The organism is Staphylococcus shinii (assembly GCF_017583065.1).
Taxonomy (GTDB): Bacteria; Bacillota; Bacilli; order Staphylococcales; family Staphylococcaceae; genus Staphylococcus; species Staphylococcus shinii.
The window spans coordinates 634,387-692,057 of the sequence record NZ_JAGEVL010000001.1; the positions used below are offsets into that span (position 1 = coordinate 634,387).

The window sequence follows — 57,671 nt, forward strand, 5'->3', positions numbered from 1 at the left end:
AGTTTTACGATTTTTTGTGCACCTTCAGCCATTGTAGCTGCTGGTTCAATTGCTAATCCAGATTCTTTAAGGATTTCTTTACCTCTTTCAACGTTTGTACCTTCTAAGCGTACAACAAGTGGTAACGTAAGTTCTACTTCTTTAACTGCGGCAACTATACCTTCTGCAATGATGTCACACTTCATAATACCGCCAAAGATATTTACAAAGATACCTTTAACATGTTCATCACCTAAAATGATTTTAAATGCTTCAGTAACTTTTTCTTTAGTTGCGCCGCCCCCTACGTCAAGGAAGTTAGCCGGATTTCCACCGAAGTGATTAATTGTATCCATAGTAGCCATCGCTAAACCAGCACCATTTACCATACAACCGATATCACCATCTAATGCAATATATGATAAATCATATTTAGATGCTTCGATTTCTTTTGGATCTTCTTCTTCTAAATCACGTAATTCTTGAATATCTTTATGTTTAAATAATGCATTATCATCAAAGTTAACTTTTGCATCTAAAGCTAAGACTTCACCTTCGCCTGTAGTTACAAGTGGGTTGATTTCAACGATAGAACAATCTTTTTCAATGAATACATTATATAATGATACTAAAAATTTAGCCGCTTTATTAATTGACTCTTTTGGAATATTAATGTTGAATGCGATTCTTCTCGCTTGATATGGCGCTAACCCGACAACAGGATCAATTGTTTCTTTGAATATTTTTTCAGGTGTTTCAGCAGCTACTTCTTCAATTTCTGTACCGCCTTCTTCTGAAGCCATTAAAGTAACTCTATCTGTTGCACGATCAATTACAAAACCAACATAATATTCTTTTTGAATATCGCAGCCTTCTTCTATGTAAAGGCGTTTAACTTCTTTACCTTCAGGCCCAGTTTGATGCGTGACAAGCGTCTTACCTAACAATTCATTTGCATAAGTTTCCACTTCGGATAGTGATTTTGCAATTTTCACACCGCCAGCTTTACCTCTACCCCCTGCATGAATCTGTGCTTTTACCACATAAACTTTGGAATCTAATTCTTTTGCCTTTTCAACCGCTTCTTCAGCAGTATACGCTACGCGTCCTTCTGGGACAGCAACGCCCATAGAACGAAATATTGCTTTACCTTGATACTCGTGGATATTCATTCTCCATCCTCCTGTTTCTTAGGTTAAGTTCATAATCAATTATAAGAAATGAAAGCGCTATTGTAAACTCATTTATTCTACTTATTTCAATTATTTCATTTTAACTATTAATTTGTGAGCGATTTAATTGGTTCAAATGTTTTCCTGTGTTCAGGTATGATACCAAATTGTTTAATACCATCTAAATGTTGCTGAGTGCCATAACCAGCGTTTTTTTCGAAACCGTATCCAGGATATTTCTCGGCTAATTCACGCATATATTTATCTCTATGTTCCTTCGCTAACACGCTTGCTGCAGCAATTGATACACTTCTGGCATCTCCTTTAATTAACGATGTTTGTGGGATATCTGTGTCTAGAGTCATCGCATCCACAAGTAAGTGTGTTGGGCGTATTGATAAAGCTTCAATCGCTCTTAACATTGCTATTTTTGTAGCCTCATAAATATTAAAACGATCTATCTCTTCCACTGTTGCATAACCATATGCGTATGCAAGGACATCGTTTAATAGTTGTTCCTCAATACCTTGTCTTTGCTTTGCAGACAATTTCTTTGAGTCATTTAAACCTGTAAAATGGTGATTTTCATTTAAAATCACTGCACAGGTTACAACTGGTCCAGCCAACGGGCCACGCCCAACTTCATCGATACCGCAAATAAGCGCATTGTTATTTTGTGCTAACAATGCGGCTTCAAACTCTGACATTTCCTCATAATTTTTTAGTAATAACTGCTCTTTTTTTAATTGCTTACGCCTTTGCGTAATAGCGTTTTGCACGCCTTTACGTTCATCCCCCATAAACATGTGTGCATTAAGCTCGTCTAAAGATTGTATTGTTTGTAACGTTTTTTTTACTTCTTCAATCGTTTGTTTCATATATGTCTACACGTCCATTTCATTGATGATATCAAACGTGTACGTACCAACTTTGGCATTTCTAACTTCATGAATAATCAGATCGATTACCGCTTCATAATCTATTTCATTACCTCGACGCAACAAACCACGTCTACGTCCAATAGCATCAAACCATTCTATATTCTCTGCATCTATAGAGACATCAATTTTATAGTGTTGTTTTAATCCTTCATAATCATGTGCTTTCATGAAATCTAAAGCGTAAATAGCTACTTCATCTAAATGAACGATGCTATCTTTTATTGCTCCAGTAACACTTAGTTTCTTTCCAACAAGTTGATCTTCGAATTTGGGCCATAAAATTCCTGGAGTATCTAACAATTGTAATGAATTCCCTACCTTTATCCATTGTTGTTGTTTAGTTACACCCGGCGTATTACCTGTTTTGGCAATAGATTTATTAGCTAATTTATTGATTAACGTTGATTTCCCTACATTAGGTATGCCGACAATCATAGCTCTAATCGCTCTAGGCTTTAACCCTTTTTGTTTTTCTTTTTCAAATTTTTCTTTGGTAGCTTTAATAGCAGTTTGTTCTACTTGTTTTAATCCTTTACCATGTTTCGCGTCAATTGCCACAGGGTAATAACCTTTATCTTTAAAAAATGATTCCCACTTTTCTAATTCTTTTAAGTTTGCCATATCTTTCTTATTTAAAATAACTACACGTGGTTTTTGTTGTATCACTTCGTCAATCATCGGGTTTCTAGAACTATACGGAATTCTGGCGTCTACTAATTCAAATACGACATCGACTTTTTTTAATTGTTCTGATACTTCTCTTTTTGCTTTAGCCATGTGGCCTGGATACCATTGTATTACCATATCAATATCACCTTTCTATTATTACTAATTTCAAATTTTTATTAAATTAAATATATAATCATACTTGCACGTTGCTTTGACTTTAAAATCATAACACGCTATATAGTGCTTGATAAACAAAATAATGGCAAGGCTTATTTAACACCTTCAATTTTACACCATTATTTAATATATAAACACTGATGTTTCGTAATTGGCCTTTAGATATATGTTAATTAGTTAATGTTTTATTTATATCTTATTTTTTGAGAAAATTAAGATATATATCCTAAAAAGATTAATTTCACATAATATATAGTCTTTTTAAACTAAATTTGCAAAAAATCGTTACAATAGAATTATATTGAATACATATATAGGAGATTACCTATGAAACGTAAATTATTGTACCTCTGTTTATTTATTATATTGGCAATTATTGGTCATAGTTATGTTATTTATAGATACATTTATGATGGTGTGTTGTTTACTGGTCCTAATGATGGGATTGAACAGATGATCCCAATTCAAATGTACTTGTTTGATAATTGGAGTAAGGGGAATTGGTTTTACGCATCTGATTTTGGTTTAGGTGGAGATTTTTTCACTGATTTAAGCTACTATTTTTCCACTAACATTATTTTTATTTTCAATGTAGTGGTCATTGTACTACTTAAAACCTTTATTCCTTTGACCACCTCAGATGTGATGTTTTGGACGACGAATGCCTTGATTATATCAATCATTAAATCAGCTATTGCCATGCTAGGAACATTTATATTTGTGCGTTATATTTCATTTAATCGCAATATTGCTATACTTGCCGCCTTTATTTTTGTTGTATCCCCGCTTTACTTTAGATTCACAGTCTACTGGTCATTTTTTAGCGACATATTTATATGGTTACCGTTATTGTTATGGTCTATAGAACGTTTTCTCAAAAGCGGAAAAATAGGTTGGTTTATCCTAATTGTGGCTATTTCACTTATTAATAATTTTTATTTTGCATATTATCAATTATTAACCGGTATTTTATATTTATCAGTTAGGGTCTTATTCCGACACAAAAATGATTTAGTTCCTAGATTCAAAGCGTTTTGGTCATTAGCTTTAACATCTTTTGTTGCATTAGGCTGTAGTTTGTTTGTTTTTTTCCATGCTGTACAAGGTTTCATTAACAATAGACGTACACCTTTTGATAGTAAAGTAGATTTATTTGAACATTTCAACCAAAATACTAATATTTTTTATGATAACTATTTAATTGTTTTATCTTTTATTACTTTACAAGCGTTATTATCGTTCAAATTATATAAACACTACTATTTTAAATTATTTGCCTTATTAACCTTTATTTCTATTGTTGCAAGTTTCATTCCATTTATTGATCAAATATTTAATGGATTTTCGGCGCCTCAAAAAAGATGGCATTATCTTATTTCATTAAACGCTGCTGTTTTAATTAGTTTCTATATCAAATATTTCCGAACACTATCACTAAAAAATTATGTCTTTTCTTCTATTGTTGCATTAAGTTATCTATTTATCAGTGCATGGTACTATAGTGACTTTGTATCTTGGTTATGGTTTACACCTATTGTAAGTACGATTGGTTTCCTTATACTTTTAGTCAATCATGCCAAATCACGCGTTAAGCTAACATATTTATTCATTATTTCTATTATGATTCTCAATTTACTAATTTCATTTGTCTTTATCCGTAATCAAATTTACTTCGAAGATCATGTTGAGCGTGCTAATAAAGATTATATTAATGCTAGTCTATTTAATACTCCGCTCCAACGACAATTAGTGTCACAAATGACGCATCATAAATCCGAGGATGAACGTATTGATTGGCGTGTTAATGAACAAGATAATACACCTATGTATCAGCATTTCAAAGGTATAAGTATCTATTCAAGCATTTTTGACCATAATATTTTAGATTACTACTATGATGCGCTAAAAATTAATATGCAAGAAGAATCAGTCAGTAGATATCAATCCACAAATGCGCGTCAAAATATTAACAGCTTATTTTCAGTCCAATTTTTAATGCTTAAAGATTACCAAAATAACGTACCTGCTTTTTTCAAAAAAGTAAAAACAGAAGGACAATATCAAATTTATGAAAATACATTGAACCTTCCATCTGTACGTGTAACAAATCGGGTTTATGATTCAAACGCTATTAATACACCTATTGATAGAGAACACGCCATGATTGATGGCGTAGTAGTCAATGGTAAAGGACAAAAATATACCGATACTGCCCAAAATTTATTAAATCAGACTCAAATATCTTATAAAAATATTAAACAGATGAACGGACAACATATACATCTTAATAACGATAACAGTCGAATCCAATTACACATCCCAGAACATCTAAGAGAACGTTTTAGTGATTTTTATTTAACTTTAAAAGTAAAACGCGGTTATCCGGACAGTAATTTTACTGTGAATATAAATGACTATGCAAATCATCGTTTATTTAATAATTCTACATATCGAACAGGCGTAGATACACAACTTTACAAAACACAACCAGATGCACAAGGCAATATAAATATCAACCTTAGTCCATCTGGAAATTATCAATTAGACATTAAAAGTTTACATGGTGAAAATTATCAAAAATTACAAGGGGCCCATGGCTCAAAAACTAATATAGGTCATTATCGCAATATTAAAAACGGTGTTAAAGTCAACTTATCTTCACATCAAAATGGAATCGCTTCTATTAATATTCCGTATCGTGATGGCATGACTGCCTATATTGATGGTAAAAAGGTAAAACCATTTAAAGTGAATTATATGATGACTGGTGTTTCTGTAAACAAAGACACACGTCAAATAATGATTAAATATCGTCCTAAATATTGGTATACCATGATAATTATTTCCTCCATATTTATATTATCTACAATTACATGGTTAATTCGTAAAAAAATAAAAAATAAATAAATCATTATATAAAAGGAGTTTGTTAGAGATGAGGTATAACCATGTTTCGTAAGATTTGGTCCAATAAAACAACAAGATTGCTTTGTATCATTACTATGGGTGTTTTTGTCGCTCTTCTTACATTCGCCCCATATATTTATCGCTACTTAATCCATGGGGTTGTTTTTAGCGGATCGGGTGATGGTTACAGGCAAATGATGCCTTTTCAAATGTACTTATATGAACATTTTAGTCAATTTAAAAGTACATATGACCACTCATTTGGGCTTGGAGGAGATTTTGTAAAAGATTTATCTTATTACTATTCAACTTCACCATTTACATATATTAATTTTATATTTGTGTGGGTATCGGAAACGATATTTAATAGTAATCCTAGTCAAATTACATTTTGGGCCAGCAACCAGTTAATCGTTGCCGTTATTAAAGGTGTAGCAACTTTTGTTATAACTTTTTATTTCTTTAAATATTTAAATTTTAAAAGTTATACAATATTTTTGGCTGCATTACTCTACGGTGCATCTACAACAGTTATATACTTTAATTTTACGTGGTCATACTACGGGGATTTACTTATTTTTCTCCCCTTGTCACTGTTAGGTATTGAACGTTTTTATAGAGAGAAAAAATTAGGCCTATTTATTTTTGCAATTGCATTAACCCTTTTCTCAAATTTTTACTTTAGTTACTATGAAGCGATTGCGATATTAGCTTATGTAATTTATCGTTTTATATTTCCACATCCAAGAGATATCGTTTCACGTAAGCAGCAGTTATGGATAATACCTGTTTCAGTCATATTAAGCACGTTAATTGGTGTTTGGGGATTTTATACTGGTGTATCTTCATTTCTCAATAATGATAGAGTAAGCAATCCGCATTTTAGTATAAACATCCTTACAGACTTTGCTCGCCAAAAAAACTTTTTTAGCAACGGCTTTTACATTACCGTATCAATGATTGCCATCATCGCTTTATTATCTTTTAAACTTTACAAGCACTATTACTATAGATTTTTTGCAATTGCAACATGGATTATGTTAATAGGTTCATTAACGCCTTATTTCGATAGTATGTTTAATGGATTTTCTACACCAGAGCGCAGATGGGTTTATATTTTTGCATTAACAACGTCAGGGCTGATTGCATTATTTATTCAGCATCTTGCAGAGTTAAGTTTAAAATCTTATGTCATTTCTTGTGTACCTGTTTTAGTAATTATGGGGATTATGGCACTTATTGTGACTGACCAAAAAATATCATGGATGCTTATATGCTTAATACTTATGCTTTTTATAGCATTCATATTATTTAAGAAAGATTTATTGCAACAACGCTGGGTCATATTTGTCATCTTATGCTTGTTTATTGTGCAGCAAGCATTTATATTATCTAACAATCACTTTAATAATGTTAAAAACTATGAATCTACTGTTTCAGCTATGCATGAGGCTGACTACAAAAGTCCTGCATTAGCTAAAAAAATAGATACAATCAATCAACAACATGATGACGACCCTTTAAATAGAATTGATTACATGTCACAATACGGTTTGAATTCACCGATGCTCTATCATTTTGATGGCACTGCCTTATATTCAAGCATATTTGATGGTGACATTTTAAAATATTATGATAAAACATTACAAATTAATATGCATACTGATAAAAATAGCACTTATCGTTTATTATCTAATCGCGCTAATTTAATGGCTTTATGGAATATACAAGATCGCATACGGCGTCCAAATGATTTAAATATTCCCTATGGATTTAAACACAAAAGCACTGTTGACCATTCTAAAGAAGAATCATTTTTACATTCTACAAATCAAATAGCTTACCCAAGTGCACATATCACGGATAAAGTTTTTGATTCCAAAGACCTTAAATCGCCATTAGATAGAGAACAAGCCATGTTACAAGGTGTTGTATTGAATGATAGTAGCACTTCATCCAATCAAACATTCAAAGCCAATAAAAATTTATTAACAGAAGCGACGTCAACATTAACCGACGCTCACAGAAATGAAGGCAACCATTTAATTGTTTCTAAAGACAACGGCGGCATAAGTTATCATTTACCTAAATCTATTGCTGATAAGTATGAAGATATGTATATTGAGATGGATGTAGAGTTACTCTCACCTGATAAAGCTCATGAAGTTCGTGTTAACGAGTACAGCCAACAACGCAATGAATTGACTTACAAGTATAGACGGTTTGTTACACCAGTAACCATGCGTGTTAAAGCAAATAAAGATTTAAATATCCAATTATCTAAAGGAAATTATCGATTTAATATCAAAGGTATTTATGGAGAAGATTATCAAACTTTACGTAACGCAACAAAATCTTTAAATCCAGTAAAAGTATCTCAAGAACGTACAGGCTATACAGTAACTAAAAGTAAAGAAGATAAAGGGTACATTGTGCTCCCTATGGCTTATCGTAATGGCATGAAAGCTTATTCGGGCAAACAAGAATTACCTGTCAAACAGGGTAACGGTATTATGACAGTAATTTCTACTGAAAAAGGTCAAGAAAAGATTACTTTAAAATATAAACCACCACACGCCCTACCCTTAATAACGTTATCTGTTTTCGGTGTAATTTTTAGTATTATCTTTTTATGGTGGTTAAGAAATAAGTCCAAAGATAACATAAGTAAATAGAAAATATCATTAAAATGTGTCAATATACTTAAGAAGAAATTCACCTTGGTATACCTATATTCAAATAACGCTCATTTACCTCGCTATACTAGACACAGCTTTAATGTGTATTATGGGCTATTTGGAGCTATTTGGAGCTATTTAGAGGTTTCAGGGCATAAGACATTTAGTAGTTTGATTTGAGCTTTGTATGCTCTTTGTATGTTGTGCTATGTATTCATTAAGCACAATCAAAATCATTAGGTACTTATACTTATCCTTAATTCTCAAAACGTTAACTATCCCTCTTTAAACAAACGAATTTCATCTACAATATCTAGCCATACCTTTTTATTATATTAGTAAACAAAAAAGCGATCCTCATAAAGAGGACCGCTTTTTTATGCTTATTATGCTGATTAACGAATTTCTTTAATTCTAGCAGCTTTACCACGTAATTCACGTAGGTAATATAATTTAGCACGACGAACTTTACCACGACGTGAAACTTCAATTTTTTCGATTTTTGGTGTGTGTAATGGGAATGTACGTTCCACACCTACACCAGAAGAAATCTTACGTACAGTGAAAGTTTCTGAAATACCTCCACCACGGCGTTTGATTACTACACCTTCGAATACTTGGATACGTTCACGTGTACCTTCAATAATACGTACGTGCACTTTTAAAGTGTCACCTGGACGGAATGAAGGTAAGTCTGTGCGTAATTGCGATTGAGTTACTGCTTCGATTAATTTGTGATTACTCATTATTTTTCTCTCCTTCAACCTATGTTCTTGCCTCGACAAAATATAGCAGCGGATCATAGTGATTTTCGTGTGTCGCACACTTAAAATATGTTAGCACATAGTTAGTCTTTTTTCAATTGCTTTTTATATCTTTCTATAATCTCTTTGTCTTCTTGTGACATAGTGACGTTATTTAAAAGATCTGGTCGCTTCGTCCAAGTTCTGATAATTTTCTGTTCATGACGCCACTTTTCTATATTTGCATGATTACCTGACAACAATACATCTGGCACGCCCATCCCTTTATATTCACGAGGTCTTGTATATTGAGGGAATTCTAGCAAACCATCTTGAAATGAATCATCTTCATGTGATTGTTGGTTACCTAATACACCAGGTAGTAACCTAACAATTGCATCCGTCATTACCATTGCTGGTAGTTCTCCACCAGTCAATACATAATCTCCCATGGAAATCTCATCGGTCACTAAGTTTTCGCGAATTCTTTCATCATAACCTTCATAATGACCACAAATAAAAACGATATGTTCTGCTTGGCTAAGTTCATTAGCAATTGCTTGATTAAATGGACGTCCCTGAGGACACATTAATATTACCCTTGTATCAGCTGTCTTATCGATACTATCCATTGCATTAAATATAGGCTCTGGCTTTAATACCATCCCTTGCCCACCACCAAAAGGATAATCATCTACTTGGTTATGTTTATTTTCTGCAAAATGCCTAAAATCTACTGTATTGACTTCTAACATATCTTTTTCTTGAGCACGTTTCAAAATAGAATGATTTAACACGCCATTAAACATATCTGGAAATAAAGTTAAATAATCAATCTTCATTAATCTAGCAATCCTTCCATTGGGGAGATTTTAATAAGTCTACCTTCGACATCAATCTCTTTAACAACATCTGCAATATAAGGTATTAAATATTCTTTATCTCCTTTAACCACCCAAACATCATTGGCACCTGTTTCAAAAATTTCTATCACGCGACCAATTGGAGTATCTTCTTCATCAAAGACCGTACAACCAATAATGTCTGAATAATAAAATTCATGTTCTCCTAATTCTATTTCTTCATGATCACGTTCTTGAACTAACGTTTCTCCTTTTAAATGTTCAATATCATTAATGTTATTGATTCCTTCAAATGTTAACATATGAAGTCCTTTATGCATTCTATAAGACGAAATCGTAAATGTTATTGATTCTTTATCTTTACGTTCTATCTCAACGATTTCACCCGGTTGAAAACGTATATCAGTAAAATCTGAATTAGATTTCACCTTCACTTCACCTTTTATTCCATGTGTATTTACAATCTTGCCTACTTCAACTTTCATATATGTTCCTCCATAATAATTTGGCTATTTCATTTAATTTTGATTATGTATATGCGTTATTTTATTAGCTTATTATAACATGTAACCTCGATTTCTGTGTTTCATTACATTTAAAAAATGAAGGTTCCATGACATGTGCTATTTTTATATTTCCTTAACTATATTTAATATTTCTCAATAAAAAAAGAGTACCTATTAAGGTACTCTTACAAATATACAGAGTGTATATTAGGTTAAAAATTATTTTTGATCATCAAATTTTTTCAAGATACCTTCTCTTGATAAAATGTTGTGAACTGTATCAGTTGGTTTCGCACCATCTTTTAACCATTTAAGTGCTAATTCTTCGTCAATTTTAACTTCTGGTGCATTTACATTGTTAGGGTTGTAAGTACCGATTTGTTCGATATTACGACCGTCACGTGGTGCACGAGCATCAGCTGCTACGATACGATAGAATGGATTTCTTTTTGAACCTAAACGTGTTAAACGTAATTTAACTGCCATTTATATTCGCTCCTTTAATTTTCATAGTTTTTATTTTCTACAAGAAATAATAATAACAGTAATAATCAACTTTGTAAAGAGTTTCTTCTTTACCAATTTCAATATTACGCAAATTTCGTTTCTTAGCTTAAATTATGGTCATTTAAGAATATTAAATCAACCTAAACTTGACATTATTCACTAAAAAATATACATTGAAATTAAATTAAATAATAAATGCACTAGGGGTGTTTCTAACTGAGATGAGTCTAACTCAAACCCTTTGAACCTGATCTAGTTTAAACTAGCGGAGGAAAGTGTGAAGTTTAGCATATTTCAAAAGTTTTTTGAAACAATTTCATACATATGTTGATATTTCTAATACACAACTTTCTTTCAGAAGGGTTGTGTATTTTTTTATTGAAAAATTAAGGAGTGTGTATAATGAACAAAACCGTAATAGTAACTGGAAGCAGCCGTGGATTAGGTGCAACTATCGTAAAAACGTTAGCTCAAAAAGGACATAACGTTGTCATAAACTATCATAATAGTGAAGATGCTGCACAAAGGCTTGTTGATGAGATTGGAACTCGACAAGCAATCGCTATACAAGCAGATGTGACAAAACGAAATGAAATTGACAGCTTAGTTAATGAAGCTACACAATATTTTGGCCAAGTTGATGTTGTAATTAATAATGCACTAGTTGGGTTTAAATTTGATCCTGTTCAACAAAAAGCATTTGCAGATCTTTCGTGGGATGATTACCAGCAACAAATTGACGGTACATTAAAAGCTGCTTTCAACGTGTGTCAAAGTGTTATACCTCAATTCATTCAAAGACAAAAAGGTAATATTATCTCAATTGGCACGAATTTATTCCAAAACCCAGTCGTCCCTTATCATGAATATACAACCGCTAAAGCTGGATTAATTGGCTTTTCACGTAATTTAGCTGCTGAATTAGGACAATATGGTATCACATCAAATGTAGTATCAGGTGGTTTGTTAAAAACTACCGATGCAAGCGCAACTACAACAACTGAAGTCTTTGATTTAATTGCTCAAACAACACCTATTAAAAAGGTCACTGCACCACAAGATGTTGCTAATATGGTTGCATATCTCGTGTCAGACCAATCAAACGGCATTACAGGTCAGAATTTCACAGTCGATGGTGGCTTAACAATGAATTAATAAGGAGGATTAAATTATTTTATGACACAAACACAACATCTAAACATCGGCGTACTCATCTATGGATGCGGCCATCACCAAGCCGCGTGGCGTATGCCCGATTCAAGCGTTGAACGTATTGGTGATATTACATATTATCAATCATTAGCAAAAATCGCAGAACAAGGCTTGTTTGATGCTATATTTTTTGCTGACAATCAATCGTTTCCAGCTAATTCTAAAAGTGATATGCCTGCATTTTGGTTTGATCCTTTAGTGAATTTAGCTGCGATATCACAAGTTACTGAACATGTCGGTCTAGTAGCTACTATATCTAGTACATTTGCCAACCCTTTTACAGCTGCTAGACAATTACTGAGTATTGACCATATTAGTCAAGGTCGTGCTGGTTGGAACTTAGTAACGTCAATGACAGATTTGGAAGCTGCAAACCATAGTATGGATCATTTACCTGAACACGAAGAACGCTATAAAAAAGCAGATGAATTCGCTCAAGTGATGAATCGATTACTTGAATCTTGGAGTGTCGATAACTTTCTGCATAATAAAGAAGATAATAGTTTAATTAACGAATCTGCAATCAGCCCTATCAATCATCAAGGAGCGTATTTTAACGTTCAAGGACCTTTAACAACACCAAGCAGCCCTCAAGGAAAACCGATTGCTATGCAAGCCGGTGCTTCAAATCCTGGTATTGCACTAGCAACTAAATACGCAGATGCAGTATATGCTGTAGCTTGGAATTTTAATCAAGCTTATGCTTTTAAAAAGAAATTAAATCAAAAATTAAAACAACAAGAAAAGTCTGAAAATAGTTTGAAAGTATTCCCTGGATTAGTAACGTATGTTGGACAATCGTATGAAGAAGCTTACGCAAAAAAGCAACAACTCGATGAATCTTTAGAAGTTGATACAGCTTTAAATCAATTAGAGTTTTTTATCCAACAAGATTGCCATAATTGGGAATTGGATGAACTTGTACCACCTTTACCACCCGTCGAATCTTTTAACGGACCTAAAGGGCGCTATCAAACTGTGTTAGAAATTATTAAAGATAAAAATCCAACATTGCGAGAATTATTAGGTTATTTAAGTGCAGGTGGTGGGCATTTAACACTTATTGGGACGCCAAAAGATATTGTGGATGAAATGGAACATTGGTTTAATGAAGGTGTTGCAGATGGTTTTAACTTAATGCCTCCAGTATTTCCAGATAGTTTACAAGATTTCGTCGATGATATTGTACCTGAATTACAAAAGCGTGGTTTATACCGAACTGAATATGAAGGTAAAACATTTAGGGAAAATATCGGTATTCATTAATAATTATTTATCGGTGTCTTATCCTCAAAAAACGTTTTTATAAGCAAAATCGCCGTAATCACAGGAGTTCCATACCATCGACAAAGCCTCAGACTTTATTGGCAATTTTTGTACACGCTTTCCGCGGGCGTTGCCTTATCCTGTAGCTTCGGCTATTAATATTCCCACAGGACTCGGACCAAATCACTGCCAATATTATACTAAAAAGATTATAATATATAAATTAAACAGTGTTGATATTTATTATGTTGAATAAATCAATTGATAAAAGAGCCAACTTTGGTCTGTAAGATTCCTGCTATTTTAAAAATAACTATACAAATATAAATAAACAAAGCATAAGTGACAATTCACCTATGCTTTGTCTACGTTCTAAAACCAGTAAAAAAGTAGTAATCCACGCTTTCGATGTGGATTACTACTTTTTAAACTATTGTTAGATTAATCTTTTTAAGAAGCCTATTTTAAAATGGTAAGTTCATACCATTCATCATATTTTCCATTTGCTTACGTTTACCTTTTTTACCTTTTCCGCCACCGGAAAATTGTTTCATCATTTTCTTCATATCATTAAATTGTTTCATTAACCTATTTATTTCTTGAACTGAACGTCCAGAACCTTTAGCGATACGTTTTTTACGAGAAACATTTAATGTCTCAGGTTCATTACGTTCACTCGGTGTCATAGACTGAATAATTGCCTTAATATGATCGATTTGTTTTTCGTCCATATTCAATTTATCCATGCCTTTCATCTTGTTCATGCCTGGTATCATTTTCATAATATCATCAAGCGGTCCTAGATTTTTAACTTGATCTAATTGTTCTAAGAAGTCTTCTAATGTGAAAGATGAAGTACGCATTTTTTTCTCTAAATCTTTCGCTTTATCTTCATCAACATCTTGTTGTGCTTTTTCAATTAAACTTAAGACATCGCCCATTCCAAGGATACGAGAAGCCATACGTTCAGGGTGAAATGGCTCTAGACCATCGAGTTTTTCACTCATACCTACAAATTTAATTGGTTTTTGAGTAACAGATCTAATGGATAATGCAGCACCACCACGAGTATCTCCATCTAGTTTTGTCAATGTGACGCCTGAAACGTCAAGCTGGTCATCGAATGATTGTGCTACATTGACAGCATCTTGACCCGTCATTGCATCAACAACAAGCATAATTTCATTTGGTTTTGTAATTTCTTTGACGTCTGTCAATTCTTCCATTAAGGCTTCATCGACATGTAAACGGCCTGCAGTATCAATAATTACAAAATCTAAATGTTCTTCTTTAGCATGATTAATAGCATTCTCAACTATTTGTTGTGGTTTTACTTGATCGCCTTCACTGTATACAGGTATATCAATTTGTTTACCTACAGTTTGTAATTGATCAATTGCAGCTGGACGGTATATATCTGCTGCAACAAGCATTGGTTTTTTATTATATTTTTTACGCATTAGTAGTGCTAATTTACCAGCAGTTGTTGTTTTACCTGCACCTTGTAAACCAACCATCATTACTACTGTTGGTGGCTTATTAGCCATTGTAATGGTTGCATTTTCCCCGCCCATTAATTGAGTCAGTTCTTCTTGCACTATTTTAATTACTTGTTGCCCAGGTGTTAATGATTTCATTACATCTGAACCTAGTGCTCTATCTGATACAGTTTTGATAAAATCCTTAACGACTTTAAAGTTAACGTCTGCTTCTAATAATGCTAATCTAACTTCACGCATCATTAATTTAATATCAGCTTCAGTGACTTTACCTTTACCACGGATTTTTTGCATCGTTCCTTGCAAACGATCGGACAATCCTTCAAATGCCATATCAAATACCTCCTTTATGTTCTCTAATCTAAATCTTCTAGTGCTTGAATATATTGTTGTATTTTTTCTGGATCATTAACATGCTGTTTAATTTGTTCATATAATTTTTGTCTTTGTTCAAAATTACGGTATAAACCTAATTTCGTTTCATAATCTTCTACTAAATCGCCAGTTCTTCTTATGTTATCATACACTGCTTGTCGACTCACATCAAATGTATCAGCTATCTCACTCAAAGAATAGTCCTGCAAATAGAATAATTCTAGATAATTCCTTTGCTTCTGAGTGAGTAACGCTTGATAAAAGTCAAACAAATAATTCATACGAATCGTTTTAATTAAATCATTTTGAGTCATCTGACTGACCTTCAGTTTCTTCTATGTTTTCATTTGGTGCTTCATTTTCATCTACATTTTGTTCAATCATATCAGCAAATAATCCATAAACATAACTTTCCGGATTGAATGGTTGTAAATCATCTAATTTTTCACCTAAACCTACATATTTCACTGGTATGTGTAATTCATTACGTATCGCTAACACAATACCACCTTTAGCAGTACCATCTAGTTTCGTAAGTACAATACCCGTCACATTAGTAACTTCTTTAAATGATTTCGCTTGTGATAACGCGTTTTGACCTGTAGTTGCATCTAAGCACAGTAATACTTCATGAGGCGCTTCGGGAACAGCGCGGCCTATAACACGTTTGACTTTTTCTAATTCGTTCATTAAATTAGATTTGTTTTGTAAACGTCCTGCAGTATCACAAATAAGAATGTCTACATCCTTACTTTTCGCAGCATTAATTGCATCATACATTACTGCAGCTGGGTCTGAGCCTTCACTTTGACTCATTACTTCAACTCCGACGCGTTCTCCCCAAACTTTAAGTTGTTGAATCGCCCCTGCTCTAAATGTATCTCCTGCGGCTAACATTACTTTCTTACCTTCTGCTTGGTAACGGTGGGCTAATTTACCAATTGTTGTTGTTTTACCAACACCATTAACACCTACCATTAATATGACATTAAGACCTTCATTTTCTATATTCATCACTTCTGAATTATCATCATTTTGGTGATAAATTTCTACTATTTTTTCTACAATAACTTCACGCAAATCTTCTGTTTCTGAAATATTACGACGTTGCGCTTCTTCACGCAATTCTTCAACTAATTGCATTACCGTGTTAAATCCAACGTCAGCTGTAATAAGCATTTCTTCTAGAGCTTCGAAAAATTCTTCATCCACTTTACGATAACGCGCAATTAAATTGTTAAGTTGGGCTTGGAAGTTTTCACGAGATTTTTCTAATCCTGCTCTGAATTTCGCACCTAATTGCTGTGCTTCGATTTCTTCAAAGTCTTCTATAGATATTAGGCCATCATCATCAAAATCTGCTTCTTTTAATTTTTTTGGCTTTTTAGCTGGTTGTTCATCTTGAGGCTCATCTATTTCCTTTTGAGAGTCCTCAGATAATTGTTCTAAATCTTCTTGTTGCTTTGGTTCTTCTGAGGTACTGGAAAATTTATCCTTTAATCGTTTGAAAAAGCTCATGCTTGTTCCTCCTTAATAACTTCATCAATCGTATTTAAATTAACACTCACTAATTTGGATACACCAGATTCTTGCATTGTTACACCATATAATCGGTCTGAAAATTCCATCGTCCCTTTACGGTGAGTAATCACAATAAATTGTGTTTGGTCTGATAAAGCTTTAAGATATTGTGCATATCTAATAACATTTGCTTCGTCCAATGCAGCTTCTACTTCATCTAATATAACAAATGGTGCTGACCTTACTTTTAATATTGCAAATAATAGAGCAATTGCACTTAGTGCACGTTCTCCACCACTTAATAAAGATAAGTGTTGCAGTTTTTTGCCTGGAGGTTGAACAATAATATCTACCCCTGCAGATAGGTAATCATCATCTGTTAAACGTAGTTCTGCTTGCCCACCACCAAAAAGTGATTTAAACACTTCAGCAAAATGACCTTGAACAGCATGGAAAGTTTCTTTAAAGCGATCTTTTACTTCTTGATCCATTTCTTCTATAAGTTGTTCTAATGTTGCTTTAGCTGCCCTTAAATCAGCACGCTGCTCATCTAAAAATGTATAACGTGTGTTGACTTCCTCAAATTGTTCAATCGCATTTAAATTAACATGTCCTAATTCTTCAATAGACATTTTTGTTAACTTAACTTTTTTACGTAACGCTTCAATGTCATCATTTAATTCATATAACTCGCTAGCACGTTCATACGTCATATGATAAGTATCATTTAAGTGGTTAATTGCATAATTAATTAGTACATCTAAACGTGATTGCTCCGCTTTAATATCTTGGTAGCGATTTTCGATAGATAAAATGTCTTGATTTGCTTCTTGTAACATTTGATCTGTTTCTTCAATTTTATCATTTAATTCTAGTCTACGCGATTTCACTTCTTCAATTTCTTGTGCTAATTGGGCTTTAGCTTCTTTACTTTGCTCAATATTACTTTGAATTGTCTCAAAAGCTTTTTCACCAGTCATTTCATCTGAGTTAAATAACTTAATTTGGTCATCTAATTTTTCTTGTTGACTGACAACCGTCGAGAGTTGTTTAGTAATTCTTGTGAAGGTTTGCTTTTGTGCACTCAGTCTTTCTTTCACTACTGCTAAATCTGACTGCTTTTGGTGTAATTGTTGCTGGATTTGAGTGGTACTTTCTTTACCTTCTTTAGATAATTTTGTATAAAGATCAATATCTTCTTCTAATTTTTGTAATTGCGCTTTAATCTCAGCCAATTTTTGCTTTTTATCATTTAAGGTTTGTTTACTCGTTTCACTTTGATACCCGTCATTTTTTTCGAATTCAAATTCTTCATGTTCATCTTTTAGGTGTGCTTCATTTTTACGTAGTCTATCCAACTCTAATTCATAATCGTGCACTTTTTGTTTCGCAGAATTATAAATTTGACTTGTTTCGAAATAGCTCTCGCTAATACGGTCCGTATTTTCTTTAATTTCTTGGAATTGTTTCTCAAATTGAACTGTTTGCTTTTGATAATCTGCTAATTGTGCGCGCATTCTAGCAAGTTCATCTTTTTGTGCTAAAATACTTTTCGATTTACGATCACCGCCACCGGTCATAGAGCCCCCAGGGTTAACTATATCACCATCTAACGTAACAATACGTGTGCGGTATTTTATTTTTCGAGCAAGTTCATTAGCATTTTTTAATTCATCGACAATAATTGTATTACCTAATAAATTTTGTACTACGTTTTGATAATCCGCTTCAACTTGAATTGCTCGTGATGCGATATTAACAAAACCTTCCGTATCTTGGGCTATTGCCAATATATCATTAGCAATTTGACGTGGTTGAATAACATTTAACGGTAAGAATGTTGCTCTACCTAAACCGTGTTGTTTAAGGTATTGGATCGCTTGTCGTCCTTCTTTTTCAGATTCAACAATAACGTGTTGTAAAGAAGCACCTAACGCCGTTTCAATGGCTTTAGTTAAATCTGAAGGTACTTGGATAACTTCTGCTACCGCGCCACGAATTCCTGTTAACTGATTATGTTGTGCTTTCAATATATGTTTAACTCCGTTAAAGAAATAACTATATTCTTCTTGTTGTGTCGCAGCACTATCTATACGAGATTTAAGCTTTTCATTAAAACGATAAGCCTGATGTAGTTTCTCTTCATATTCACTACGTTGTTGTTTGAGTTCTGTTAATTTGCGTTCATATTCATTAAGCTGTTGCTCTGCTTTTTTTAATTCTTTCCGTGCCTTTGTACTATTTTTTTCAGCTTCGTTGATGTCGTGTTGGATTTGTTTCAATTGTTCAAAAGCTTCTACTAATCTTGAATCTAAGCGTGATTGTTTAGATTCGTTTTCTTGTATTGTGTGCTCTAAAAAGCGTATATCATTATTTACATCTGATTGTTCAGACATCAATTGATAATATTCGTCTTTAATTGCCTCTAACTTTTCATCATGTTGATCATCTGATACATAAAGTTGAGATTCAAAATATTGTATTTTTTCGTTTAATTCTTTTTGTTGTGATTTAAGCCGATCTATCTCTGTTTGTGCTGCAGATTTTTCTTGTTTTAATGTAGCAGTTTGATTCACAAGGCTCTCTTGTTCTTCTTCAAACCGTGCGTTTGTTTTAGATTGATTCTTTTTACGTTCTTCTAACACGTTTAATTGACCCGTGTATTTTTCAACTTCTTCTGTAGCTTTTACGAGTTGGTAATTTAAAGCTTCGATACGCTCATCCAACTGTTGTCTTTCAGCTTTAAACCTATTTAGTGATTGTGTATGTTGTACTTTTTCACCATCTTTTGTTGATTGCTGACTTTTTAAATAATTTAACTTTTCGTCAAGTTCATGAATATTATTATTATACTGTTCAATATCATGGACTGTTACTAGTACATCGCTTTTTTCCATTTCCTTTGAAAGGTGCTTATACTCTTTGGCAATTGCTGCCTCTTCTCTTAACGGTTCAACACGACCTTCTAAGTCATATAAGATGTCTTCTACTCGTGAAAGATTATCTTCAGTTTGATCTAATTTTTGTACTGAAGTCGCTTTCCTCTTTTTATATTTCAACACGCCCGCAGACTCTTCTAAAATTTGTCTTCTATCGATAGGTTTAGCATTTAATATTTCATCTACACGGCCTTGTGAAATGATACTAAACGCTTCTTTACCTAAACCTGAATCTAAAAATAAGTCCAGAATATCTTTTAATCTTGCCTTATCATTGTTTAGGTAATATTCACTTTCGCCATTTCTATATAAACGACGAGTCACTGTTAACTCAGAAGCTTCTACTTGTAATTTACCTGCACTATTATCTAGCTTTAATTTTACTTCTGCATAATTCTGAGCTTTACGATGTTCTGCACCTGAAAAAATGATATCTTCCATTTTTGCCCCACGTAAAGATTTAGCTGACTGCTCACCTAATACCCATTTTATTGCGTCAGTGATATTACTTTTTCCACTACCGTTTGGTCCAACTATCGCTGTTACGCCTTCATCAAACTGAACGTTTGTATGCTCGGCAAAAGATTTAAAACCAAAGGCATCTATAGATTTTAAATAAACCATGCTATTCTCCTTCAAGATGCTTCCTGTCTTGTAACATTACAGAAACACTTTTACATTAACCTTTAAATTAATACTTTTCTTAATAAATACCATTACTTGGATTTAATTCTATCAATGTGCTACTTATAGTAAAACGCATTTATTACGTTTGATTATTTTTTAATTTTTTGTATGCTAGTTCAGCAGCTTTTTGCTCTGATTCTTTTTTAGTTTTTCCTTTTCCTTCTGCTACAGCTTTATCTTCTAAAATAACTTCTGAAGTAAACAATCGATGGTGTGCTGGTCCTTCTTCATTGATGAGTCGGTAAGTTACATCACCTTGGTTCTGTCTGTGTACAAACTCTTGAAATTGTGTTTTAAAGTCTACGACGCCATCTAATTCATCATCTTCCACATAAGGGAATATAATCTTTTCAGAGAATTTCCAAACTGACTCTAGACCTTGATCTAAATATAGTGCACCTACAAACGCTTCAAAGGCGTCGGAAACTAGTGAGGGACGCGTTCTGCCCCCTGTTTTTTCTTCGCCTTTTCCTAATAAAATTAATTCATTCAATTGAATTTTTTTCGCAAATATTACAAGTGATGGCTCACATACAATTGTTGCACGCATTTTTGTTAAATTACCTTCAGGCAATTCTGGATATTTATCAAATAAATAGCGTGAAACCGTCAATTCTAATACCGCATCTCCTAAAAATTCTAATCTTTCGTTATGATCTAAGCGATCCATATTAAAATCATTTATAAAACTAGAATGCGAAAATGCCTGTTGATATAAATCAACTTGATTAAAATTCAAATCTAATTCCTGCATTTTTTGGGCAAACTTTTTTTGGAATGCTTTAACCATTTCTTTCTTTTTATGATTGGTCAATCTCTTTCCTCCTCAGATAAAAACAGCTATGTGCTAAAAATACTGTACACGCTTTTATTCTACGTGAAAGTTCAATAAAACTAAAGAAAAAACTATTTGTCATATACAAGTTTATTAGGCTTTACAACTAGCATGTAACCAATTCATGTTAATATTTGTTAAAACAATCTATGCTTTAATTATAGATGTTTTTCAAACAAAAAAATCTGAGCCGTGTTTACTACGACTCAGATATTTGCTTATTATTTTTGAATACTATTGATAAAGTTAACCGCGTCACCAACTGTGTTGATTTTTTCAGCTTCTTCATCTGGAATTTCAGTACCAAATTCGTCTTCTAATTCCATTACTAATTCAGCGATATCTAGTGAGTCAGCGCCTAAATCATCTTTAAAAGATGCATCTTTAGTAACTTTTTCAGCGTCAACACCTAAACGGTCAACAATGATATCTTTTACTTTGTCGAAGTTTTCCACGTCGATTCACCTCCTTTTAAAAGTCTACTTATAGACTTTTATATTTTCCCATTTTATCAATTGAAATACAAGTAGTAATTCATAGTATTACTCTAGAAATACTAACGACATGTTTAAATGTACAATAGCTTGCAAACAATTGAATTGTCCATTTGTTACATATACATGCCACCATTGACATGAATTGTTTGTCCTGTAATATATTTAGCTTTTTCAGAAGCTAAAAATGCTACAGTATGAGCAATATCCGAATCTTCACCAAATTCAGCTAATGGGATTTGTTCTAACATTTGTGCTTTAAGTTCGTCACTTAAAGCATCTGTCATATCAGAAACGATAAATCCAGGTGCAACAGCGTTAACAGTAATGTGTCTAGATGCTAATTCTTTTGCAGCTGACTTAGTTAATCCAATAACACCTGCTTTTGTGGCAACATAGTTTGCTTGTCCCGGGTTTCCAACCGCGCCAACAACACTTGATAAATTGATGATAGAGCCGCCTTTTTGTCTTAACATTTGCGGTGTTACTTTCTGAATACAATTAAAGACACCTTTTAAGTTGGTATCAATTACGTCATCCCATTCTTGCTCTTTCATTCTCATTAATAAATTATCGCGTGTAATACCTGCGTTATTAACAAGTACATCTACTGAGCCAAATTGACTGACAACTTCTTTGATCATCGCTTTGACTTCATCACCATTTGCTACATTCGCTTGAATAGCAAAACTTTCTACACCTTTAGCCTTGATTTCTTCTACAACGGCATCGGCCTTTTCTTTATTACCAGCATAATTTACCACAACATTATAACCTTCTTCGGCTAATTGGATAGCAATACTACGCCCAATACCTCTTGAAGCTCCTGTTACTAACGCACTTTTAGTCATTTTCATTCCAACCTTTCACATCTTCTAGTGTTTGAATTGAAGTTACTTTTACATTTCTATTAATTTTCTTAATTAAACCTGATAGTACTTTGCCAGGACCTATTTCAATAAAGTGATCTACACCTTGATCAATTAACCACTGTGTTGAATCTATAAATTGAACAGGTGAATATAATTGTTCTATCATATTTGCTTTAATTATTTTTGCATCTGTTTCACCTTTGGCATGTACATTTTGTACCACAGGATACTGAGCATCTTGCCACTCGAACTGATCAATAAATGATGCAAAATCATCTTTGATTACTTGCATCATAGATGAATGGAATGGTCCCGATACTGCCAACGGTAACACACGCTTAGCACCTAACGATTTACCTTCAGCCACTAACTGATCAATTACATTTTTATGGCCTGAGACAACGATTTGTCCTGGTGAATTAATATTTGCCGGTTCAATAATAGCCTCTTCAGTTGAGAGTTGTTTACATATTGCATCAACTTCCTCATAATCCAAACCTAATACAGCTGCCATACTACCTACACCATTTGGGAAAGCTTCGGCCATTAGTTGACCACGTTTTCTTACAATTTTAACTGCATCTTCAAATTTCAACACACTACTAGCAACTAAACTCGCATATTCACCTAAGCTATGTCCCATTGTATAGTCTGCATTTAAATCATTAAGCGCATTTAATAACGCGATGCTATGTGTTAATAATGCAGGTTGTGTATTCTCAGTTTGTCCAAGTTTTTCTTCACTATCTGTAAACATTGTTTCTAAGATATCGAAGTCTAAAGCTTGTTGTGCTTGGTTAAGAATTGATGTTGCTACTTCGTCATGTTCATATAAATCGTTTGCCATACCGACTTTTTGTGAACCTTGGCCTGGAAATATTATCGCTGTTTTACTCATCTTGTGTCCCCACCGTTTCTTTCATAGTTTCAACAATCTTTTGTTCACCGGCAATTTTCGCCTGACGAATGGCTGAATAAAAAGCCTTAGTACTCGAACTACCATGCGCTTTTACAACTGTGCCATTTAATCCTAGTAATACAGACCCTCCATACTCAGCGTAATCCATTTTCGTCATTAACCCTTTTAAATCTTTTTTCAAAATTAATGCTGCCATTTTATTTTTTAAGCTGCTTAAAAGTGTAGTTTTGAACATTTTGCCCATTGCTTTAGCTACACCTTCTAAATTTTTTAAAATCATATTACCAGTATAACCATCAGTCACTACCACATCTGAAGCATCATTCATTAATCCTTTAGCTTCAACATTACCTGTAAAGTGGAAATCATTTTGTGTTTCCATTAAATGATAAGCTTTTTTAGTCAATGTATTACCTTTCGCAGCTTCAGTTCCAATATTTAATAAACTTACAGAAGGTTGTGAGATACCTCTGATTTTTTGTGCATAAATATTACCAAGTTGGGCATATTGTAATAAATGTTCTGCTTTCGCTTCAGCGTTTGCACCAACATCCATAAATACAAAACCTTTACCCGAAACTGTTGGTAACGTCACAACTAATGCTGGACGTTCTACACCTTTGATGCGACCGACTATAAACAACCCAGCTGACATTAGAGCCCCTGTATTTCCAGCTGAAACACATCCATCTGCTTCTCCAGATTTTACTGCTTCCGCCATACGAACCATTGAGCTATCTTTTTTGCGCTTTATTGCTCGAACTGGTTCGTCATGCATAGTTATAGACTCTGTACAATGACGTACTTCTACGCGATCGTGTTTTAGAGTACATTTTGACTTATCACCAAATAAAATGATTTCTAAGTCTTCAAATTTGTTAACCGCCATTTCAACAGCTTCCAAAACGATTTTAGGTGCGTCATCTCCACCCATCATGTCAATCGCTAATTTAACCATTTTGTTCATCCTCACTTGTATAATACATTTTAAATGTTCCTTTAAAAACAACCGTATCTTTAACGTACGATTCGACTTTTATAATATAAAATTTATTTGTAATTTCAATGGTTTGCGCATTAGCGCGCACCGTTTCGTTTAATTTTACTGGTTTGGTAAACACAACATTACTTTCACTTGTTAATACGACTGGTTTATGTATAAGTGCTACACATAAAGAGTTTGCTTGAGCAAATAGAACATGTCCTCTTGCAATTTTATTTTTTGTAAAAACAGAATCTTCATCAATATTAATAATTGAACTGGCATATTGATCAGGCTCTACATTGATTACGTCACCTATGATTTCATTGCCTTCAATAGAACGAATACTTTCATAGTTTTTCCTAGCTACAGATTTAATTCGTGTTCTTAACTCAGGAATATCTAAGTGAGTACGATCCAACCGTATTGTTTGGATGCTTACTGAAAACAAAGTACTTAAATCAAAATCTGTAATAAACGGATTTTTAGCTATCTCTTTTTTTATTGCATCACGCCGTTCTTGTTTTTTTAATTTCATCGCATTCAAACTCCCATGTTTTTAGTACCAAGTCTTAAACACTCCTAACATATCATAACACTTTCCTTTTCAATTGCTCAACAAAAAACATACGTAAGTTCTAATTTAATAACTTTTAAGTAAATATATTTTGTAATACGTAGAATAAAGTGATTTTCAACTTTTAAATAATAAGATTCGACCCTAAAATGAATCCGCTGAAATTTTGTTTACTCATGTCGGTTTGAATTATGAAAAACACGTAATATTTAACATCATTATTTAAATATGTATATATAATAATTTTAAACAGAAATTATATAATCCAAATAAATAATTATTTTTGCTAATTCCTATTGAATTAATTATCAATTATCCGTATAATCTTAAATAATTTGAAATTTAAAAAATATTTAAAATATTCAGAAGTTTATTTTTACACTATTCATTCCTAGGAGGATATTATGAAGAAAATTTTCACTACCACGCTATTGACCAGTTCAATATTAGCTATTACATCTGGTAACATTCACGCTGAAGAAAGTAATAGTATACAACCTGAGAGCTTTAAAAAAACAGATAATTCAACTATTCAAAATGAGGCGGATGTAAAACAATATTTAAATCAACATGCACAAGATTTAGTTAAAGATTCAAGCAAAACTAAAAGTGAAGCTTTTAATAAAAATGCCTTCAAACAATATGAAGTAGCAAATAAAAATACGGACAAAACTGGCGTGACACACTATACACTACAAGCTAAAATTAATGACGTCACTTCTAGTGACAGTACACTTAAGGTACATGTAAATAAAAATGGTGATGTAAAATTAATTAATGGTAGTATTGACAAACCATACATAAATGTTAAAAATTCTAACGAAATAACTTCTACGCAAGCTGAGGATACTGCGTTTAAAGCAATTGGTAAATCAAAATCAGAAGTTAAAAATATCGAAGGTTATGACATCGTTAGCAAAAATAATTTAGATATAAATAGCGATAAACAAAAATTAGTTTATAATATTGAGTTGAACTACGTTTCTCCTAAAGTTGCACAGTGGAAAATTCAAGTTGATGCAACATCAGGGAAAATCATAAAAAAACAAAACACACTTCAAAAAGCAACAGCTGAAGGAAAAGGTACTGGTGTTAACGGGGACGTAAAATCACCACTTAACTTAACCCAATCACAGAATCAATACACTCTACATGACACGTCTCAAAAGGCAAAAATTGACACCAAAACTGCTAATAATACGACGTATTCCATGTCACCAATTACTAATGACAGTACAAACTTCAATAAAAAATCTCAACGAGCAGGTGTTGACGCACATTATTATGCTAAAGAAGTATATGATTACTATTTAGACACATTTGGCAGAGACAGCTATGACGATAAAAGTGGTAATATTAATTCTATCGTTAATTACGATAAGAATTTTAATAATGCTGCGTGGACTGGACAATATATGATATACGGTGATGGTGACGGCCAAACATTTAAAGAACTGTCAGGAGCTAGTGATATCGTTGCGCATGAACTAACACATGCAGTAACTGAAAGTACTGCAGGCTTAGAATATAGCTATCAATCAGGAGCATTAAACGAATCTTTCTCTGATGTATTTGGTTATTTTGTCGATCCAGATAATTGGTTAATGGGCGAAGACGTTTATACGCCTGATCAAGATGGCGATGCGTTAAGAAGTCTAAAGAACCCTGAAGATTATAACCAACCAGCACATATGGATCAATACCAAAAAGGTAGCGAAGATAACGGCGGCGTTCATACCAATAGTGGTATACCAAACAAGGCGGCTTATTTAACAATTACAGATATAGGTAAAGACAAAGCAGAACAAATTTATTATCTTGCACTCACAGAGTATTTAACATCAAATGCTCAATTTAAAGATGCTAAAACAGCACTCACTGTTGCTGCAGATAAATTATATGGCGATAATAGTGAAGAAGCTAAAGCAATTGAAAAAGCATGGAATGATGTCGGTGTGAAGTAGCTAAATCGTGGCTATCACAGATAACATAAGAAAATACACGATTATGTGTATGATAAAAAATCAAGCTCAAAACTAACATATTAATATCACATTATGTTGGCATAAAAACCAAGAGCTTGGGACATAAAGTCCCAAAAATAGCACTCAGATGAATTCAATTCATCTGAGTGCTTCTTTTTTTACTCAATACTTCATATTGTTGGTCGCTTTCTTAGGGGACAGCTTCAGCCTGTAGTCTTCAGCTTGTCCTGTTACCTCAAGAGGTTCGCCAAAACACGTCACATTTATATATAATTTTACATTAAAATACTTTTTAAAAATAAGGTGCTTAATTCATCTCATTATTAATCAAAACTCATATATAGCAAATTCTTCTCAATAAATGATCTTAAAGTTTGATATTGTGGTTCAAAAAATACTCCTGTTTGAATCAATTCTGCCGCTTCATCTCTAGCAACTTCTAACATTTTATAGTCTTCGACAACATTTGCTACTAAGAAATCTGGCAAGCCGCTTTGTTTCACGCCAAAGAAATCTCCGGGCCCCCTCATTTCGAGATCCCGTTCACTGAGTTCAAAACCATCTGTTGTTTGCGTCATAATATTCATACGTTCTATGCCCGTTTCGGTTTTGGGTGAGGCAATCAATACGCAATAACTTTGATGTTCACTTCTACCTACACGCCCCCTCAACTGATGTAGTGTGGATAAACCAAAACGATCGGCATCGTATATCATCATAAATGTAGCGTTCGGTACATTTACCCCTACCTCGACAACGGTTGTTGAAACTAAAACATCTATTTCATGATTACTAAATTTTTGCATAACCTCGTCTTTTTCATCGGAATGCATTTTGCCATGTAATAATCCAACTTTGTCAGTACCGTAATAAGCTTGTAATGATTCATACAATTCAACCACATTTTGAACATCCTCTAGGTGTTCAGAGCTTTCAATCAATGGACATATGACATAGGCTTGACGGCCTTTCTTCAATTCAGCAGTCATTTGATTCAATACACTTTCGTACGCTTCATGTTTTGACCATGATGTAATAATTGGTTTTCTACCTTTTGGTAACTGTTTAATTGATGAAACGTCCATTTCACCAAATACGGAAATAGCTAAGGTTCTAGGGATTGGCGTCGCTGTCATAAATAGTACATTTGTCATTGCACCTTTTTCTCTAAGTAATTGTCGTTGGTTCACCCCAAAACGATGTTGTTCATCAGTAATCACAAGTCCCACATTATTAAATTTCACGTCATCTTGAATTAATGCATGTGTTCCAATTAAACAATCAACTTCATTATTATTTAATTGATCTAATAATAATTGCCGTTTTTTACCTTTTACTGAACCCGTTAATAACGCCACATTCATCCTATCGCCAAATATATCCACTAAACTTTCAGCATGTTGTTCTGCTAAAATTTCAGTAGGTACCATTAATGCCGATTGAAACCCAGCCGTTTTCAGGGCATACATGCAAATAGCTGCAACAACAGTCTTACCAGAGCCCACGTCACCTTGAAGTAAACGATGCATACGTATCGGAGCTTTCAAGTCACGAAAGATCTCATTAACGCTATGTTTCTGGGCATCAGTAAGTTCAAAAGGCAAACTATCAATAAAATGTTTGACCAAATTGATATCATAATCAACTTCAATAGCTTCATCCGAAGTTTTTTCAAGTCTATTCAACCATTGCATTCTTAATTCAAACATAAACAACTCTGTAAACGCATAAGTCCTACGCGCCTTCAACAATGAAGATTTATCGGTTGCAAAATGAAGTGCTTTAATTGTATTTTCTAATGTTTCTAGCTTATATTTTTCTCTTAACTCTGCTGATAACCATTCATGTATGGTTGCTTGATCTAATACTTGACGTATCATATCTCTTAACGGTTTTTGCTTAATACCCTCTTTAATTCGATACACAGGTTCAAATTGGGCAGACTCTGTAACCTGTTGATTGAAAAACATTCTATTTCCATTAATTTCTTGCTTTCTTCTATCCCACTTACCTTTTACTGTAACCGTGCCATGTAGTTCGATTTTCTTTTTCAGATAAGGCTGGTTGAAAAAAGTGCACTTTACAGCAATGTTATTGACCATGAGATGTACTGTTAACTTAGACTTATTACGACCAAAAAAAGCGACAGTCGGTGTAGAATATACTTCACCCACCACTGTCACTGTCGCTTGGTCTTCTGCTTCATTTAAGTCAATTACAGTATTATCCTCGTAACGTGTCGGTAGATATAAGATTAAATCTTCAACGGTATAAATATTTAATTCATTTAACACCGCTAAACGCTTAGGCCCCAGACCTTTGATTTGAGATAATGGAAATGGACTTTCAATTAGATTGACTTTTGACATTATTAATCACCAAATATTTCTTGTTTTAGACGCTGACCTGTAGGTGTACCAGCTAAACCTCCACGACCTGTTTCACGCAAAGCAGATGGCATTGTTTGGCCAATCTTGTACATTGCTTCAATCACTTCATCTGTAGGTATTCTAGATGTCACTCCTGCCAACGCCATATCTGCAGATACGATTGCATTAGAAGCACCTGCAGCATTTCTTTTTACACAAGGTACTTCTACTAAGCCAGCAACTGGATCACATACTAAACCTAGCATATTCTTCAAACAAATTGCAAAGGCTTCAGCTGATTGTTGTGGCGTACCTCCAGCCAGTTCAACTGTTGCGCCTGCTGCCATAGCCGCTGCCGAGCCTACTTCAGCTTGACAACCACCAGCTGCACCTGAAATTGACGCATTATTGGCTACGACAAAACCAAACGCGCCTGACGTTAATAAAAAGTTAAGCATATCCTTACGTGTAGGCTCAAGGCGAGGTTTTAAGCCAAATAACACGCCAGGCACAACGCCAGCTGATCCTGCAGTTGGTGTTGCGCAAATTTTACCCATTGCTGCGTTCACTTCGTTTGTTGCAACAGCTTTACTAACTGCATCTAATAACGTTGCACCTGATAAAGATTTTCCTGTTTTTAAATATTCTTTAATTAACACAGCATCTCCACCAGTTAACCCTGTCGTTGATGTTACTCCTGCTAGTCCTTCATCCAATGCATTTTCCATTGTTTGTAAATTTTTATCCATATGTGCATATACATCAGCTTCAGATAATCCTGTTACTTCCATTTCTTGTTCTAACATGATTTCATGGATTTTCTTATCTTGTGCTTCACACATCTCTATTAATTCTTTCACGCTTTTAAACATGCAATACCTCCGTTAGGCGTCTCCCATGAGTGAAACCGTCACTACACCATCGACGTTTTTAATTTTCTCTATAATATCTTTGTTTACAGCATCGTCTAACTCACAAGTCATTAAAGCTTGGTCGCCCTTTTCTTTTCTCGATACTTGCATACTTCCCACATTAATACTTGAATCCCCTAAAATATTAGCTACTTTACCAATCGTGCCAAATGTATCCTTGTGGAACACCAGTAATGCGGGATAATTTCCACTGATTGCAATATTAAAGCCATTAATTGCCACGACTTCAATTTTACCACCACCAATTGACACACCTTCCACTGAAATCTCCTTTTCAGTGTTACGCATATTTATAATAGCTGTATTTGGATGTGATCTTTCTTCCGCCATTTCTATAAAATTGACTTTCATTCCAGCCGTTTCAGCCGCTTCTAAACTCGTTTGAATTCTATCATCATCAGTATCATAGCCTAACAAGCCGCCTACAAGTGCAACATCCGTACCATGACCTTTATAGGTTTCCATAAATGAACCATACAAATAGATATCAACTTGATTTGGTAATTGATTAAATAAATCTCTTGCTACCAATCCAATTCTCACTGCCCCAGCTGTATGAGACGACGAAGGGCCTACCATTGTAGGACCAATTATATCGAAAACTGTTTTATATTTCATAATTATACCCCACTCTTGTTTTTAATGTTTCTAAAGTGTTGCGCTTACATTCTCAAACATCTAATTCATTATAACAAGTTCATTAAACATTATAAACCAAAACTGGTTGTATTGTTCTTTTTAAGTTTTAAATATAATTGACTGCAATTCATACAAAATTACACAATTATACTAAAAAACTACATAAAAACGAGAGCGGGGTAGAAACCAAAATTAAATTTGATTTCGTACTCTCGCTCTCAAAACACCGTCGTTTAATAAATAATTTATAATAGAACTATAGTCAAACCTTTGTCCAACATCACTGTTCATTTGCAATGACATTTAATTTTTAGATACACATAAATACCAATATGTCGAAAACGTCGAAAACAAAGACTGTTCAAGTCATTATTCTACAGAAAATAAATATTGATACACAGGCTGTTGACCATCATGATGATCTAACTCAACATCTGGGTATGTTTCTTCAACCCATGTTTCAATTTCAGCAGTAACAGACTCATCCGCATCTTCACCAACAATCATAGTAATGATTTCACTATCTTCTTCAATCATTTGTGATAGCAAGCCTTTAACAGTATCAAACTCATTATCTTCACTAGTAACAATTTTATCTTCTACTAAGCCCATAAATGCACCTTTTTTAATTTCAACACCATCTATTTTAGTATCTCTAACAGCATAAGTAACTGAACCAGAATTAACTGCTTCCAATGATTCAATCATGCGAGATTTATTATCGGCAAGTGAATCAGACGCATCATAGTTAAATAATGCAGCGATACCTTGAGGAATAGATTTTGTAGGAATAACAATAGCTTCTGCTTGAACAATATCGGCAGCTTGTTCACTTGCCATAAGAATATTTTTATTGTTTGGTAAAATGATTGCACGTTTACATTGTGATTGTTCAATCATTTTCACTATGTCTTCTGTCGATGGGTTCATAGTTTGACCACCGCTAATCATATGAGTTGCGCCCATCGATTTAAATATTTCAGAAATACCATTACCCATAGATATAGCAATTACAGCAGTCTCAACAGTTTCATTCTCATCACTTTGAGATACAGGTTGATTGTTTTGCTCTTTTTTCACAACTTCTCTGTGTTGCTCACGCATGTTTTCTACTTTTAATTTAATTAATTCACCATATTTTTGACCATAATTAAATACATCACCTGGTTTTTCAGTATGTACGTGTACTTTAACTATTTCTTCATCATGAATTACTAATAAAGAATCACCAAATGTGCTCATATCTTCTCTAAATTCTTGTTCATCGAAAGTTTTTTTATTTTTACCAAAACGAACCATCATTTCAGTGCAATAACCGTATTCAATATCTTCAGTATTAATTACACCATGAAAATCATGTGCTTCACTTACCAATGAATCTTTGTCTAATTTTGGTGATTGTGCGGATACTTTTTCTCCTTTTAATGCTTTTAGGAAGCCTTCATAAACCACTGCTAAGCCCTTACCACCACTATCGACAACACCTACTTCTTTTAAAACTGGTAATAAATTAGGTGTGTTTTCAAGAGAAATTTCTGCTTGTTCTAAAATATAAGTCATCAATTCAATACAATCATCAGTTTCTTTAGCTTTACGTATTGCGGCATCTCCTGCGTCTCTAGCAACCGTCAAAATTGTACCTTCTACTGGTTTCATAATTGCTTTATATGCTGTTTCTACACCAGCTTTAAAGCTTTCAGCAAATTGTTGTGCATTGATTTCATCATATTCTTCTAAATTTTTACTGAATCCTCTAAATAATTGAGATAGTATTACGCCAGAATTACCTCTAGCCCCCATTAATAGACCTTTAGAATATGTTTTACCTAGTTCACCTATATGTTGTGACAAATTCTCTTCTACTGCTTCTCTACCAGATGTCATAGTCAAATTCATATTAGTTCCTGTGTCTCCATCAGGTACTGGATATACATTTAATGAATCGACTAAATCTGCATAATTTGATAAATTTTGTGCCCCTTGTATAATCATTTCGGCAAATAATTTACCATTTATTTTGCTAACCATTGCGTAATGTCCTCCTAGTTCTTCGTGCCATTATTGACGCGCACACCTTGTACAAATATATTTATTGAGTTTACTTTTACTTTTAATGTTTGTTCTAATGTATATTTCACAGTTGATTGTACATTGCTTGCAACTTCTGATATTTTTGTCCCGAAGCTAACAATTGTATACATATCAACATCAATCACTCCATTGTCTTCTCTTACAACAATGCCTTTAGAATAATTTTCATGCCCTAATATTTCGGCAATACCGTCTCTTACTTGTTGTCTAGAAGCCATGCCTACAATTCCATAACATTCTACTGCTTTACTGCCCACCACTGATGCTATTACTTCGTTTGAAATATCTATGCTACCATAATCATTTGTGATTTCTAACGTCATAAAATTGCCTCCTAAGTTTATGGTTCTGAAACGAACTGTAAATAAACAATTATTTAAAATGAGTTTAATAATAAAATACTATATTTATCCACAGTTTACAATTATACCATAATTTAGTTCTAACAAAAGTAGAACTCATATAAATCAGAAAAATTTCTCATTATATTGTTATATTTTTCTATTTATGGTATATTGTTTAGGTATGTAGTAGATACGTGTATTTATATTTATTAAAGGAGGTACTTTCATGGGCAAACAATGTTTCGTAACAGGTCGTAAAGCTTCAACTGGAAACAATCGTTCACACGCTTTAAATTCTTCTAAAAGAAGATGGAATGCTAACCTTCAAAAAGTTAGAATTCTTGTAGACGGAAAACCTAAAAAAGTTTGGGTTTCTGCACGTGCTTTAAAATCTGGTAAAGTAACTAGAGTTTAATAAATATAATGCACGAAAAAACCAATCCTTATGTGGAGGATTGGTTTTTTTTATTTTCAGACGCTTTATCAAAACATAATGATAGATTTTAATCTCTACTTCGTATCATCAATATATTCCCTTCTATTAACTCCACTTCCCCATTCGAAGCTTGAATCTCATTGGAAATAGTTAACGTTGACCCCTGCTTAAGCGTCTCCCTATAAAGGTTATATTTAAAATGCTTTAATGTAATGACCGTTGGATATGTAACAGGAATAAAAGAAATATATGGGTACAACTCATTCATTTCAATATGATATTGACCTCGTTGTAAAAATTGAACTTCATTTGACTGATCAATCAATTTTATAACGATATCATTTTCTACATATTCAGGTTTCTCCAAAATTTGTAAAGCACCCAAAAAATGATCTAATCTACCACCAGTAGCACCATACACATGTATTTCTTTATATCCACTCTGCACTGCTTGGTCTATCCCTAATGCTAAATCTGTATCATCTTTTTCTGAATTATACGGGTTTATTTCAATTTGTTGTTCTATAAATGATTTTTCTTCTTGTGTAATTGAATCAAAATCGCCAACTGCAAATTGCGGTGTGATACCAGCTTCCAACAACATTAATGTACCTCTATCTATACCAATCCAATCGGCATCAACATTATCAACCAGTATATCTTTAGGTAAATTTCGATTACCACATAATAAATTGGCTTTCATTAACGTCAACCTTTCAATGTTTTAGTAACTGACTTATAATCACTTTGTTTGAAGAAGTATGACCCTGCAACTAACATATTTGCACCATGATCAATCACGGTTTGTACTGTTTTATCATTAATACCACCATCAACCTCAATATCAAAATCTAAATTTAGCCTTTGTTTAACTTCAGATAGTTGATCTAGTTTATCAACTGTATCACCAATAAATGATTGTCCCCCAAAACCAGGATTTACGGTCATCACTAATATATAATCTACCATTTTGATAATAGGAACAATTGCATCTACCGGTGTTCCTGGATTTATCACCACACCAGCCTTTACATTGGCATTCTTAATTTGTTCTATCACGCGATGGATATGTGGTGTAGCTTCTACATGAACTGATATCATATCTGCACCATGTTCTGCAAATAGTTCTACATATTTTTCTGGTTCCTCAATCATTAAATGTACATCAATAGGTAATCGAGTTCCTTCTCTAACTGCATCTAAAATTGGAATACCAATTGAAATATTGGGTACAAATTGACCATCCATAACATCAAAATGTACACCATCTACGCCAGCTTCTTCTAAAGCCTTTAATTCTTGTTGTAAGTTTAAAAAATCTGCTGATAATAAAGATGGGTAAAGTTTTGCCAATTAATATCTTTCCTTTCTATTTGCAATCTCATTAAATAGTTGCACGTAATGATCATATCTAAATTGTGTTATATTACCTTGTTCTACTTCAATTTTGACATTACACTTAGGTTCATTGATATGATTACAATCTCTGAATTTACATGATTCGCCATACTCATGAATTTCCATGAAATAATTTTTGAGTTCATCTTTTTGAATATGGTCAAAATCTAATGCACTAAAGCCTGGCGTATCTGCAATAAATCCATGTGTTCTCTCAAAAAGTTCTACATGCCTAGTAGTATGACGACCGCGATTAAGCGCTTTTGAAATGTGTTGTGTTTCAATATCTAAATCGGGGAAATATTTATTCAACAATGTAGATTTCCCAACACCAGATTGCCCACTTAATACGGCTAATCCATCGCCCCATTGCGCAAAAACATGTTCGATATCATCATTGATACTGATGAATTGAGTCTTATAACCCATGTCTTCATATACATTTAATAACTGTGTCACCTTTTGTTGCATTTCAATTGAAGCTAAATCTTTTTTAGTTATAAGTATGCGTGGACGCATGTGATATGAGTGTGCGATAACTAAAAAACGATCTAGTAATTGTGTAGAAAAATCTGGTTCTACTGCACTCATTACTAAAATAAGATGATCAACATTACTTACAGGTGGTCTTTTGATTTCATTTTTTCTTTCGTGGACATGTTGAATATAACCCTCTGTTACATTTTCAACTTCAAAATCCACTACATCACCAACAATGGGCGAGAATTTATTTTTTCTAAATAGACCACGTGGTTTAGTGTCATACATTTCGCCTTCTACATCTACACGGTATACGCCACTGATTGATTTTATGATGCGTCCTGTTTTCACTTAGGCACCTCTCTTATAATTACTTGTACTCTTTACATTATAGCAAAGCCTTTTTAAATTAAATATGATTTGAGTTTATTTTGGATAAAAAAATTAGTGATTGGTAAAAAAATACATTAGCTAAATATTCTATCTCAACTATTCTCATATAATGATATACAAAACACCAATGCAATCAATTAAATGATTACATTGGTGTTAAATTTGTTAGCGACACTATACTCGTTCACTTTGTTCGGTCCGCAAGATCTTTGCTCTTGCATAAGCGACACTAAACTTGTTCACTTTGCATCGGTTCGCAAGACCTTTGCTCTTGCATAAGCGACACTAAACTTGTTCACTTTGCATCGGTTCGCAAGACCTTTGCTCTTGCATAAGCGACACTAAACTCGTTCACTCGTTAAGTGTCGCTAAAAATCATAGGGGATGTCTTTATCAGCAACAACCTTATCATCAACACGAACAGTAAAACCAGCCGTCTTACCTTTCTCAATTGTCATCGGTATCTTAATAGTTTTGTTTTCTTTAATCTTAAATGTCTGTGCTGCGGATGATCCTTGATCATCTTTATCTCTGATATACACTTTAACTTCCTGGCTTTCATCATCGTCACCAGTATATTGCACTTGATATGTTTCGGTATATTCTTTCGTTGCAGCTTCTTCATCTTTAGAATCGTCCTTATCTTTGTCATCTTTGTCCTCAGCCTTATCCTTAGAATCATCTTTAGACTCTTCCTTACCTTTAGACACAACAAACGATATCGTCGAACCTTCATCTACTTCTTCACCTTTTGGTGATTGACTAATAACATCATCTTTTTTAACTTTGTCATCATTTTTTTCTTCTGAAACTTCTACCTTAAAGCCTTTTGATTCCAACGCTTCTTTAGCCGTTTTAAAAGATTTATTTTCATAATCATCAACATAAACTTGTTTAATACCTAATGACTCAATTAATTCAATATTACTGTCATTAACTTTCACTTTATCTCCAGGTGAAATGTTTTGTGATTCAATTAAACCTTTAGCTACATTTTGTTTGCTATAAGCTTGTTTAACTTTACTATCTTTAATACCTAAATCTTCCAACTTACTTATGGCCTCAGATTTTGACATGCCATATAGACTTGGCATCTCAGCTAATTGTGGTCCTTTAGACATCACTATATCTACTTTACTGTTTTGCTCTAATCGCTCACCTTGTTCAGGCTTCGTTTTTATAATTTTATTTTCAGGGTATTTATCACTGTACTCACGAGTGGTTTTACCCATTTGTAATTTGTTTTCTTTCAAAATATGTTCGGCTTCTTTTTCAGTTTTCCCTGTTAAATCTGGCGTTTCTAAATATTTATTACCAAACATGCCCATAGCCATAAAGCCGAATAAACCAAATAACAATAAAACAATAATTAAGGTATATAAAAATTTCTTCTTCTTAGAACGTTTCTTTCTAGGCACTGCGTAGATATGTTCTTCACTGGATTGAAATTGTTGTTGATTGACAATAGGAATTTGCATTGTCTCACTAATACTTTTACCTTTGTCTTCTTCGCGTGTCTGGTTTGCAATTTCTGATTTATTTATCGGTACTGTTTTAGTATTAGTGATAGAAGATTGGTATCTGTCTTCTGATACACGTTCATCTGACATAACAGTTTCTAAATCATTTTGCATTTCTCTTACTGATTGGTAACGCTCCATCTTGTCTTTTTCAGTTGCTTTCAATACAACGTTGCTCAAAGCTTGACGAATATCTGAACGTTCATCTGTTACATTAGGCATAGGATCTTGAATATGCTTTATTGCAATACTGACAGCAGTTTCTCCAGAAAATGGTGGTTTACCAATAAGCATTTCATATAATACAACACCCATTGAATAAATATCTGTGCCATTATCTGTAATATCTCCACGTGCTTGTTCTGGGGACAGATATTGGACAGTACCCAATACATGATTTGTTTCTGTCATTGTTGTTTCACTTAAAGCTTTAGCTATACCAAAATCCAATATTTTTAATGTTTGATTTTTATCCACTAAAATATTTTGTGGCTTAATATCTCTATGCACAATTTTTGTATCGTGGGCGTGTTTAATACCATTGATAATTTGATTTATAAAATTCAATATTATATCAACATCTAAAGGATGATTTTTTTGAATGAATTCCGATAATGTCAAACCTTCAATATATTCCATAACTAAATAGAAGTTTTCATCATCTTCTGTTACATCAAAAACGTTAACAATATTATTGTGAGATAGTTGTGTTAAATTATGTACTTCTCGTTCAAACCTTTTAATTGCTTCATCTTTTTCACCTGATGGAATTCTAATAGCTTTAATTGCGACACTTCGCTTTAGAATCGAGTCTTCAGCTAGATAGACTCTACTCATTCCACCGCCACCAAGTTGTTTGGTTACTTTGTAACGTTCATTAATTATTTTGCCTATCATACTTTATCACCTTCAACCTCAGCCAAAACTAAACTTACATTATCGTTTGTACCTTCCGTTAATGCAAGTTCAATCAAATATTGACCTTGTGTTTCTAATTCGTTGTCTTGAAGCAACGCTTCTTGTATTTTATGATTACGCACAAAGTCTGTTAAACCATCAGAATTCAACATGAGATAGTCATAAAACTTTGTCTTTTTTACAAAAATGTCTGGTGTCACCAATCTATCTGTTCCCATTACTTTTGTAATGATATTACGTTGTGGGTGCGTATATGCTTCTTCAGCAGTGATTTGGCCAATCATAACAAGGTGATTCACAAAAGAATGATCATTCGTAATTTGCTCAATCTCTCTACTATTTACTAAGTAAGCACGTGAATCTCCAATATTTGCAACGACCACATAGTTATCAAATACTAAAGCACAAACACAAGTTGTACCCATACCTTGATACTCTGGGTTTTCTACTGATTTGTCATAAAGTTCTCGATTAATAGCTTTTAAGGTTGTCTTCAACCAAGTTTCAGCTTGATCTGCCTCGATTAAATTTTCTTCTTCAAATCGTTGCTGTAACTCTTTGGTTACGAACTGACTAGCTACTTCACCTGCTAAATGACCCCCCATGCCATCACAAAGCACTAATAATTGTTGTTCTGTACGATTGTAAAAAACGCCACCAGCATCTTCGTTTTTATCACGATATTGTCCTGTGTCAGTAAAAAATTGTGCATTTAGCATGTCTCTACCTCGTTTCTACTTTTCGTTCCTTAGCTCTTAGTTGCCCACATGCAGCATCGATATCTGCACCTTGTTCACGTCTAATTGTTGCATTTATACCTAGTCGTTTTAACTCTTTTTCGAATTTAAAGATATCTTCTTTTGGAGTCTTAACATAATTTCTTTCTGGCACGTGATTTACAGGAATTAAGTTAACATGGCAATTTAATTTTTGTATCAAATGCGCAAGTTCCCTAGCATGTTCTACTTGGTCGTTAACACCACCAAATAAACCATACTCAAAAGTAATACGTCTATTTGTTTTTTCTTGATAATAATTGATTGCTTCCATTAACTTTTCAACGTTATAAGCTCTGTTAATAGGCATTAATCGTGAACGAACTTCATCGTTCGCACCATGCAAACTAACTGCAAAGTTAATTTGAATATCTTCATCAGCAAAATCATAAATACGTGGAATAATGCCTGAAGTAGAAACTGTAATATGACGCGCACCAATATTTAGTCCATTATCATCATTAACAATTTTCAAGAAATCCATCATTTCATCATAATTTTCAAATGGTTCACCAATGCCCATAATTACAATTTGAGATACACGTTCTTCAGTTTCGTCTAATGCCTTTTGTACCGTTAATACTTGTGAAACAATTTCGCCCGCTTCTAAGTTACGTTTTAATCCACCTAACGTAGAAGCACAAAAAGTACAACCAATACGACAACCAACCTGTGTTGTTACACATACTGAATTACCATATTCATGTCTCATCAATACCGTTTCGATTGTGTAACCATCTTGTAGCTCAAAAAGGAACTTGATTGTACCATCTTTACTTTCTTGTTTAACTACTGTTGTCATCGTAGTCATAGTAAAACTGTCTTTTAAAACTTCTCTTAATTCTTTTGATAAATTTAACATTTCATCAATACTGTCTACACGTTTTTCATATAACCATTCAAAAATTTGTTTTGCTCTGAATTTTTGTTGGCCATTATTAACTAACCATTCTTGCATCTCGTCGTATCTCAGTGAAAAAATTGATTGCTTTTCAAAATCGGGAAGAAATTTATTCTTTTTTTTCTTTTCTGTAGTTATCATTTAGTAAGTTTCCTTTCTTTTTATCCTAGTAATGAAAAAGCCATCAGAGTTGAAATCTTGAGGTAACACTTGCATTGTCTTCACTTTTTCGCCAGTTATTGGATGTTCAAAAGCATCAAATTCAAAATCTTTATTCGCTTTTAAGAACGTGTATATTACATTTTCATTTTCCATTTGTTCAATCGTACAAGTTGAATAAATAATTGTGCCGCCTGGTTTTACGCTATCTTTCACATTATTTAAAATTTCTAATTGAATTTCAACTAATGATTGAATAGAATGTTGTGATTGTTCATATTTAATTTCAGGTTTATGTCTTAATACACCTAAGCCGCTACATGGTGCGTCAACTAAAATCTTATCATACACTTTATCATATTTTTCAGTTGCATCGTGTTCAAAAGCAGAAATGTTAGATAAACGTAATTTTTTAATATTGAAATCAATTAAATCAATTTTATGTTCGTGGATATCAGTCGCGTCAACATGACCTGTACCGTTTAATATTTCAGCTATATGGCAAGCTTTGCCACCTGGTGCACTACATGCGTCGAGTACTTTGTCACCTTCTGTTAATGACATAATTTCGCCAACGAACATCGAGCTTTTATCTTGGATAGACACCAGCCCATCTTTAAATAATCTTGATTCAATAATTGGCTTACCACTAATATGCAAGCAAGTATCAATTTCTTTATCTAGTTCTACTATATAATCATCATCTGTTAATCTTCTAATTGCTTCATCAACAGTAATTCTTGTTAGATTAACACGAACAGTTGTTGACACTTTATCTAAGAAAGATTGTGCAATCTCTTCTGTCTTTTCTAAGCCGAAATGTGTAACCCAATGATCGACTAACCATTTAGGTAAGCTATATTCAATAGCAATTCTCTTCTTATCATCTGTAATTTCCGTAAAGTCTGGTAACTCACTGCGCATCATATTTCTTAAAATACCGTTAACTACGTTTCCATTATGTGGCCCACCTTTATATTTAGCTATTTCCACTGCTTCATGGATGATAGCATGTTCAGGTATTTTATCTAAGTACGCGTATTGGTAAATACTCATCCAAAGTAATTGTCTTACCCAACCTTTAAGTTTTGTCTGTACAAATGGTTTTAAGAAATAATCTAATGTATATTTTCTTTTCAACGTGCCATATACAAGTTCTGTAAACAAACTTTTGTCTGCTCTGTTTAATTCATTATTTGATAATACTTCGTTAATAATAATATTACTGTAAGCTTTATCATTTATAATATCTTGGATTGTTTCAAATGCTAATAACCTTACATTTGTATCTATTGTCATGATAGTACCTTCCCAACAAGCGCAGTTTGTACTCCGCTTAAATAGTTTGCAGTTAACATACGTTTTTTACCTGCAACTTGTATATCTGTTAATGCAATAGCATCATCAGAACCTGTAGCAACAATAATTGCTTTTTTCGTTGTTTCTATAATTGTTCCAGGTTCACCTGTTTTACCTTGCTCAATTCGACTAGCATATACTTTTAAGTTACCATCGTCCATTTTTGTATATGCGACTGGCCAGGGTGAAAGACCTCTTATATGATTGTATATTGCTTCGGCTGATTGCGACCAATCTATTTTTTCTTGATCACGACTAATGTTTGATGCAAATGTTGCTTCGGCTTCATTTTGTTCTATACGTTGATTTGTACCATTTATTATTGAAGGTAACGTCTCTTTTAATAAGTCTGCACCTAAGAAACTTAATTTATCATGCATTGATCCAACATTATCTTGATCTTCTATTGCAATTGCACGCTGAGAGATAATATCTCCTGCATCTAATTTTTTAACCATATACATAATAGAAATCCCTGTTTCTTTCTGACCATCTATAATCGCTTGGTGTATTGGTGCTCCACCTCTGTATTTCGGCAATAATGACGCATGTACATTGATTGCGCCTAATTTAGGAGCATTTAATAATGATTCTGGTAAAATTTGTCCGAAAGCTGCGGTGACAATTAAATCTGCATCTAATGAAATAAGTTTCTCTAAATCTTCTGATTGAGCTAATTTTTCTGGTTGGTATACTGGTAAGCCATGTTTCACTGCCACTTCTTTAACTGGCGGTGGTGTTAATGTTCTCTTTCTACCTACTGGTCTATCTGGTTGTGTTACAACAGCAATCACATTATGTTCAGCAATTAACATTTCTAATACTTTTGTTGAAAAATCAGGTGTTCCCATAAAGATAATTTTACTCATTGTCAAAATACGCCTCCATCTCAGCTTCGTCTAAAATACGCTCTGCACGTTCTGTAAATAATATGCCATTAAAATGATCAATCATATGTAAAATCATTCTAGCAATATCATCATATGCTGTCATTTCTACTTCATTACCATGTTTATCATTACTTTTAACCACAATCATTTTACTTCTAGTTACTTCACCGAATACATTTGGCACACTAATGGAACCTTCTAAATCTGTCACTTTTTCATCAGATTCATTGACTAATTGAGGATTAATCAGTTGTAACAAACCGTCTATTTCCATATCTATAATAGCTACTTTTTGTTCAATACCTATTTGCGGCGCACAAATTGCAGATGCTTCAACATCATACATCGTATCTTCTAAATCTAATAATAGTTGCTCTAATCGTTTATCAAATTGAGTTACGCTTGGTATCGTCTTTTTAAGTATTGGGTGTTTGCTTGTTACAAGCTGCTTAATTGTCATAATTATATCTCCTCATAAAAATTCATCATATCATTATAACTTATTTTAATAGAAATTGCATCATACATTCAAATTTAAGATTATAGTATATCTCATATATATGTATTGGTTTATCCCTTTCCAATGCGCGCATTAAGTTATTTTGTTACTATTATTTTCAATATAAAAAAATGATTTTATCACAATTTGATAAAATCATCTCTTAAAAACTGATTCATTTTCATATTATCTTTATATATATTAAAGATTAATATTAGATAGACAAACGATAAATTTGATTACCAAATTCATCAAAATTCTTTTCATCTAGCCATTTTTCATATTGTTGTTTAAACTTCGGCCATTCGCTATCAATGATGGACAACCAACAAGTGTCTCGATTGCGTCCTTTATAAACTTTATGATTTCGAAAGATACCTTCATATTTAAAACCTAAACGTTTTGCAGCTTTGATAGAAGGTTCATTATGTGCGTCGCATTTCCATTCATATCTTCTATAGCCTAACGTTTCGAAGATATAATTAGCCAATAAAAATTGAACTTCAGTCGCGATACGTGTTCGTTTTAAAATATTGGCATAATGAATATGCCCAACTTCAATGGAACCATTTGACTGATCAATTCTAAGCAAAGCAACCATACCCATTGCTTGTTCTGTTTGGCTATCAACAATCGCAAAAAAATATGGATCTTTGGATTCAACTTTTCTATTTAAGTATACTTTAAACGCTTCTATATCTTGAGGTTGTTCATCAGGTAAATAAGTCCAATTAGGCAAATCCTCAACTGTTCCAAAATGGGCATATAAGCCTTCGCTATGTTTTGGTTTCAACTTTTCTAAGCGACAATATCGACCTTCTATTAATGTTACATTCGGTAAATTGGGCGCTCGAAAATCTTCTAGTTTATCACCAATAGGTTGATTAAATTCGTTGTATTTCATAAGCATTTACCCCTTTGATTTAGTATATTCTCAAATAGTTATGTATACTAATATCCTATTTAGAACTACTCATATTGTTTATTTAAACATTTCCTCTGAAGTTGTATTAAAAAATTCTGCTAATATTTGCGCGTCTTGATGATTTAATTTCACTTTTTTCTCTTCTATTAATTCAATCATTTCTGGACTAAGTGACGTATTATATAAAGATGTAATGCGATTTGATAATTCTACTATGCTTAAGCCAACCGCTTCTCTATTACTAAGCAAACTCATAGGCACAACTCCTTAATCATCAATTTTAAAAAGCAACTTCAACACCGGATAATAAACTTTATTTCATTTTATGCTACAAGCTTATTTCAAATTGTCAGCAATTTAAGTAGGACTCCTTACTCCTTAATATACCTTCATTCAATATTAAATGCAAAGTTAAATTTGATTATTTTTTTGTAAATATTATTAAATTATATATTTCTTACGTTTTTATAAGTATTTTAATATTATAGTTTGAGTTATACAAAAACGAGTGGCATAAGTTTATTTTGTCCTAATTAGCTACTCGTTCAATTGATTATTTCATATAAACATTAGATGATTATTCTGATTTTCATAAAATTAAATCGTCTGAGATTATCTAGTCTATTTTATATAACCTGCCTTTTTTGCCCTTATAAGCGCCCGCCTATTCATCTGAATGAGTACTTAATTTCACTTAAAATTTTTCGTTTTTATTATTACATTGGTTATTAGATTAAAATGTAGCCACTAGTATATTCAGATAAATTGGAACAATAAAACTTTTATCTATAATTGAGAAACTTTGCGTAACTTTTCGTTTTTCTGTTTATCTAAAATATGTAACTTCGATATTAGATTTTGGCGCCTAATAGAGAACCCTATACTTATTATAACCTGTTCTATCTAAAGTTTATTCAACGTATTTAATAAATTCCATTTTATTAATCATCTGATTAAGTTTCAAAAATTATATCGATTAGGTCTTTGTAACAAATAAATTAAGTATAAAGATGTAAACATTTATGATGAAAAAATAAATTTTAATTATTTCTTTTATATCTTCACATTTTTTATTGATAATCAATATCAATTAGTTCATAATTAATTTAAATAATTATAAGGAATGATTTAATGAAAAAAATACTTTTTTTAATATTTTCTTTACTATTAATCTCAGTTGCTTGCGATCAGGAAAATAAAGAAAATAAAGAAACCAAAACGTTTCAAACTAAATCTGGAGAAAAAATTAAAATACCTAAAAACCCAAAAAGAATTGTAGTCCTAACTTCAAATTACGGTAACTTTAAAGATTTAGGCAATAAACCTGTCGGAGTTAATGCAGACTTTCCAAAATCAAAATATATAAATGAAAAAGGTGCTAAACGTGTAGGTTCAGAAGATGTAGAAAGCGTTGCAAAATTAAAACCCGATTTAATTATAACTTATGATGTTAATTCAAAAATTAAAAAATATCAAAAAATAGCGCCAACAATTCCTATAAAGTATAATGATTATTCATACAAAGAAATGCATCTTGCAATTGGAAAAATTTTAAATAAAGAACAGAAAGCTAAAAACCAAATTAAAGATTTAGAAAATCAATTACACCAAGATGGTCAAGATATAAAAAAGAACATTGGTAAAAATAAAACATTCACCGTAATGGAAATACAACCAAAGCAACTTTCAATATTTGGCGAAAATTTCGGTAGAGGGACCCCCATTATATATCAAGAATATAAGTTTTCATTTCCTAAAAATGCAAAAGAACAGTTATCTGAAAATGGTTTTAAAAAAATAGCATATGAAAAATATAATAACTACGCAGCTGATTACGTACTAATTCCAACAAAAGATGGCAAACCTATAAAAGACAGTTTCACTAATTCGTCACTTTGGAAAAATCAATCAGCATATAAGAATGAAAATATCTACTATTATCCTAAAAATGAAGCGACATATTCAAATCCATCTTCATTGAAAAAATTATCAACTCATTTCAAAAATATTCTAATAAGAAAGTCTACCTAAAATAGACGATTTCAAAACTTAGACAAACCCTACGCTTAATTTGGACTGACCCCAAATAGGGGGAATGAAATAAAAGGCTGTACACTTTTAACGGTTGGTGAGTAAAATCATCAATCGTTATTTTTTATATTTGAATACAAAAAAGCACAAATTAGCACGGTATCCATGTAAATTTTGCTAAATCCTCTATATCTCATTCATCTTATACTACGATGTAATTTTACATCGATTTTATGTAATAAATAATTATTAGGAACCAATTCATAGATAGGGGTTATTTCATATTGCTTTCTTTTATCAATTGATTTATTCAACATAATAAACATCACCACTGTTTAAATTATATATTATACTATTTACATATAAAATTAGCAGTGATTTGAGCCGACTCCTGTGGGAAGAGTACTTGCCCAAGACTACAGGCTAAGGCAGTGCTCGCGAAAAGCTTGTACAAAAAACTGCCAACAAAGTCAGATACTTTGTCGACAGTAAAAACGCAACTCCTAAACAGTGTTGCGTGTAGTTGTATTACCATAAAAAAATATATTAAATGCTTTTTATTTTTTAAACTTTAATTAACATTTTTAAACCTATGTATGTACCTACGCACAACTCTTACTATCATAGAAATAGTTGGAAAAACCATGGCTAACAATATCCAATAATAAATATCAACAAAGGTATTTTCCCATTCTAAAGGGATTAAGATACCACATATTAAATATAGTATCAAAATAACAAAATTTATTAAAACACATAATAGTAAATGACTGAACTTCGAGACACCTTTATAATTAAAAGTGTTTTTCCAATATCTTAAATACATTTTTTCTCCTTTATATTAAATAAATTCTATAGTTATTTAATTAAAAACCACTCTAAACACAAGTGTGGACTTAGAAAGTATGTCTGGATGTACGCCTTATGGACATGTATTAGACCTATTCTATCTAACAGCACCCTAAGGTATACCACATAATATTATTATATTAGATATACTTAGTAAACTATAATTAATATAAAAAAGTTACGTCACATACTTTCAGACATACACATACTGATTTGTTAGAAGAAATGGAAGTTTTGTTAAAAGCTATTATGAAAAAAGTGGGACATATAATCGAAAAACTACTACCACTATATACACCCCTACAACAGAAAAATAGACAAACAGTCAACCGAGAAATTAGAAATATCCCAAGTTGAACTACCTGCCCTTTTTCTGCCCTTAATTAAGTTTCAGTAACCTCATAAAGCTTTAAAAACACTACTATTAAGCACGTATACTACCAATTTACATCATCATTTGGGGGTTTATGTCTATCTTTAAAGATAATTTTTCTTTTAAGTATTGATCATGATAATAATCGTCTAAGTATTTTAGTGCCTCATGTAATGCGGGTTCACTTTTATATTTCACTAAAATTTGAAAACGGTATTCATTGTTAATACGAGATAAAGCTGCCGGCGATGGACCGAGTACTAATGCTTTATCCGTTAAATGTTGTAACAAAATTTTATGAATATGTTTCGATGCTTCCATAACTTTTTTCATTTCTTTATGTGCAACCGTAAAGTTAATTAAAAAGAAATAGGGTGGATATTTCCCCATTTTACGGTAATTCATTTCCTTATTAAAAAAGGCTGTATAATCGTTAGCTTGAACATCTTTAATAGCATAATGTTCTGGATTATATGTCTGGATGATAACTTGCCCTTCTTTTTCATGTCTACCAGCTCGACCAGAAACTTGGGTTAATAATTGATACGTTCTTTCACTAGCTCTAAAATCCGGAAGATTTAACATGGTATCAGCATTTAAAACGCCCACTAATGTAATATTTGGAAAATCTAAACCTTTAGCAATCATTTGAGTACCAAGCAAAATATCTCCTTTACCTGCTCCAAAATCATCTAAAAGTTTTTCATGTGCGCCTTTTCTTGTAGTTGTATCCACATCCATACGTATAATACGGGCTTCTTGGAAGGCTTCTTGTAATAACTCTTCAACTCGTTGGGTGCCTGTACCCACTTGTCTAATATGCTCACTTTCACAGTTCGGACATTTATTGGGTGGAACTTCTTGATGTCCACAATAATGACATTTAAGTTGATCTGTCGATTTATGATAGGTAAGTGAAATATCACAGTTTGGACATTGTGGCACATGACCACAATCCCTACATAACATAAATGAAGCATATCCCCTTCGATTTAGGAATAGTACGATTTGTTCGTTTCTATCTAATCTTTGTTGTATAGATTTGCGTAATTGCTCAGAAAACATCGAACGATTACCTGAACTAAGTTCAGTTCTCATATCTACTATTTCAATTTCTGGCAATGCTTGCTGATTGACCCTATTTGGTAATGACAACAATTCATAAACGCCTTTTTCTGCTCGTGCATAAGTTTCAAGACTTGGTGTTGCACTCCCTAAAATCAAAGGACATTTATGATACTGACTTCGCCATTGGGCTATATCTCTGGCATGGTACCTAGGATAATCTTCTTGTTTATATGAAGACTCATGTTCTTCATCAATTATAATCATCCCTAAATTTTTAAACGGAGCGAAAACACTTGATCGCGCTCCTACACTTACGCTCGCTTTACCATCCCTAATTTTCTGCCATTCGTCATAGCGTTCACCCTTGGACAGACCAGAATGCAATACTGCTACTTCATCGCCGAATCTCCTTTTAAACCTTAAAACCATTTGAGGGGTCAAAGCAATTTCTGGTACTAACATCATTGCTTGTCTTCCTAATTTCAATACTTCTTCAATCGTTTGTAAATAAACTTCTGTCTTACCAGACCCAGTGACACCATGAAGCAAATAAGTTCGTTGTTGACGTGCTCGAATATTTTCTAGTATAGAGTCATATGCCGCTTGTTGATCATCAGTAAGTTGTTGTTTTTGATCTTGTTCAAAAACACGTGTTTCAAAGGGGTCACGTTCAACAATAGCATCATACTTTTCTACAAAACCTTTACGCATTAAAGTATCAATACTTGATTTAGAAAAGCCCATTTCTTCTAAATCTTTTAATAGTACCGTATGATGACGCTCGTCTAATAAATAAGCATAGAGCTCGTACTGTTTTTTTGATTTTTCCAAAGAACCTAAGACGCTATCATAGTCGAAACCCTCTATAATGCTTACAGCACGTTGTTTCTTTTTACTAACATTTTGAGATAAAAGTGTCATTTCAGATACTATACCTTGCTTTAACAATGGTACTATTTGGCCTAAGTCATCATTATATTGAGCCTCTTTATATAGATATTGACCTTCTTTGTCAAACTTAACTTTAAGAGCTTCTGGAACTGCGTCTACATTTTCAATTAAAAAAACTTTTGTATATTTCGCCTTAATAGCGCTTGGCAACATTACTTCTAACATTGAAATTCGTTTTGTAACGAAGTAATTATTATACCACTCAGTTAATTGGATAAGCTCTTCTGTTAATTCTGGTTTGATATCTTGAATCTCTTTAATTTCCTTTAATTTTGCGGTATCTATATTGCCATCGGGTTTATCCGTGACTTTCATAACATAACCTTGAATGGTTCTCGGCCCAAATGGAACAATAACTCGCATACCTACTTGAATCATTGATTGTAGTCTTAGAGGAATTATATAGTCAAATGTAAAATCAACGCTCTTTGAAGGTATATCAACAATTACCTTAGCTATCATATTATTGCCACCTTGTTTCTAAACTATTCAGTATATGCTCCGCTAATTCGACCTTTTTATGTTTTCCTAACGCTTCTGTATCACCAGTTTTATAGTACATTGTGTAGTCATTATCATCTGAACTAAACCCAATCGTTCTGTCCCCTACATTATTTGCAATTACTACATCAGCATTTTTATTTTTTAGTTTCTTTTGAGCATATTCTGCTATATTTTGTGTTTCTGCTGCAAATCCCACTAAAAATTGATGTGTTTTGTGCTCACCTAAATACTTTAAGATATCAGGCGTACGTTTAAATGAAACTGACAATGTGCCTTCTTGTTTTTTCAGTTTATGTTCAAGTGTATCTACAGGTGCATAGTCTGATACTGCTGCTGCTTTAAACACAATATCTTGATTTTCAAAACGGGTTTTAACTGCATGAAACATATCTTCCGCACTTTGAATTTGGACTACTTCTACATTAGCTGGTGGTGTTAAATGAGTTGGCCCTGTAACGAGTGTAACTATAGCGCCACGTTTTGTTAGTGATTCTGCTAAAGCATAACCGATTTTACCTGAAGCACGATTAGATAAATAGCGCACGGGATCTAATTCTTCGACAGTAGGACCAGCAGTAACAAGTGCACGTTTTCCTTCAAAATGACTATTTTTATAAATCGCGTTTTGAGTCGTTTCATTAAAATATTGATTCAATCGTTCTACAATTTGTAAAGGTTCTTCCATTCTACCTTTTGCTACATAGCCACATGCCAAAAAGCCTTCGCCGGGTTCAAGAAAATAATATCCATCTGAACTCAAAGTAGCTAAATTTTGTTGTGTTCTAGGATTTTCATACATATGCACATTCATAGCAGGTGCAATGAACTTTGGTGTTTCAGTAGCTAACAATGTAGAGGTTACCATGTCATCAGCAATGCCATTAGCTAATTTTGCAATTGTATTTGCAGTAGCTGGAGCAACAACAATGGCATCCGCCCAATCGCCTAGCGCAACATGTTGTATTTCTTCTGGATTCTGCTCTTTAAAAGTACTTGTGTAAACTGGATTTCTACCAATTGCTTGAAAAGCTAGTGGCGTAACAAATTCTTGAGCATGATCAGTAAGCATTACTCTTACATCATAATTTGCTTGTGTTAATTTACTAGTTAAATCGATCGCTTTATATGCCGCAATACCACCTGTAACAGCGAGTAATATTCGTTTCATATTATTGTCATTCTCCTTCAAATGAATTAAATAAGACTTTTCAAGTCAACATTTTATGTGAAAGCCCAAATTTAAATTTAATGTTTAAGCTTTTAAGAATACTTTAATTACTCATCATTATACACAAATTAGTAACTAAATTAAAAAAGGGCGAGACGGAAACCTTATTTTCTATAATTATTTCATTGTCCCACTCCGAAAAAGGATAACTCGTAGTTAAAAGTTTTAGCTAAATTATTCCTCAGTCTAAGTTTCACTGATTCAACAAGTAGATTACATACACTAAATCTTTAGCGTAAGCGTGGTGCTCTCTCTTTATTTAGAATATAGAACTTTATCGTTAAAGAGCCCGAGACATTTGTTTATGTCTCAGGCTCACTTTAAAAATTCCATTTTCAAAACGCATATGTTCTATACTTGTATTTCAAGTTCATTATTTTTTAGAAAGATTTTAAAAATAGTTCGTCAGGAAAAACTTCACCGTCAGCAATTTCTTCTAAGGCTTTACCCACAGGTTTTTTTGAAATATATTTATTTAACAATGCAGTTTCAGGCTTTTCATCCAATTCACGTGCACGTTTTGCAGCAGTAGTTGCTACTAAGTATTTTGAGTTTATTTTATCTGTTAATTGGTTTAATGGTGGTTGTAACATTATTTTTTTGCCTCCAGTATCATTTTTCTATATTTTGCTTCAATACGTTCCCTCTTCAAGTGTTCAGCTTCTACTATTGATTGAATACGTTGTTTCGCTAAGTCTACTTCATCATTAACAACAACATAGTCATACAAGTTCATCATTTCAACTTCTCGACGCGCTTCATGCACTCGGCTTTGAATCTTCTCACTGGATTCTGTTCCACGACCCACAAGTCGTTCACGCAAATGATCTAAACTTGGTGGCGCAAGAAAAATAAATAGTGCATCTGGGAATTTTTTGCGCACTTGTTTAGCACCTTCTACTTCAATTTCTAAAAACACATCATTACCTTGATCCATTGTGTCTTTAACATATTGTACAGGTGTACCATAATAATTCCCCACAAACTCAGCATATTCTATAAATTGATCTTGTTTAATCAATTCTTCAAATTCTGATTTTGCTTTGAAGAAATAATCAACACCATCGACTTCACCTTCACGCTTGTCACGTGTTGTCATCGAAATAGAATACTTATAAGATGTGGACGGGTCATCAAATATTTTTTTTCTAACTGTACCTTTTCCAACGCCAGAAGGTCCAGATAGTACAATCAACAAACCTTTCTCATTTTCCATGACTTACTACCTCTCTAAACTGTTCTACTATTATTAGACAATGATACCACAATCTCTAATTAGTTGTATAGCATAGCAAAGGACAAACTTTGACCATGAAGATTTCTTATTGCCATGTTACAATATGATGAATGACTAAAAATAAGGTGGCTGATAGTAATGGCATATGATGGTTTATTCACTAGAAAAATAGTGGAATCTCTTCAATTTCTAGTAGATGGAAGAATTCATAAAATAAATCAACCCGAAAACGACACGATGTTAGTCGTTATCCGACAAAATCGTAAAAATCATCAGCTTCTACTTTCTATCCATCCTAGTTTTACTAGAATGCATTTAACAAATAAAAAATATGATAATCCATTTGATCCACCAATGTTTGCCCGTGTTTTTCGTAAACACATCGAAGGTGGTATTGTTAAAGCAGTAAGACAAATTGGTAATGATAGACGTGTAGAAATAGATGTTCAAAGTAAGGACGAAATCGGTGATACGATTTACCGTACAATCATTTTAGAAATTATGGGCAAACACAGTAATTTAATATTAGTAGATGACAATCGTAAAATTATTGAAGGGTTTAAGCATTTAACACCAAACACTAATCAATATCGTACAGTTATGCCCGGCTTTCAATATGAAGCACCTCCAACTCAAAATAAAATTAATCCTTTTGAAATTTCTGGAGTCGAAGCGTTAAAATATATCGATTTTAATAGCGGAAAAATTGCACGACAATTACTCAATCATTTCGAAGGTTTTAGTCCTCTCATTACAAATGAGATTGCAAACCGTAGACAATTTATGACGACACAAACTTTACCGGAAGCTTTTGATGAAGTACTCGAGGAAATTCAAGGTGAGCCCACGCCTGTTTTCCATAAAAATCATGAATCTGGAAAAGAAGATTTCTATTTCATGAAATTAGACCAGTTCTATGATGACGTAGTACTTTACGACTCACTTCATGATTTATTAGATCGTTATTATGATGCGCGTGGAGAAAGAGAACGTGTTAAACAGCGTGCCAACGACTTAGTAAAATTTGTTCAACAACAACTTCACAAGTCACAAAACAAATTAAGTAAGTTAATAGACGAACTTGAAGGTACCAAAGAAAAAGAACAACAACAATTATTTGGTGAACTTATAACTGCTAATATCTATCGTATTAAGCAAGGTGATGAATCGCTTACTGCGCTTAATTATTATAATGGCGAAGAAGTGACGATACCACTTAATCCAACAAAATCACCTGCTGTTAATGCACAAAATTATTATAAAAAGTATAATAAATTAAAAACGCGTGAACATGAATTACAACATCAAATTCAATTAACTAAAGAAAACATTGACTACTTTGAAAGTATCGAGCAACAACTTACACATATTTCTGTCGATGAAATTGATGATATTCGTGACGAGTTAGCTGATCAAGGATTTATGAAGCAGCGTAAACAAAGCAAGAAGAAAAAGAAACAGACGATGCAAATCCAAGCATATACGTCTACAGATGGCGATACAATCTTGGTTGGTAAAAACAATAAGCAAAACGATTATTTAACTAATAAACAAGCTAAAAAACATCATTTTTGGTTCCATACTAAAGATATCCCTGGTTCACACGTTGTCATTCTAAGCGATGAGCCAAGTGAAGAAACAATTAAAGAAGCTGCAATGTTATCAGCATATTTTTCAAAAGCTGGTAGTTCTGCACAGGTGCCAGTTGATTACACTGAAATCAAACATGTTCACAAACCCTCAGGGGCTAAACCTGGTTTCGTAACATACGACAATCAAAAAACACTTTATGCTACTCCAGACTATGATTACATTCAACAATTAAAAGTCAAATAGCATAATGAGGCTGGGACATAAATCTCCATTCTTAAAATAAAGGACTAATCCGTTTTAAAAAAACGAATTAGCCCCAGACTGTCGACAAAGTCTACGACTTTGTTGGCAGTTTTTTTGTGCACGCTTTCCGCGGGCACTGCCTTAGCCTGTAGTCTTCGGCTAGCGCTCTTCCCGCAGGAGTCGGCCCAAATCACTGCCAATATTATCCAAAAATATTATAATATATATAAATTAAACAGTGGTGGCATTTATTATGTTGAATAAATCAATTGATAAACACTCCTAAGCTAAATTAACGAGGTGCCTTTTGTATAAAAATTATAATATGACTCAACTTACACTACCAATGTAAACTTCAGTTCTTACTCTCACAAATGATATGTCATAACATGTTAATGAAATCGTTGAAACAATCCCTGAAAACGAATTCAAATATCATCGCGATGCTACATCATATCATCCGAATGATGTGGCTATCACAAAATCAAACACCTTCTTATAAGGCTATTAATCGTTTTATAATAAATCCTAAAGTAGATGTCCTATTAAAATCTTTTTCCATTCAATTTCACAGTCAATGTCTGAAACAAAATCTTATAGATGATAAGACTATTTTTATAAAATCATTTATTCACTTCTGTTTATGATTATTTGCTTTCTGGCAGTGCCAATTGGAAATTCACACCAAATTTGTCTTGTATCCACGCAAATTCTTTAAATGGCGGCATTTCTGTTTTAGGCATTAAAATTGCACCGCCACTTTTCAATTTATTAAATAATCTTTCCATTTCAATTGGGTTATCAACAGTTACATATAAAGACATTGCTGGATTCATTTCAATATCTACACCATTCATGTTGTCAATTGCCATAAATACTTGATCTTTCAACCTAAAAATTGCATGTTGCACTGCCCCAGTTGGCTCATTATCACTTTCACTATAACGGACCAATGCTAATATTTCAGCATCTTCAAAAGTATTTACATATAAATTTATTGCTTCTTCTGCGTTACCGTTAAACATTAAAAATGTCGTAATTTTTGGTATTGCCATTATTTTACCTCCTAAATGCTTCTTATCATTAGCATAAAGGATATTTCATAAAAAATCGACAAAGCAATATAGAAATCAAAAAATCAAACATTATTTCACTCTAATATAAGTAAAATAATATGATAAGATATCTAAAAATTAATAATATTTAAGATAAATTGATGAAGCCATTTCCTAGCACATCTCGTACATCATGAATGACTAAAAAGGCATTTTCATCTTCTTCATTCACCAATTTCTTCACTCTTGTTACTTGTGATTGAGGAACAACGACGTATAACATACTCGTTTCATGCTTACCGTAGCCACCTTTACCATTCAATAAAGTTGATCCTCTACCCGTAAAACTATTAATTCTATCACTAATAATTTCATTTTTACTAGAAATAACAGTAACTGCTTTTTTAGGATTGAACCCTTCAATGATAAATGAGGTTGCTCTTTCTGTAACAAATAGCATTATTATAGTAAATAACACATTGGTAAGCGGTAATACAAAAAGAAAAGATAGGACAACTAGACCATCTAATACGAAAATAGCTTGTGCCGTTTTTATATCAAAATATTTATTTAACATCTTTGCAATAACAGATGTTCCGCCAATGACACCGCCTGCAGCAATAACTAGTCCAATACCAACACCGACTAAAACACCACCGAATGTTGCATTTATAACAAAATTATCTATGCCTGTATTAAAAGTTTTTGTTAAATCTAAAAAAATAGAGATGGCTGTATTCGCTATAAATGTATAAATCGCAGTACGTGTACTTAAAAATTTCCAACCAACAATGATAACGATTGTGTTAATAATCAATGATGTTAGTGCAGGTGACCATCCAAATGCATATTTTAATGCTAACGATATACCGACTGTTCCACCATCACCTAAATTAGATCCTAATATAAAACAGTTTACGGCTAGCGCACTTACAAAAGCCCCTAATATACATATAATGATATTTTTTGTATGGTCTTTCAACAACTGTTCTACCATTTTCATATAAGTCCCCCTCTTTTTAAAATAACTTTTCATAAATAACAAAATGCTTTATAAATTAATTTAAAATTATTGTGCATCAATCTTCAAAAGTTATCATTTATATTGTAAGGCCAAATGTACCACAACCAATAAAGCCATACTACCTTTAATCGCACGCAACTTTTATAATATAATTTAAAGCGTTACATCTTAATGACTATTATTGTTATACTTTATTTATGACCCTAATGCTTTTACTTTTTACGTTTCACAGTTAAAATATAAATAAAATTACTGGAGGTATTTCATGTCTTATTATATTATTCCATTACTTATAGCTGCCTTAGTAATATTGGTGTGCTATATTATTATTAAAATAATGATACGTTAGTTTTAAAATTAAAATATGATCTTTAAATTGTTCATCTATTTTAACAATATAAATAAACACCTCCGTTTAAACATACGGAGAGTTCAGAATACAGATAAACTCTATGCATTAATTTGTATAGGGTTTATTTATGATATAACTTAATAGCTATACCTTAGTTTATGTGGAATAATTTTTTAAAGTATTATAATAAAATAAATAGCAATTTATCACGTTTTTATAAAGTCTGTGATAATAAGATTCTTCATCAAAACTATGTTCAATGAATTTAATGTCTTTAATAGAAAAACAATGCTTATATAATGCTCAGAAAGTACAATCATTTATAATATTAGAACATAAATAATTTCATACTTTTATATACCAAACTTGTGTAGTCAGTTATCGTTTGCAGATTACGTTAATTTATATCAAGATAAAAATACGCTTATAAGGAAAATATAATAAAAATAAGGAGCCAATAAAATGACTCAACATAATGAAATTATTAAACGTGCAGAAAAACATCAATTACACATCCAACCTCGAACAATTTCATTGAATGAATCGGGCCTTGATTTCCAAGTTGCATTTGGAAAAGATGAACATGACATAGAATGGGTTTTAAGGCTACCGAGAAGACCTGACGTTTATAAACAAACAAAACCCGAAAAACAAACGGTAGACTTTTTACAGAATAATGTTTCATTTGAAATTCCGAAGTGGAAAGTACATGCAAAAGATCTTATTGCTTACCCAAAACTTACAGGCAACCCTGCAGCCACAATAGATCCAGAAATACAAGCTTATGTCTGGAAAATTGAACACAAACCAGTACCAGAAAACTTTATTA

48 protein-coding genes, 1 pseudogene and 1 riboswitch (2 of these 50 only partly in view) are annotated in these 57,671 nt (G+C 32.9%); of the genes and pseudogenes, 10 read left to right on the forward strand and 39 right to left on the reverse strand.

The features are described from left to right. From sucC to ylqF, 3 genes are all read right to left on the reverse strand, one after another. A protein-coding gene (sucC, locus tag J5E45_RS03000; protein ID WP_039066772.1) for an ADP-forming succinate--CoA ligase subunit beta crosses the window boundary here: on the reverse strand, positions 1-1,151 show its 5' portion. 16 nt of this gene lie to the left of the window's left edge; the window shows 1,151 of its 1,167 coding nt (coding positions 1-1,151); it begins with the start codon at positions 1,149-1,151; the stop codon falls past the left edge of the window. 107 nt (positions 1,152-1,258) lie between these two features. Beyond that, positions 1,259-2,029: a ribonuclease HII gene (locus J5E45_RS03005; RefSeq protein ID WP_101094241.1), complete on the reverse strand. Its 771-nt coding sequence runs from the start codon at positions 2,027-2,029 to the stop codon at positions 1,259-1,261. 6 nt (positions 2,030-2,035) lie between these two features. After that, entirely contained in the window at positions 2,036-2,896 is an 861-nt protein-coding gene (gene ylqF / locus J5E45_RS03010; protein ID WP_039066774.1) for a ribosome biogenesis GTPase YlqF, read from the reverse strand. Between the two features lie 369 nt (positions 2,897-3,265). Here ylqF and J5E45_RS03015 point away from each other — a divergent pair, with 369 nt between their 5' ends. After that, positions 3,266-5,845 carry a YfhO family protein gene (locus tag J5E45_RS03015; protein ID WP_208181562.1) on the forward strand — a complete coding sequence of 860 codons (2,580 nt, stop codon included), beginning with the start codon at positions 3,266-3,268 and terminating at the stop codon, positions 5,843-5,845. A gap of 41 nt (positions 5,846-5,886) precedes the next feature. Then, positions 5,887-8,520, forward strand: a complete 2,634-nt coding sequence (locus J5E45_RS03020; RefSeq protein ID WP_208181563.1) for a YfhO family protein — start codon at positions 5,887-5,889, stop codon at positions 8,518-8,520. A 398-nt stretch (positions 8,521-8,918) separates the two neighbouring features. On the opposite strand, the gene rplS is transcribed toward J5E45_RS03020, so the two are convergent. The 4 genes from rplS to rpsP form a co-directional block, all read right to left on the reverse strand. Next, on the reverse strand, positions 8,919-9,269 hold the full coding sequence (rplS, locus tag J5E45_RS03025; RefSeq protein WP_011303276.1) for a 50S ribosomal protein L19: 351 nt from the start codon (positions 9,267-9,269) through the stop codon (positions 8,919-8,921). Between the two features lie 101 nt (positions 9,270-9,370). Further along, positions 9,371-10,108, reverse strand: a complete 738-nt coding sequence (trmD, locus tag J5E45_RS03030; RefSeq protein WP_101094245.1) for a tRNA (guanosine(37)-N1)-methyltransferase TrmD — start codon at positions 10,106-10,108, stop codon at positions 9,371-9,373. Further along, entirely contained in the window at positions 10,108-10,614 is a 507-nt protein-coding gene (gene rimM / locus J5E45_RS03035) for a ribosome maturation factor RimM (protein WP_039066781.1), read from the reverse strand. Before rimM ends, trmD begins: the two co-directional genes overlap by 1 nt. A 240-nt stretch (positions 10,615-10,854) precedes the next feature. Next, positions 10,855-11,121, reverse strand: a complete 267-nt coding sequence (rpsP, locus tag J5E45_RS03040; RefSeq protein WP_029377488.1) for a 30S ribosomal protein S16 — start codon at positions 11,119-11,121, stop codon at positions 10,855-10,857. Between the two features lie 213 nt (positions 11,122-11,334). Next, a riboswitch (TPP riboswitch) is annotated at positions 11,335-11,433 on the forward strand. 111 nt (positions 11,434-11,544) lie between these two features. On the opposite strand from rpsP, the gene J5E45_RS03045 reads away from it, so the two are divergent. Together J5E45_RS03045 and J5E45_RS03050 are read left to right on the forward strand one after the other, a co-directional pair. Continuing rightward, complete coding sequence (locus J5E45_RS03045) at positions 11,545-12,297, forward strand: 3-oxoacyl-ACP reductase (RefSeq protein WP_039066784.1); 753 nt, start codon at positions 11,545-11,547, stop codon at positions 12,295-12,297. Between the two features lie 21 nt (positions 12,298-12,318). Then, on the forward strand, positions 12,319-13,620 hold the full coding sequence (locus J5E45_RS03050; RefSeq protein WP_208181564.1) for an LLM class flavin-dependent oxidoreductase: 1,302 nt from the start codon (positions 12,319-12,321) through the stop codon (positions 13,618-13,620). A gap of 464 nt (positions 13,621-14,084) precedes the next feature. Here J5E45_RS03050 and ffh read toward each other — a convergent pair whose 3' ends face one another. The 10 genes from ffh to fapR form a co-directional block, all read right to left on the reverse strand. Further along, entirely contained in the window at positions 14,085-15,452 is a 1,368-nt protein-coding gene (gene ffh, locus J5E45_RS03055; protein ID WP_039066787.1) for a signal recognition particle protein, read from the reverse strand. Positions 15,453-15,475: 23 nt separating this feature from the next. Beyond that, positions 15,476-15,808, reverse strand: a complete 333-nt coding sequence (locus J5E45_RS03060) for a putative DNA-binding protein (RefSeq protein ID WP_039066788.1) — start codon at positions 15,806-15,808, stop codon at positions 15,476-15,478. Beyond that, positions 15,795-17,012, reverse strand: a complete 1,218-nt coding sequence (gene ftsY / locus J5E45_RS03065) for a signal recognition particle-docking protein FtsY (RefSeq protein WP_039066789.1) — start codon at positions 17,010-17,012, stop codon at positions 15,795-15,797. The genes J5E45_RS03060 and ftsY overlap by 14 nt, the downstream gene beginning before the upstream one ends. Further along, a complete protein-coding gene (gene smc / locus J5E45_RS03070) occupies positions 17,009-20,578 on the reverse strand; it encodes a chromosome segregation protein SMC (RefSeq protein WP_069793412.1) in 3,570 nt (1,189 codons plus the stop codon). Before smc ends, ftsY begins: the two co-directional genes overlap by 4 nt. A gap of 142 nt (positions 20,579-20,720) precedes the next feature. Continuing rightward, complete coding sequence (gene rnc / locus J5E45_RS03075) at positions 20,721-21,431, reverse strand: ribonuclease III (RefSeq protein WP_369966987.1); 711 nt, start codon at positions 21,429-21,431, stop codon at positions 20,721-20,723. Positions 21,432-21,697: 266 nt separating this feature from the next. Next, positions 21,698-21,931: an acyl carrier protein gene (locus tag J5E45_RS03080; protein WP_017724267.1), complete on the reverse strand. Its 234-nt coding sequence runs from the start codon at positions 21,929-21,931 to the stop codon at positions 21,698-21,700. A gap of 155 nt (positions 21,932-22,086) precedes the next feature. Then, positions 22,087-22,821, reverse strand: coding sequence for a 3-oxoacyl-[acyl-carrier-protein] reductase (gene fabG / locus J5E45_RS03085; RefSeq protein ID WP_029377498.1), 735 nt, complete (start codon positions 22,819-22,821; stop codon positions 22,087-22,089). Then, positions 22,814-23,740, reverse strand: a complete 927-nt coding sequence (gene fabD, locus J5E45_RS03090) for an ACP S-malonyltransferase (RefSeq protein WP_039066792.1) — start codon at positions 23,738-23,740, stop codon at positions 22,814-22,816. The genes fabG and fabD overlap by 8 nt, the downstream gene beginning before the upstream one ends. Beyond that, positions 23,733-24,719, reverse strand: coding sequence for a phosphate acyltransferase PlsX (gene plsX, locus J5E45_RS03095; RefSeq protein WP_208181565.1), 987 nt, complete (start codon positions 24,717-24,719; stop codon positions 23,733-23,735). Before plsX ends, fabD begins: the two co-directional genes overlap by 8 nt. Then, on the reverse strand, positions 24,712-25,281 hold the full coding sequence (fapR, locus tag J5E45_RS03100) for a transcription factor FapR (RefSeq protein WP_069793409.1): 570 nt from the start codon (positions 25,279-25,281) through the stop codon (positions 24,712-24,714). Before fapR ends, plsX begins: the two co-directional genes overlap by 8 nt. Positions 25,282-25,724: 443 nt before the next feature. Between fapR and J5E45_RS03105 the strand changes: the two genes are divergently transcribed. Further along, positions 25,725-27,284 carry a M4 family metallopeptidase gene (locus J5E45_RS03105; protein WP_208181566.1) on the forward strand — a complete coding sequence of 520 codons (1,560 nt, stop codon included), beginning with the start codon at positions 25,725-25,727 and terminating at the stop codon, positions 27,282-27,284. A gap of 344 nt (positions 27,285-27,628) precedes the next feature. Here the strand turns inward: J5E45_RS03105 and recG are convergent, their stop codons facing one another. From recG to J5E45_RS03130, 5 genes are all read right to left on the reverse strand, one after another. Continuing rightward, positions 27,629-29,674, reverse strand: coding sequence for an ATP-dependent DNA helicase RecG (recG, locus tag J5E45_RS03110; RefSeq protein ID WP_069792855.1), 2,046 nt, complete (start codon positions 29,672-29,674; stop codon positions 27,629-27,631). 2 nt (positions 29,675-29,676) lie between these two features. Beyond that, positions 29,677-30,546, reverse strand: coding sequence for an L-serine ammonia-lyase, iron-sulfur-dependent, subunit alpha (sdaAA, locus tag J5E45_RS03115; protein ID WP_029377504.1), 870 nt, complete (start codon positions 30,544-30,546; stop codon positions 29,677-29,679). 12 nt (positions 30,547-30,558) lie between these two features. Continuing rightward, positions 30,559-31,224: an L-serine ammonia-lyase, iron-sulfur-dependent subunit beta gene (gene sdaAB / locus J5E45_RS03120; RefSeq protein ID WP_039066798.1), complete on the reverse strand. Its 666-nt coding sequence runs from the start codon at positions 31,222-31,224 to the stop codon at positions 30,559-30,561. 390 nt (positions 31,225-31,614) lie between these two features. Then, the gene (fakA, locus tag J5E45_RS03125; RefSeq protein ID WP_208181567.1) at positions 31,615-33,273 is read right to left on the reverse strand and encodes a fatty acid kinase catalytic subunit FakA; all 1,659 of its coding nucleotides are present in this window, start codon (positions 33,271-33,273) and stop codon (positions 31,615-31,617) included. A 14-nt stretch (positions 33,274-33,287) separates the two neighbouring features. After that, the gene (locus tag J5E45_RS03130; RefSeq protein ID WP_017724257.1) at positions 33,288-33,659 is read right to left on the reverse strand and encodes an Asp23/Gls24 family envelope stress response protein; all 372 of its coding nucleotides are present in this window, start codon (positions 33,657-33,659) and stop codon (positions 33,288-33,290) included. Positions 33,660-33,906: 247 nt separating this feature from the next. Between J5E45_RS03130 and rpmB the strand changes: the two genes are divergently transcribed. Continuing rightward, complete coding sequence (gene rpmB / locus J5E45_RS03135; protein WP_002483503.1) at positions 33,907-34,095, forward strand: 50S ribosomal protein L28; 189 nt, start codon at positions 33,907-33,909, stop codon at positions 34,093-34,095. Positions 34,096-34,183: 88 nt separating this feature from the next. On the opposite strand, the gene J5E45_RS03140 is transcribed toward rpmB, so the two are convergent. The 11 genes from J5E45_RS03140 to J5E45_RS03190 all read right to left on the reverse strand — a co-directional run bounded on the left by J5E45_RS03140 (position 34,184) and on the right by J5E45_RS03190 (position 44,589). Then, positions 34,184-34,819: a thiamine diphosphokinase gene (locus J5E45_RS03140; RefSeq protein WP_069792856.1), complete on the reverse strand. Its 636-nt coding sequence runs from the start codon at positions 34,817-34,819 to the stop codon at positions 34,184-34,186. 5 nt (positions 34,820-34,824) lie between these two features. Beyond that, positions 34,825-35,469, reverse strand: coding sequence for a ribulose-phosphate 3-epimerase (rpe, locus tag J5E45_RS03145; RefSeq protein WP_039066802.1), 645 nt, complete (start codon positions 35,467-35,469; stop codon positions 34,825-34,827). Continuing rightward, on the reverse strand, positions 35,470-36,345 hold the full coding sequence (gene rsgA / locus J5E45_RS03150) for a ribosome small subunit-dependent GTPase A (RefSeq protein WP_039066803.1): 876 nt from the start codon (positions 36,343-36,345) through the stop codon (positions 35,470-35,472). 410 nt (positions 36,346-36,755) lie between these two features. After that, complete coding sequence (gene pknB / locus J5E45_RS03155) at positions 36,756-38,804, reverse strand: Stk1 family PASTA domain-containing Ser/Thr kinase (protein WP_039066804.1); 2,049 nt, start codon at positions 38,802-38,804, stop codon at positions 36,756-36,758. Then, the gene (locus J5E45_RS03160) at positions 38,801-39,544 is read right to left on the reverse strand and encodes a Stp1/IreP family PP2C-type Ser/Thr phosphatase (RefSeq protein WP_039066806.1); all 744 of its coding nucleotides are present in this window, start codon (positions 39,542-39,544) and stop codon (positions 38,801-38,803) included. The genes pknB and J5E45_RS03160 overlap by 4 nt, the downstream gene beginning before the upstream one ends. Positions 39,545-39,548: 4 nt before the next feature. Next, positions 39,549-40,643 carry a dual-specificity RNA methyltransferase RlmN gene (gene rlmN / locus J5E45_RS03165; protein WP_039066807.1) on the reverse strand — a complete coding sequence of 365 codons (1,095 nt, stop codon included), beginning with the start codon at positions 40,641-40,643 and terminating at the stop codon, positions 39,549-39,551. After that, complete coding sequence (gene rsmB / locus J5E45_RS03170) at positions 40,644-41,954, reverse strand: 16S rRNA (cytosine(967)-C(5))-methyltransferase RsmB (RefSeq protein ID WP_238347251.1); 1,311 nt, start codon at positions 41,952-41,954, stop codon at positions 40,644-40,646. It lies immediately after the preceding gene. 2 nt (positions 41,955-41,956) lie between these two features. Beyond that, on the reverse strand, positions 41,957-42,889 hold the full coding sequence (gene fmt / locus J5E45_RS03175) for a methionyl-tRNA formyltransferase (RefSeq protein ID WP_039066809.1): 933 nt from the start codon (positions 42,887-42,889) through the stop codon (positions 41,957-41,959). Next, positions 42,882-43,370, reverse strand: a complete 489-nt coding sequence (locus J5E45_RS03180; protein WP_039066810.1) for a peptide deformylase — start codon at positions 43,368-43,370, stop codon at positions 42,882-42,884. The genes fmt and J5E45_RS03180 overlap by 8 nt, the downstream gene beginning before the upstream one ends. A gap of 253 nt (positions 43,371-43,623) precedes the next feature. Continuing rightward, complete coding sequence (locus J5E45_RS03185; RefSeq protein WP_101050783.1) at positions 43,624-44,313, reverse strand: GNAT family N-acetyltransferase; 690 nt, start codon at positions 44,311-44,313, stop codon at positions 43,624-43,626. A 78-nt stretch (positions 44,314-44,391) separates the two neighbouring features. Continuing rightward, complete coding sequence (locus tag J5E45_RS03190) at positions 44,392-44,589, reverse strand: hypothetical protein (protein WP_039066813.1); 198 nt, start codon at positions 44,587-44,589, stop codon at positions 44,392-44,394. 876 nt (positions 44,590-45,465) lie between these two features. Between J5E45_RS03190 and J5E45_RS03195 the strand changes: the two genes are divergently transcribed. Next, a complete protein-coding gene (locus J5E45_RS03195) occupies positions 45,466-46,365 on the forward strand; it encodes an ABC transporter substrate-binding protein (RefSeq protein ID WP_208181568.1) in 900 nt (299 codons plus the stop codon). 1,294 nt (positions 46,366-47,659) lie between these two features. On the opposite strand, the gene priA is transcribed toward J5E45_RS03195, so the two are convergent. From priA to gmk, 4 genes are all read right to left on the reverse strand, one after another. Beyond that, a complete protein-coding gene (gene priA / locus J5E45_RS03200; protein WP_208181570.1) occupies positions 47,660-50,068 on the reverse strand; it encodes a primosomal protein N' in 2,409 nt (802 codons plus the stop codon). Position 50,069: 1 nt separating this feature from the next. Further along, entirely contained in the window at positions 50,070-51,278 is a 1,209-nt protein-coding gene (coaBC, locus tag J5E45_RS03205) for a bifunctional phosphopantothenoylcysteine decarboxylase/phosphopantothenate--cysteine ligase CoaBC (protein WP_039066820.1), read from the reverse strand. Positions 51,279-51,718: 440 nt separating this feature from the next. Then, on the reverse strand, positions 51,719-51,931 hold the full coding sequence (rpoZ, locus tag J5E45_RS03210; protein ID WP_029377521.1) for a DNA-directed RNA polymerase subunit omega: 213 nt from the start codon (positions 51,929-51,931) through the stop codon (positions 51,719-51,721). Continuing rightward, a complete protein-coding gene (gmk, locus tag J5E45_RS03215; protein ID WP_017724241.1) occupies positions 51,931-52,554 on the reverse strand; it encodes a guanylate kinase in 624 nt (207 codons plus the stop codon). Before gmk ends, rpoZ begins: the two co-directional genes overlap by 1 nt. A gap of 159 nt (positions 52,555-52,713) precedes the next feature. On the opposite strand from gmk, the gene J5E45_RS03220 reads away from it, so the two are divergent. Both J5E45_RS03220 and J5E45_RS03225 read left to right on the forward strand, forming a co-directional pair. Beyond that, a complete protein-coding gene (locus J5E45_RS03220) occupies positions 52,714-54,411 on the forward strand; it encodes an Rqc2 family fibronectin-binding protein (RefSeq protein ID WP_208181572.1) in 1,698 nt (565 codons plus the stop codon). A gap of 307 nt (positions 54,412-54,718) precedes the next feature. Then, positions 54,719-55,031 (forward strand): annotated as a pseudogene (locus tag J5E45_RS03225) (IS5/IS1182 family transposase); the annotation flags it as partial. A 27-nt stretch (positions 55,032-55,058) separates the two neighbouring features. On the opposite strand, the gene J5E45_RS03230 reads toward J5E45_RS03225, so the two are convergent. Together J5E45_RS03230 and J5E45_RS03235 are read right to left on the reverse strand one after the other, a co-directional pair. Further along, entirely contained in the window at positions 55,059-55,466 is a 408-nt protein-coding gene (locus tag J5E45_RS03230; protein ID WP_208181573.1) for a VOC family protein, read from the reverse strand. Positions 55,467-55,614: 148 nt separating this feature from the next. Further along, positions 55,615-56,469: a YitT family protein gene (locus J5E45_RS03235; protein ID WP_039066824.1), complete on the reverse strand. Its 855-nt coding sequence runs from the start codon at positions 56,467-56,469 to the stop codon at positions 55,615-55,617. Between the two features lie 835 nt (positions 56,470-57,304). On the opposite strand from J5E45_RS03235, the gene J5E45_RS03240 reads away from it, so the two are divergent. After that, positions 57,305-57,671 carry the start of an Mph(C) family macrolide 2'-phosphotransferase gene (locus tag J5E45_RS03240; RefSeq protein WP_039066825.1) on the forward strand. Its footprint extends 533 nt past the window's final position, so only the first 367 of its 900 coding nucleotides appear in the window; the start codon lies at positions 57,305-57,307; its stop codon lies beyond the right edge, outside the window.

What these genes read in the sequence shown, in the direction of transcription:
- rlmN (WP_039066807.1), bottom strand. Translation starts at nt 40,643, where the DNA reads ATGATAACTACAGAAAAGAAAAAAAAGAATAAATTTCTTCCCGATTTT.
- trmD (WP_101094245.1), bottom strand. Translation starts at nt 10,108, where the DNA reads ATGAAGATTGATTATTTAACTTTATTTCCAGATATGTTTAATGGCGTG.
- rpoZ (WP_029377521.1), bottom strand. Translation starts at nt 51,931, where the DNA reads ATGTTACAACCACCATTAAACCAATTAACAGATAAAATAAACTCAAAA.
- smc (WP_069793412.1), bottom strand. Translation starts at nt 20,578, where the DNA reads ATGGTTTATTTAAAATCTATAGATGCCTTTGGTTTTAAATCTTTTGCC.
- J5E45_RS03045 (WP_039066784.1), top strand. Translation starts at nt 11,545, where the DNA reads ATGAACAAAACCGTAATAGTAACTGGAAGCAGCCGTGGATTAGGTGCA.
- plsX (WP_208181565.1), bottom strand. Translation starts at nt 24,719, where the DNA reads ATGGTTAAATTAGCGATTGACATGATGGGTGGAGATGACGCACCTAAA.
- J5E45_RS03130 (WP_017724257.1), bottom strand. Translation starts at nt 33,659, where the DNA reads ATGACGTTAGAAATCACAAATGATTATGGTAGCATAGATATTTCAAAC.
- ylqF (WP_039066774.1), bottom strand. Translation starts at nt 2,896, where the DNA reads ATGGTAATACAATGGTATCCAGGCCACATGGCTAAAGCAAAAAGAGAA.
- fmt (WP_039066809.1), bottom strand. Translation starts at nt 42,889, where the DNA reads ATGAGTAAAATTATCTTTATGGGAACACCTGATTTTTCAACAAAAGTA.
- J5E45_RS03105 (WP_208181566.1), top strand. Translation starts at nt 25,725, where the DNA reads ATGAAGAAAATTTTCACTACCACGCTATTGACCAGTTCAATATTAGCT.
- rplS (WP_011303276.1), bottom strand. Translation starts at nt 9,269, where the DNA reads ATGAGTAATCACAAATTAATCGAAGCAGTAACTCAATCGCAATTACGC.
- sdaAA (WP_029377504.1), bottom strand. Translation starts at nt 30,546, where the DNA reads ATGTTTAAAAGCGTGAAAGAATTAATAGAGATGTGTGAAGCACAAGAT.
- recG (WP_069792855.1), bottom strand. Translation starts at nt 29,674, where the DNA reads ATGTCAAAAGTCAATCTAATTGAAAGTCCATTTCCATTATCTCAAATC.
- J5E45_RS03020 (WP_208181563.1), top strand. Translation starts at nt 5,887, where the DNA reads ATGTTTCGTAAGATTTGGTCCAATAAAACAACAAGATTGCTTTGTATC.
- gmk (WP_017724241.1), bottom strand. Translation starts at nt 52,554, where the DNA reads ATGGAAAATGAGAAAGGTTTGTTGATTGTACTATCTGGACCTTCTGGC.
- ftsY (WP_039066789.1), bottom strand. Translation starts at nt 17,012, where the DNA reads ATGAGCTTTTTCAAACGATTAAAGGATAAATTTTCCAGTACCTCAGAA.
- J5E45_RS03190 (WP_039066813.1), bottom strand. Translation starts at nt 44,589, where the DNA reads ATGAGTTTGCTTAGTAATAGAGAAGCGGTTGGCTTAAGCATAGTAGAA.
- rimM (WP_039066781.1), bottom strand. Translation starts at nt 10,614, where the DNA reads ATGAAAGTTGAAGTAGGCAAGATTGTAAATACACATGGAATAAAAGGT.
- fabD (WP_039066792.1), bottom strand. Translation starts at nt 23,740, where the DNA reads ATGAGTAAAACAGCGATAATATTTCCAGGCCAAGGTTCACAAAAAGTC.
- fapR (WP_069793409.1), bottom strand. Translation starts at nt 25,281, where the DNA reads ATGAAATTAAAAAAACAAGAACGGCGTGATGCAATAAAAAAAGAGATA.
- J5E45_RS03230 (WP_208181573.1), bottom strand. Translation starts at nt 55,466, where the DNA reads ATGGCAATACCAAAAATTACGACATTTTTAATGTTTAACGGTAACGCA.
- J5E45_RS03050 (WP_208181564.1), top strand. Translation starts at nt 12,319, where the DNA reads ATGACACAAACACAACATCTAAACATCGGCGTACTCATCTATGGATGC.
- J5E45_RS03140 (WP_069792856.1), bottom strand. Translation starts at nt 34,819, where the DNA reads ATGAAAGCCAATTTATTATGTGGTAATCGAAATTTACCTAAAGATATA.
- rpmB (WP_002483503.1), top strand. Translation starts at nt 33,907, where the DNA reads ATGGGCAAACAATGTTTCGTAACAGGTCGTAAAGCTTCAACTGGAAAC.
- ffh (WP_039066787.1), bottom strand. Translation starts at nt 15,452, where the DNA reads ATGGCATTTGAAGGATTGTCCGATCGTTTGCAAGGAACGATGCAAAAA.
- fabG (WP_029377498.1), bottom strand. Translation starts at nt 22,821, where the DNA reads ATGACTAAAAGTGCGTTAGTAACAGGAGCTTCAAGAGGTATTGGGCGT.
- J5E45_RS03195 (WP_208181568.1), top strand. Translation starts at nt 45,466, where the DNA reads ATGAAAAAAATACTTTTTTTAATATTTTCTTTACTATTAATCTCAGTT.
- J5E45_RS03060 (WP_039066788.1), bottom strand. Translation starts at nt 15,808, where the DNA reads ATGACTCAAAATGATTTAATTAAAACGATTCGTATGAATTATTTGTTT.
- rpsP (WP_029377488.1), bottom strand. Translation starts at nt 11,121, where the DNA reads ATGGCAGTTAAATTACGTTTAACACGTTTAGGTTCAAAAAGAAATCCA.
- sdaAB (WP_039066798.1), bottom strand. Translation starts at nt 31,224, where the DNA reads ATGAAATATAAAACAGTTTTCGATATAATTGGTCCTACAATGGTAGGC.
- coaBC (WP_039066820.1), bottom strand. Translation starts at nt 51,278, where the DNA reads ATGAAACGAATATTACTCGCTGTTACAGGTGGTATTGCGGCATATAAA.
- J5E45_RS03015 (WP_208181562.1), top strand. Translation starts at nt 3,266, where the DNA reads ATGAAACGTAAATTATTGTACCTCTGTTTATTTATTATATTGGCAATT.
- J5E45_RS03235 (WP_039066824.1), bottom strand. Translation starts at nt 56,469, where the DNA reads ATGAAAATGGTAGAACAGTTGTTGAAAGACCATACAAAAAATATCATT.
- pknB (WP_039066804.1), bottom strand. Translation starts at nt 38,804, where the DNA reads ATGATAGGCAAAATAATTAATGAACGTTACAAAGTAACCAAACAACTT.
- J5E45_RS03180 (WP_039066810.1), bottom strand. Translation starts at nt 43,370, where the DNA reads ATGACAATTAAGCAGCTTGTAACAAGCAAACACCCAATACTTAAAAAG.
- J5E45_RS03160 (WP_039066806.1), bottom strand. Translation starts at nt 39,544, where the DNA reads ATGCTAAATGCACAATTTTTTACTGACACAGGACAATATCGTGATAAA.
- fakA (WP_208181567.1), bottom strand. Translation starts at nt 33,273, where the DNA reads ATGGTTAGCAAAATAAATGGTAAATTATTTGCCGAAATGATTATACAA.
- J5E45_RS03220 (WP_208181572.1), top strand. Translation starts at nt 52,714, where the DNA reads ATGGCATATGATGGTTTATTCACTAGAAAAATAGTGGAATCTCTTCAA.
- J5E45_RS03185 (WP_101050783.1), bottom strand. Translation starts at nt 44,313, where the DNA reads ATGAAATACAACGAATTTAATCAACCTATTGGTGATAAACTAGAAGAT.
- J5E45_RS03005 (WP_101094241.1), bottom strand. Translation starts at nt 2,029, where the DNA reads ATGAAACAAACGATTGAAGAAGTAAAAAAAACGTTACAAACAATACAA.
- priA (WP_208181570.1), bottom strand. Translation starts at nt 50,068, where the DNA reads ATGATAGCTAAGGTAATTGTTGATATACCTTCAAAGAGCGTTGATTTT.
- rnc (WP_369966987.1), bottom strand. Translation starts at nt 21,431, where the DNA reads ATGGTTAAAGCATTCCAAAAAAAGTTTGCCCAAAAAATGCAGGAATTA.